The organism is Citreicoccus inhibens (genome assembly GCF_019039035.1).
Classification (GTDB): domain Bacteria; phylum Myxococcota; class Myxococcia; order Myxococcales; family Myxococcaceae; genus Citreicoccus; species Citreicoccus inhibens.
Genome location: NZ_JAHNZT010000011.1, coordinates 114946 through 171668 on the forward strand (window position 1 = coordinate 114946; position 56723 = coordinate 171668).

The 56723-nt window shown below is 69.0% G+C and carries 46 protein-coding genes and 3 tRNA genes (2 of these 49 only partly in view); 35 read left to right on the plus strand and 14 right to left on the minus strand.

Features of this window, described 5'->3' with window-relative positions:
- The 7 genes from KRR26_RS15775 to rsmI all read left to right on the plus strand — a co-directional run.
- Window positions 1-103, plus strand: partial view of a KH domain-containing protein gene (locus KRR26_RS15775; protein WP_120208043.1) — the end only. It extends 185 nt beyond the left edge of the window; 103 of the gene's 288 nt are visible here — the last part of the coding sequence; the start codon falls outside the window, past its left edge; its stop codon occupies window positions 101-103.
- The gene (rimM, locus tag KRR26_RS15780) at window positions 100-639 is read left to right on the plus strand and encodes a ribosome maturation factor RimM (protein ID WP_120208045.1); all 540 of its coding nucleotides are present in this window, start codon (window positions 100-102) and stop codon (window positions 637-639) included. The genes KRR26_RS15775 and rimM overlap by 4 nt, the downstream gene beginning before the upstream one ends.
- Window positions 636-1373: a tRNA (guanosine(37)-N1)-methyltransferase TrmD gene (gene trmD, locus KRR26_RS15785; RefSeq protein WP_120208047.1), complete on the plus strand. Its 738-nt coding sequence runs from the start codon at window positions 636-638 to the stop codon at window positions 1371-1373. The genes rimM and trmD overlap by 4 nt, the downstream gene beginning before the upstream one ends.
- 118 nt (window positions 1374-1491) lie before the next feature.
- A complete protein-coding gene (gene rplS, locus KRR26_RS15790; protein ID WP_120208049.1) occupies window positions 1492-1881 on the plus strand; it encodes a 50S ribosomal protein L19 in 390 nt (129 codons plus the stop codon).
- Between the two features lie 109 nt (window positions 1882-1990).
- Window positions 1991-3889: an AAA family ATPase gene (locus KRR26_RS15795; protein WP_217080221.1), complete on the plus strand. Its 1899-nt coding sequence runs from the start codon at window positions 1991-1993 to the stop codon at window positions 3887-3889.
- A gap of 46 nt (window positions 3890-3935) precedes the next feature.
- Window positions 3936-4319, plus strand: coding sequence for a YraN family protein (locus KRR26_RS15800; protein ID WP_120208052.1), 384 nt, complete (start codon window positions 3936-3938; stop codon window positions 4317-4319).
- Between the two features lie 10 nt (window positions 4320-4329).
- The gene (gene rsmI / locus KRR26_RS15805) at window positions 4330-5163 is read left to right on the plus strand and encodes a 16S rRNA (cytidine(1402)-2'-O)-methyltransferase (RefSeq protein ID WP_120208054.1); all 834 of its coding nucleotides are present in this window, start codon (window positions 4330-4332) and stop codon (window positions 5161-5163) included.
- 43 nt (window positions 5164-5206) lie between these two features.
- Here the strand turns inward: rsmI and KRR26_RS15810 are convergent, their stop codons facing one another.
- From KRR26_RS15810 to KRR26_RS15830, 5 genes are all read right to left on the minus strand, one after another.
- On the minus strand, window positions 5207-6502 hold the full coding sequence (locus tag KRR26_RS15810; RefSeq protein ID WP_217080222.1) for a hypothetical protein: 1296 nt from the start codon (window positions 6500-6502) through the stop codon (window positions 5207-5209).
- Between the two features lie 75 nt (window positions 6503-6577).
- On the minus strand, window positions 6578-7639 hold the full coding sequence (locus KRR26_RS15815) for a peptidoglycan DD-metalloendopeptidase family protein (protein WP_120208058.1): 1062 nt from the start codon (window positions 7637-7639) through the stop codon (window positions 6578-6580).
- A gap of 98 nt (window positions 7640-7737) precedes the next feature.
- Window positions 7738-9159 (minus strand): sigma-54-dependent transcriptional regulator, encoded by a 1422-nt coding sequence (locus tag KRR26_RS15820; protein WP_120208060.1) that lies wholly within the window; start codon window positions 9157-9159, stop codon window positions 7738-7740.
- Window positions 9160-9170: 11 nt separating this feature from the next.
- Complete coding sequence (locus KRR26_RS15825) at window positions 9171-10037, minus strand: family 1 encapsulin nanocompartment shell protein (protein WP_120208062.1); 867 nt, start codon at window positions 10035-10037, stop codon at window positions 9171-9173.
- A gap of 50 nt (window positions 10038-10087) precedes the next feature.
- A complete protein-coding gene (locus KRR26_RS15830) occupies window positions 10088-10546 on the minus strand; it encodes a ferritin family protein (protein WP_120208065.1) in 459 nt (152 codons plus the stop codon).
- A gap of 198 nt (window positions 10547-10744) precedes the next feature.
- On the opposite strand from KRR26_RS15830, the gene murJ reads away from it, so the two are divergent.
- The 5 genes from murJ to KRR26_RS15855 all read left to right on the plus strand — a co-directional run bounded on the left by murJ (window position 10745) and on the right by KRR26_RS15855 (window position 17467).
- Complete coding sequence (gene murJ / locus KRR26_RS15835) at window positions 10745-12361, plus strand: murein biosynthesis integral membrane protein MurJ (protein WP_120208067.1); 1617 nt, start codon at window positions 10745-10747, stop codon at window positions 12359-12361.
- A gap of 225 nt (window positions 12362-12586) precedes the next feature.
- The gene (locus KRR26_RS15840; protein ID WP_120208069.1) at window positions 12587-14608 is read left to right on the plus strand and encodes a S1 RNA-binding domain-containing protein; all 2022 of its coding nucleotides are present in this window, start codon (window positions 12587-12589) and stop codon (window positions 14606-14608) included.
- 99 nt (window positions 14609-14707) lie between these two features.
- Window positions 14708-14781 (plus strand) — tRNA-Met (locus KRR26_RS15845).
- Window positions 14782-14856: 75 nt separating this feature from the next.
- Window positions 14857-14930, plus strand: a tRNA-Met gene (locus KRR26_RS15850).
- Window positions 14931-15079: 149 nt separating this feature from the next.
- The gene (locus KRR26_RS15855) at window positions 15080-17467 is read left to right on the plus strand and encodes a cation:proton antiporter domain-containing protein (RefSeq protein ID WP_217080223.1); all 2388 of its coding nucleotides are present in this window, start codon (window positions 15080-15082) and stop codon (window positions 17465-17467) included.
- A gap of 9 nt (window positions 17468-17476) precedes the next feature.
- Here the strand turns inward: KRR26_RS15855 and KRR26_RS15860 are convergent, their stop codons facing one another.
- Entirely contained in the window at window positions 17477-18541 is a 1065-nt protein-coding gene (locus KRR26_RS15860; protein WP_217080224.1) for a patatin-like phospholipase family protein, read from the minus strand.
- A 98-nt stretch (window positions 18542-18639) separates the two neighbouring features.
- Between KRR26_RS15860 and KRR26_RS15865 the strand changes: the two genes are divergently transcribed.
- On the plus strand, window positions 18640-20334 hold the full coding sequence (locus tag KRR26_RS15865) for an amidase (RefSeq protein WP_120208073.1): 1695 nt from the start codon (window positions 18640-18642) through the stop codon (window positions 20332-20334).
- A gap of 60 nt (window positions 20335-20394) precedes the next feature.
- Here KRR26_RS15865 and KRR26_RS15870 read toward each other — a convergent pair whose 3' ends face one another.
- On the minus strand, window positions 20395-22683 hold the full coding sequence (locus KRR26_RS15870; RefSeq protein WP_217080225.1) for a zinc-dependent metalloprotease: 2289 nt from the start codon (window positions 22681-22683) through the stop codon (window positions 20395-20397).
- Window positions 22684-23094: 411 nt separating this feature from the next.
- On the opposite strand from KRR26_RS15870, the gene KRR26_RS15875 reads away from it, so the two are divergent.
- Window positions 23095-24984 carry a M4 family metallopeptidase gene (locus KRR26_RS15875; protein ID WP_268905839.1) on the plus strand — a complete coding sequence of 630 codons (1890 nt, stop codon included), beginning with the start codon at window positions 23095-23097 and terminating at the stop codon, window positions 24982-24984.
- A 72-nt stretch (window positions 24985-25056) separates the two neighbouring features.
- Here the strand turns inward: KRR26_RS15875 and KRR26_RS15880 are convergent, their stop codons facing one another.
- Both KRR26_RS15880 and KRR26_RS15885 read right to left on the minus strand, forming a co-directional pair.
- A complete protein-coding gene (locus tag KRR26_RS15880; protein ID WP_120208078.1) occupies window positions 25057-25251 on the minus strand; it encodes a hypothetical protein in 195 nt (64 codons plus the stop codon).
- A 107-nt stretch (window positions 25252-25358) separates the two neighbouring features.
- Window positions 25359-26090 carry a 2OG-Fe(II) oxygenase gene (locus KRR26_RS15885; protein ID WP_120208080.1) on the minus strand — a complete coding sequence of 244 codons (732 nt, stop codon included), beginning with the start codon at window positions 26088-26090 and terminating at the stop codon, window positions 25359-25361.
- Between the two features lie 134 nt (window positions 26091-26224).
- On the opposite strand from KRR26_RS15885, the gene KRR26_RS15890 reads away from it, so the two are divergent.
- From KRR26_RS15890 to KRR26_RS15900, 3 genes are all read left to right on the plus strand, one after another.
- Complete coding sequence (locus tag KRR26_RS15890; RefSeq protein WP_120208082.1) at window positions 26225-27013, plus strand: hypothetical protein; 789 nt, start codon at window positions 26225-26227, stop codon at window positions 27011-27013.
- Between the two features lie 125 nt (window positions 27014-27138).
- Window positions 27139-29298 (plus strand): SPFH domain-containing protein, encoded by a 2160-nt coding sequence (locus tag KRR26_RS15895; protein ID WP_120208084.1) that lies wholly within the window; start codon window positions 27139-27141, stop codon window positions 29296-29298.
- An 84-nt stretch (window positions 29299-29382) separates the two neighbouring features.
- Window positions 29383-34830, plus strand: a complete 5448-nt coding sequence (locus KRR26_RS15900) for a DNA repair ATPase (RefSeq protein ID WP_217080226.1) — start codon at window positions 29383-29385, stop codon at window positions 34828-34830.
- Window positions 34831-34839: 9 nt separating this feature from the next.
- On the opposite strand, the gene KRR26_RS15905 is transcribed toward KRR26_RS15900, so the two are convergent.
- A complete protein-coding gene (locus tag KRR26_RS15905; protein WP_236068655.1) occupies window positions 34840-35529 on the minus strand; it encodes an expansin EXLX1 family cellulose-binding protein in 690 nt (229 codons plus the stop codon).
- 96 nt (window positions 35530-35625) lie between these two features.
- Window positions 35626-37407 (minus strand): vWA domain-containing protein, encoded by a 1782-nt coding sequence (locus KRR26_RS15910; protein WP_120208091.1) that lies wholly within the window; start codon window positions 37405-37407, stop codon window positions 35626-35628.
- 151 nt (window positions 37408-37558) lie between these two features.
- On the opposite strand from KRR26_RS15910, the gene KRR26_RS15915 reads away from it, so the two are divergent.
- Window positions 37559-38044: a VOC family protein gene (locus KRR26_RS15915; protein ID WP_120208093.1), complete on the plus strand. Its 486-nt coding sequence runs from the start codon at window positions 37559-37561 to the stop codon at window positions 38042-38044.
- A 7-nt stretch (window positions 38045-38051) separates the two neighbouring features.
- Here KRR26_RS15915 and KRR26_RS15920 read toward each other — a convergent pair whose 3' ends face one another.
- Both KRR26_RS15920 and KRR26_RS15925 read right to left on the minus strand, forming a co-directional pair.
- Window positions 38052-39122, minus strand: a complete 1071-nt coding sequence (locus KRR26_RS15920; RefSeq protein WP_328707148.1) for a heparan-alpha-glucosaminide N-acetyltransferase domain-containing protein — start codon at window positions 39120-39122, stop codon at window positions 38052-38054.
- A 137-nt stretch (window positions 39123-39259) separates the two neighbouring features.
- A complete protein-coding gene (locus tag KRR26_RS15925; RefSeq protein ID WP_120208095.1) occupies window positions 39260-39808 on the minus strand; it encodes a DUF3105 domain-containing protein in 549 nt (182 codons plus the stop codon).
- A gap of 190 nt (window positions 39809-39998) precedes the next feature.
- Between KRR26_RS15925 and KRR26_RS15930 the strand changes: the two genes are divergently transcribed.
- The 3 genes from KRR26_RS15930 (at window position 39999) to KRR26_RS15940 (ending at window position 44360) form a co-directional block, all read left to right on the plus strand.
- Window positions 39999-41819, plus strand: a complete 1821-nt coding sequence (locus KRR26_RS15930) for a M2 family metallopeptidase (protein ID WP_233577291.1) — start codon at window positions 39999-40001, stop codon at window positions 41817-41819.
- A 118-nt stretch (window positions 41820-41937) separates the two neighbouring features.
- Entirely contained in the window at window positions 41938-42141 is a 204-nt protein-coding gene (locus KRR26_RS15935) for a cold-shock protein (RefSeq protein ID WP_120208099.1), read from the plus strand.
- Window positions 42142-42176: 35 nt separating this feature from the next.
- A complete protein-coding gene (locus tag KRR26_RS15940) occupies window positions 42177-44360 on the plus strand; it encodes a hypothetical protein (RefSeq protein WP_236068656.1) in 2184 nt (727 codons plus the stop codon).
- Between the two features lie 56 nt (window positions 44361-44416).
- Here KRR26_RS15940 and KRR26_RS15945 read toward each other — a convergent pair whose 3' ends face one another.
- Window positions 44417-45175: an FKBP-type peptidyl-prolyl cis-trans isomerase gene (locus KRR26_RS15945; RefSeq protein ID WP_233577295.1), complete on the minus strand. Its 759-nt coding sequence runs from the start codon at window positions 45173-45175 to the stop codon at window positions 44417-44419.
- A gap of 277 nt (window positions 45176-45452) precedes the next feature.
- On the opposite strand from KRR26_RS15945, the gene KRR26_RS15950 reads away from it, so the two are divergent.
- From KRR26_RS15950 to pheS, 14 genes are all read left to right on the plus strand, one after another.
- Window positions 45453-45788, plus strand: a complete 336-nt coding sequence (locus KRR26_RS15950) for a PilZ domain-containing protein (protein WP_120208105.1) — start codon at window positions 45453-45455, stop codon at window positions 45786-45788.
- Window positions 45789-45940: 152 nt separating this feature from the next.
- On the plus strand, window positions 45941-46750 hold the full coding sequence (locus KRR26_RS15955) for an LPP20 family lipoprotein (RefSeq protein ID WP_120208107.1): 810 nt from the start codon (window positions 45941-45943) through the stop codon (window positions 46748-46750).
- A gap of 19 nt (window positions 46751-46769) precedes the next feature.
- Window positions 46770-47957, plus strand: coding sequence for a flagellar assembly protein T N-terminal domain-containing protein (locus tag KRR26_RS15960; protein WP_120208109.1), 1188 nt, complete (start codon window positions 46770-46772; stop codon window positions 47955-47957).
- Window positions 47958-47971: 14 nt separating this feature from the next.
- Window positions 47972-48319, plus strand: a complete 348-nt coding sequence (locus KRR26_RS15965) for a peptidase associated/transthyretin-like domain-containing protein (RefSeq protein WP_233577296.1) — start codon at window positions 47972-47974, stop codon at window positions 48317-48319.
- On the plus strand, window positions 48316-49092 hold the full coding sequence (locus KRR26_RS15970) for a FecR family protein (RefSeq protein WP_158611528.1): 777 nt from the start codon (window positions 48316-48318) through the stop codon (window positions 49090-49092). The genes KRR26_RS15965 and KRR26_RS15970 overlap by 4 nt, the downstream gene beginning before the upstream one ends.
- Before the next feature lie 63 nt (window positions 49093-49155).
- Complete coding sequence (locus KRR26_RS15975) at window positions 49156-50304, plus strand: AI-2E family transporter (protein WP_199723847.1); 1149 nt, start codon at window positions 49156-49158, stop codon at window positions 50302-50304.
- On the plus strand, window positions 50301-51161 hold the full coding sequence (locus KRR26_RS15980) for a hypothetical protein (protein ID WP_217080229.1): 861 nt from the start codon (window positions 50301-50303) through the stop codon (window positions 51159-51161). The genes KRR26_RS15975 and KRR26_RS15980 overlap by 4 nt, the downstream gene beginning before the upstream one ends.
- Window positions 51158-51844 (plus strand): uracil-DNA glycosylase, encoded by a 687-nt coding sequence (locus KRR26_RS15985; RefSeq protein WP_120208117.1) that lies wholly within the window; start codon window positions 51158-51160, stop codon window positions 51842-51844. The genes KRR26_RS15980 and KRR26_RS15985 overlap by 4 nt, the downstream gene beginning before the upstream one ends.
- Window positions 51845-51945: 101 nt before the next feature.
- Window positions 51946-52017: transfer RNA gene (locus KRR26_RS15990), tRNA-Val, on the plus strand.
- 76 nt (window positions 52018-52093) lie between these two features.
- Window positions 52094-54022 carry a threonine--tRNA ligase gene (gene thrS, locus KRR26_RS15995; protein WP_120208119.1) on the plus strand — a complete coding sequence of 643 codons (1929 nt, stop codon included), beginning with the start codon at window positions 52094-52096 and terminating at the stop codon, window positions 54020-54022.
- 105 nt (window positions 54023-54127) lie between these two features.
- Complete coding sequence (gene infC, locus KRR26_RS37645) at window positions 54128-54871, plus strand: translation initiation factor IF-3 (protein ID WP_217080253.1); 744 nt, start codon at window positions 54128-54130, stop codon at window positions 54869-54871.
- Between the two features lie 95 nt (window positions 54872-54966).
- Window positions 54967-55173: a 50S ribosomal protein L35 gene (gene rpmI / locus KRR26_RS16005; protein ID WP_120208123.1), complete on the plus strand. Its 207-nt coding sequence runs from the start codon at window positions 54967-54969 to the stop codon at window positions 55171-55173.
- A gap of 88 nt (window positions 55174-55261) precedes the next feature.
- The gene (gene rplT, locus KRR26_RS16010; protein ID WP_120208125.1) at window positions 55262-55609 is read left to right on the plus strand and encodes a 50S ribosomal protein L20; all 348 of its coding nucleotides are present in this window, start codon (window positions 55262-55264) and stop codon (window positions 55607-55609) included.
- Window positions 55610-55767: 158 nt separating this feature from the next.
- Window positions 55768-56723 carry the 5' portion of a phenylalanine--tRNA ligase subunit alpha gene (gene pheS / locus KRR26_RS16015; RefSeq protein WP_120208127.1) on the plus strand. 94 nt of this gene lie beyond the right edge of the window, so 956 of the gene's 1050 nt are visible here — the first part of the coding sequence; it begins with the start codon at window positions 55768-55770; its stop codon lies beyond the right edge, outside the window.

A 56723-nucleotide genomic window follows, 5' to 3' on the forward strand; every position in this document is an offset into this window, starting at 1 on the left:
CGCCCAGAAGCAGGGCCAGAAGGTCCGCCTCGAGATCCTGGATGATCGGCGCAATGCGGCCAGTGGGCCCGCGGCGCCGTCTTCACCGGAAGCCGCGCCGTGACGTCTCATCTGCAGCTCGGATACGTCGCGCGCGCGCATGGCCTCAAGGGCGAGGTTGCCATCCGCAGCTTCGATCCCGCGTCTCAGACGCTGGACGAGGTGGAGCGCATCTTCGTGCGGCTGCGCTCGGGCGAGGAGCGCGAGCTGCGTGTGAAGTCCCTGCGCAATGCTCCCAAGGAGGACATTGTCGTCCTCGTGGGTGTCTCTTCCCGGACGGATGCGGAGGCCCTGGTGGGCGCCACCGTCTTCGTCTTCCGCGAGGACCTGGAGCCGCCCGAGGAGGGTGAGTTCTTCCAGGGCGACCTCGTGGGGCTCACGGCCGTGGATGAGGCGGGCAAGGCGCTGGGGACGGTGGAGGAGATCTGGGCCACCGGTGAGGTGCCGAACCTGGTGATCCGCGCCGCGGGCGCCGAGGAACTGGTGGTGCCGTTCGCGGATGAGTTCGTCCCGGCGGTGGACCTCGCCGCTCGGCGCATCGTCATTCGTCCGCCTCGGTTCCTGGACGCGGACGACTCGGAGTTCAGCGGAGACCCATGAGCTACCCGGTGGAGATCCTCACCCTCTTTCCGGGCATGGTGTCGGGTTATCTGGGGGCGAGCATCCTGGGGAAGGCCCAGGAGAAGGGCCTGCTCGCCGTCACGCTCACGGACATCCGCGAGTACGCCGAGGGCAAGCATCGCGTCACCGACGATGCGCCCTATGGCGGCGGCGCGGGGATGGTGATGAAGCCCGATCCCCTGGTGGCGGCCATCGAGGCGGCGCGACAGCGGCTGCCGGGCGCCAGGGTGCTGTTGATGAGCCCGCGGGGGCCGGTCTTCACGCAAGGGACCGCGAAGGCCCTGGCTGCGCATGCGGAGGGGCTCATCCTCGTGTGCGGGCGCTACGAGGGCGTGGACGAGCGGGTGATGCCGTTCCTCGACGGGGAAGTGTCCCTGGGGGACTTCGTGCTCACGGGCGGCGAGGTGGCGGCGCTGGCGGTGGTGGACGCGGTGGCGCGGTTGGTGCCGGGGGTGCTCGGCAACGTGGCCTCGTCGGTGTCGGAGAGCTTCGAAGAGGGGTTGCTGGAGTATCCCCAGTACACGCGCCCGCCGGTGTTCCGAGGGGCCGAGGTGCCTGCTGCCCTCCAGTCTGGCGACCATGCGCGCATCGCGCGGTGGCGCCGATGGAAGGCGCTCATGCTCACGCGGGAGCGTCGCCCCGAGTTGTTCGAGCGTGTGGCGCTGGACCGCGCGGATCAGAAACTTCTCGCCAAGCGCGAGGAAGAGCTGTAACGCTGTCTGTTCTCGTCCGGAGCCGATCTGCGGGCTTGTCCGAGACGCTTGTCTCTGCTAGTACGGCCCGCTCTTTCCACGCGTCCTACGCGTCAAGTTCTGTATTCTGGAGTCCGTTATGCGCCGCGACCTCATTCAGCACGTTGAAAGCAAGTACCTGCGCCAGGACGTCACCTCGTTCCGTACCGGTGACTCCGTTCGCGTTCACTGGAAGGTGAAGGAGGGCGAGAAGGAGCGCGTGCAGGCGTTCGAGGGCGTCGTCATCCGGAAGAAGAAGGGCCAGCACCGCGCCACGTTCACCGTACGCAAGATGTCCTTCGGCGTCGGCGTGGAGCGCATCTTCCCGCTGCACAGCCCGCGCTACGAGAAGATCGAGGTCCTGACCCACGGCGACGTGAACCGCAACCGTCTCTTCTACCTCCGCGGCCTGAAGGGCAAGGCGTCCCGCGTGGCGGTGCAGGAGGACACGGAGGCGAAGGCCGCCGCGAAGTCCTCCAAGGGCGCGTAGGCATCTGGACGGCGTGTCGACCGTCCCCTTCGCGGCGTAAGGCCGTGAGCGAAAAGGAGCGTCCAGCAATGGACGCTCCTTTTTTCGTTCAGGCTAGACTGAGGGTGCCATGCACTTCGTCGAGGTTGCCGTCCAGAACGTCCGGGGCTTCTCACCCGCGGGGCGTTTTCCACTCAAGACCGGATACCTCATCCTCAAGCCGCCCGCGGAAGCGGCGCCGCTCGCGGGGCTGACGCTCTCGCTCCTGTTCTCCGATGGCCGCGGCGGTGACGTGGCCTACGTGGGGCCGGGCGGGAAGTCGGGCAAGGCGGCGCTCACGTTCGTGGGGCAGGACGGCGCCACGTACCGCGTGCTTCGCGAGTTGGGGGGCTCAGGGACGTTGCATCGCATGGGCGCGGGCGCGGCCCAGCCCGAGCTCATCTCCTCGGATGCGGCGGAGATCAGCCAGTACCTCCGTGGTCAGGCCGGCCTTCCGCCTCGGGGCACGTTCGAGCAGGTGTATTGCCTTCAGTTGGCGATGTTGCCGTCTCGTCGTCCGAGGAAGTCGGCCGCCGCTGCGAAGGTGGATCCGAAGACGACGGGGAAGTTTCCGGCGCTGGCTCAGGCGGCCACGGTGCAGGCCGCCGAGGACATCCCCGCGGCCGAGGCGAAGCTTCGCGCGCTGGAGACCGAGGCGGTCAGTGCTCGCGAGGTGGATCAGATCCAGTTCCGCGTCGATGAGCTGAACTCGCTCATCTTCGAGGCGGACTCGAAGCTCAAGAGCACGGAGGGGCTGAAGGTCGCTGTCGCGGACGCGGAGGCGGCGTGGCGCTCGGCTCCTGCTCCCGAGACGCTCGGGCTGCCTCAGGACATCATCTCGCGCGTGCAGCGCTACCCCAAGGCGGTGGCGAAGCGCGACGACGCGCTGATGAAGCTCAACGCGGATCGCGAGGTCGAGGCGCAGGACGTGCCCTCGTCCGTGGAGCCGCTCACGCAGAATCGGATCTTCTGGGCCGGGCTGGGGGCGGGGGTGTTCTTCCTCGCGCTGAGCGTGGGCCTGGGGCTGTCGGTGGGACCGCTGTGGCGCTACCTGGCGCTCTTCAACATTCCCGCCTTCGGCACGGCGGCGCTCATGGCGCTCCGCTACGTGGATGACCTCCAGAAGTCCACGCGGCGGGGGAGCAAGGAAGGCCGCTTCGACTCGCGCGAGAAGAAGATCTCCGACGAGTTCGAGGCCGAGGCCGCGCCGGTGCGCATGGCGCTCAAGGCGCTCGGGCTGGAGAACATCGACGACATTCCCGGGGCGTTGGAGCGCAAGGATTTGCTCGGCGTTCGCGTGGGAGAACTCCAGGTCCAGCTCGAGCAGATGGAGGCGGATCCCGAGTTCGTGGCCGCGTCCTCCCGTCGCCAGGCGCTGAAGGATGAACTCGAAGGGCTCAACGGTCAGCTCTCGCAGAAGGGCGCCTACGTGCGCGAGCTGCGCGAAGTGGAGCGGGAGATCGCCCGCATCAAGGAGTCCATCACGCTGGCCAAGGCGCCGCCCTCCGCGGCGGCCCCAGGCGCGCAGCCCGGCGGGACTCCCGCTGAGCCATTGGAAGATCCTTCCCCTGCGTTGCTCGCGCAGGCCGCGGACGTGTTGACCCTGGACATCCTGGCCACGCAGGCGCTTCTGCGCGACCGCTGCGTTCAGTACCTCACGGCACTGACGGATCGCCGCTACCAGGGCGTCGAGTGGGACAAGGAGGGGCGCGCCTTCGCGCTGGCCCCTGGCAAGCGAACGCCGGTGGGCGAGCTGCCGCCGCGCGACCTGGACCTCTACTACCTGGCCCTGCGGATGACGGTCGTGGAGAAGGCGAGCGCCCGCGTGAAGCAGCCGTTCCTGCTCGAGGATGTGTTGACGGGGGTGGAGGAGGCGAAGCTGCCGCTGGTGGCTCGCATGCTCAAGCACCTGGGCACGCTGACCCAGGTGCTCCACGTCACGGCGCACCCCGGCTTCGCCCAGATGTCGGACGGCACCGTTAACGTCTAGTCGGTGCGAGGCGGTCCGCGCGAGACGCCTTGGGGGAGTGGGTGGGATGGGACGGGCGGCGGCGCCGGGGGACCGGCGTGGGTGGGGGAATACGGCGGAAGACAGCGCGGTGCGCTTCCTGGAGGCCCGAGGGTGGCGCGTGCGGGCCCGCAACTGGACGTGCCGTTACGGTGAGCTGGATGTCGTGGCAGAGCGCGACGAGTTCGTCTGCTTCGTCGAGGTGCGCATGCGCTCCTCTACCGTGTGCGGTGAGCCCGTGGACACGGTGTCCTTCGCCAAGCAGCGCCGCGTGGTGAAGGCGGCGATGCACTACCTCTTCCAGTATGACGTCCGCGAGCGCATGGTGCGCTTCGACGTCATCTCCGTGGTGGGGCGCGGCGCGCACGCCACGGTGGAACACATTCCTGGCGCCTTCGACGCCGGTATGTGAGGAACGCCCCATGGCTGGAACGCTCTATCTCGTCGCCACTCCCATCGGAAACCTGGGGGACATCACCTCACGGGCGCTGGAGACGTTGCGCACCGTGCGCTTCCTTGCGTGCGAGGACACGCGGCACTCGCGGGTGTTGCTCGACCACTTCGGAATTGGGGGCAAGGACCTCGTGAGCCTGCCAGCCTTCGCCGAAGGCCAGCGGGCCGGACGCATCCTGGAGCGCATCGTGGAGGGCGAGGACTGCGCCCTCATCACCGATGCGGGGAGCCCCGGCATCAGCGACCCGGGCGAGAAGCTGGTCGCCGAGGCCCTCGAGCGAGGGGTGACGGTGGTGCCCGTGCCTGGGGCCACCGCGTTGGTGTCCGCGTTGAGTGCGTCGGGGCTGCCCACGGGGCGGTTCCACTTCCTGGGCTTCCTGCCTCGGAAGGGGCCTGAGCGACACGCGATGCTGGAGGAAGTGGCTCCGCTGTCCGCTACGCTCGTTCTCTATGAGTCGCCTCGCCGGCTGGGCGAGACGCTCGTGGATCTCCATGCGGCCTGGGGCGAGCGGCGAGCATGCGTGGCCCGTGAGCTGACCAAGCTGCACGAGGAGTTCGTTCGCGCCCCCTTGTCGGAGCTGGCCGCGCGCTATGCCGCCGAGGAGGCCCGGGGCGAAGTCGTGGTGTTGGTGGAGGGACGCACCGGCGAGCGGCGCTGGTCCGAGGACGAGCTGAAGCGCGCGCTGCAGGAGGGGTTGGGGCGGGGCGAGAAGCTCAAGGCGCTGAGCACCGAGCTGGCTCGCCGCGCGGGCTGGGCCGGTCAGGAAGTCTACCGGCTTGGCCTGGGACTGAAGCAGCGGTGAAGCAGGGCCCCAGGGCAGGACGCCCCGGGGCCAGGGCCCGTGGTCAGAAGCTGAAGCTGGCCGACAGGTCGAAGCGGAACGTGGTGCTCTCCGTGGCGCGGAAGCGACGGCCGGCCACGTCGTAGCGCCAGTCGAAGTTCGGGTTCACCTCGGAGGGGTTCGCGGCCACGTTGACGGTGCCGCTGCTGTCCTCGTCCTTGCCAATCGTCTCGGACGTCAGCAGGTGGTCCGAGTTGTAGAGGAAGGTGCCCGAGGCGCGGATGGTGAACGCCTCGGCGGCGCGCGCCGACACGCCCACGAGTCCGCCGACCTGGAAGTAGTCCTCCGACGTCAGCAGCTTGCGCAGCGCCGAGCTCAGCTCATTGTAGTAGCGGCCCTTGCCCACGTAGTTGCCGATGGCGCGCAGGTCGAAGGCGAACTTCTGGAACTTCTTGTCGTTCTGGAAGGGCACCAGCTCCACGCCGAAGAGCATGCTGGCCTGGGTGGGGGACTTGATGCCCGTCTCCTTGCGGTCCCACGGCCCCGTGAGGCAGTTCTCCGGCGCGCCCAGGTTGGAGGGCGAGGCGTCGCGCTGATCGCAGTTGGAGTAGAACTTCGGGCCGCGCACCGGGATGGTGTACGAGGCCCGGAAGTACGGGTCCGCGATGCCCATGCGCCGCGAGAACGACGTGTAGATCTGGTACTTGTGCACCCGGTCACCCACGTTGCCGCGGTTGTCCGGATCCGTGGTGTCCAGACTCGGGTCGCGCTGCTTCGCGGTGGGGGCCTCCCAGTCCAAGCCGATGATCCACGTGGGCTTGGTGTCATCCTTCTCCTGGTTGAAGAAGGCGTAGGCCATGCCGAAGTGCATGTTGCCCAGGCCACCGCGGAAGCTCTCCTGCGGCACGCCGAACAGGGGATGCCCCAGCCCGGCCGGGTCCGCCAGGCAGCCCGGAATGGTCGAGCCGTCCGCGTTGATGCAGTTGTTGGTGAGGGTCGAGTTGGTCAGCGTGGTGCCGCTGACGAAGTCCCAGCGCTCGTTCTGCTGGAAGACGATGGGGACCGCGAAGGAGAACTCGAGGTCGCGGTAGAGGCCGAAGGCCAGCCGCAGGTTCAAGCGCGAGTCCACGCCCTTGTACCAGAGCTCGTTGCTCTCCTGGAGGTGACCGCCTTCGACCGACGGGGCCTGCTCCCGGACGAGCTTGGCGCGGGTCTGCGTCCGCTCGAACCCCACGTCGATGAAGAGATCGAACGGATCGTCATCCTCGAACGAGGACGCGATCCGCGTGATATCCGCCGCGCTGGCGGCCAACGGCGCGCCGAGCGTCAGCGCGGCGAGAACGGCGCGAAGCCTGTGCATCCGACCTCCGACGACAAATGGCCAGGGCTTCCAGCTAGCCGTGCCCTCGGAGGGGTGTCAAGAATCCGATGACGTTTACTTGCCCGCGACCGGAGTCCCGAGGAGTCCATCGAGCCGGCGGACCTCTTGTTCAAAGGCCGACTTCTGCGTCGCCTTAAGTGCGCCACGGTAGGTCTTGTGCTGATCGAACGGGTCCAGCACGCGGTCATCCTGCGTCATGAGCTGGTAGTGCAGGTGGGGCGCGAAGGAGTGGCCGGTGTTGCCGCTGTGGGCCAGCACCTGGCCGACGTTGAAGCGCGCCCCGGCCTGGAGGCTCTTGGGCAGCTCGGACAGGTGCAGGAAGAGGGCACGGCGCGCCTTGCCGCCAGACTCGACCAGCTCCAGTGAGTTGCCGTTGCTGCCCCAGTTCCAGTTCTTGCGCTTGATGACGCCGGCGAACGGCGCCTTGACGGGCGTGCCCACCGGGGCGCGGAAGTCCACGCCCTTGTGGCCGCGGCCGTCGCGCAGCAGGGACGTCACCTGCTCGTACGTGTCGATGGGGGAGTGCTCGAGCCGCAGCTCCAGCTCCTCACCCGTGGGCAGGTAGTAGCGGGCGTTGGCCTCGCCCTCGGGCTGGAAGCGATAGGCCCGGTGCGTCTGGCCCGTCTTCGCGCTGACGAACCGCACGGCGTACACGAGCGGCTCCTCGCCGTCGCGCCGCTGGTAGATGACGTCGAGCGTGTCACCCCGGAGCACCTCGCCTGGGACGCGCACCCACCACACCAGCGTGCGGGTGACGACCTGGGACAGCGCGGGGCCCACGTCCGAGCCGGCCGCCTGGACGAACGCGGTCTCCAGCGGGCCGTTGATGCGCATGGAGGCGTGCTCGAGGCCCGCGGCCTTCACGGGATTCTCGGGCGTCGCGGGGGGCGTCGTCGCGCCCGGAGCGGCGGCGGTTGCCTGCTGAGGAGTCGGCGTGCCGGCATCCGGCGCGGGGGCCTGCGCCTCCGCGGTGACTTCTTGCGTGGCCTGCGCCATGCGCTGCTTCCACCACCACACGCCTCCCGCGGCGGCGCCGAGGATGACGGAGACGGCGACCACCGGTCCGAAGGGGTTGCGCTTCGGTGGGGCACCGAGGGTGGGAAGGTTCGGCCGCATGCAGGCTCCCGGAGGGTGGCAATGGGTACGCGGGCCCGAAACCGCCGGCATTCCGGCGATATTTCGGCACGCGGTCGTGGGTGGGGGACAGCGAGGGGTTACTCGTCCGGCCCCTCGTCCTGGCCGTCCGGCGACGGGTCGCGGAGGCCAAACTCTTTCATCTTCGTCTGGAGCGACTTGCGGCTGATCTGCAGCAGGCGCGCGGCCCGCGTGACGTTGCCGCCCGTCTCATCGAGCTTCTTCACGATGAGGTCGCGCTCCAACTCGGCCGCCTTCATCCGGACGATGTCCTTGAGGCCCACTTCGCCCGTGGGGACCTCGAGCGTGGCTGAGGAGGACGGGCTGGTGCCCGCGGTCATGCTCGTGCCCTGTCTGACGGGCTCGGGCAGGTCCTTCGCGGTGATGAGGGGACCATCCGCGAAGAGCAGCACGCGCTCGATGAGGTTCTCCAACTCGCGGATGTTGCCGGGCCACGCGTAGGTCTGCAGCAGGGTCAGCGCGTCGTCCGCGATGCCCTCGATCTTCTTGTTGAGGCGCCGGTTGTACTTGTCGACGAAGTGCTGGGCGAGCATGGGGATGTCGCTCCGGCGCTCGCGCAGCGCGGGCAGCACGATGGGGACCACCGCCAGCCGGTAGTACAGATCCTTGCGGAATCGGCCCGCTTCAATCTCGGCCTGCAGGTCCCGGTTCGTGGCCGCCACCAGGCGCACGTCCACGCGCGTCGTCTTGATGCCGCCCACGCGCTCGAACTCACCCTCCTGGAGCGCTCGCAGGAGCTTCACCTGCATCTCGACGGGGATCTCGCCAATCTCGTCGAGGAAGAGGGTGCCTTCGTCGGCCAGTTCGAAGCGGCCTGGCTTGGAGGTGACCGCCCCGGTGAAGGCGCCCTTCTCGTAGCCGAACAGCTCGCTCTCCAGCAGCGTGGCGGGGATGGCCGCGCAGTTGATCTTGATGAAGGGCTTGTCGCGCCGGCTGGAGGCGCCGTGCAGCGCGGTGGCGATGAGCTCCTTGCCCGTGCCGCTCTCGCCCGTGATCAGCACCGTCGAGGGCGTGTCCGCGACCTTGTCGATGATCTTGTAGACGTCCTGGATGGGCGGGGACTCGCCGATGATGGCCGCTCGTGCCTTGTGGTCTGGGCGCACCGAGCGCTTGGCGCTCTCGTTCGTCTTGGCGGCCTTGGCCACGACGGAGGACAGCTCGGCTTGATCGAACGGCTTGGTGATGTAGTCGAACGCGCCGGCCTTGATGGCCTCGACCGCCGAGTCCACGGTGCCGTGCGCGGTGATGATGATGACGGGCACGTCCGAGTTGGCCGCGCGCACGGAGGCGAGGACCTCCATGCCGCCCACCTTGGGCATCACCAGGTCCGTCACCACGATGTCCGCGCCGTTCTTGTGGAACTCGGCGAGCCCTTGCTCGCCGTTCTCCGCGACGGTGACGTCAAAGCCGTCCCGGCGCAGCAGCGCGGCCAGCACCTTGCGCAGGTTGGCCTCGTCGTCGATTACCAGGACCTTGGCCATGGAAGCGGGGCCTACGGCTGGCGCTGGGTCGAGGTCGCGCCCTCGATGGTGCAGATGGCGTCCGGGTGTTTGATGCGCAACAGCAGCGACTCCAGGACCCGGAACGGGTGGTTCATCTTGCTGGCGCCCAGGTAGGCGGTGACCATGTCCATGGCCACCGCGAGGTCCATGTTCTCGCGGCCGGTGGAGACCACCACGCCCGAGTCACCGCGCAGGCGGTTGGACTGGAAGATGCCGTCCGAGGCGAGCTGCCGGATGGTTTCGATCTCCAGGACGCCGGACTTCTCGTAGATGCGGTGCAGCTGCGAGTACAGGCGCGGCGACAGCACCACGGCGTAGGGGCCGTAGTGGCCGTGCTCGTTGAGCTTGCGCGTGGCCTCGACGATGGCCTGGAAGCCGCCACCCGCGGCCGTCCAATCTCCGAGCGAGACCGAGAGCCGGCCCACGGCTGTCATCAAGCCCTCGTAGCCGAGCTTGGTGTCGCCGTAGAAGATGAGCTCGTCCTCCTGCTGGGCGCAGAGCGCGGCGGCGCCCGCGGCGGCGGACACATCCAGCGGCATGTTGTGCGAGCGCGCCGCCTCGATGTCCCGCCAGTGCAGCAGGAAGTCCTTGTAGATGATGGGGATGGTCTTGAACTTGCGTGCGTCGGTGAAGACCATCGCGGTCTCCTGCTCTCCGACGATGTCCACGGCGCCGGGGGACACGCCCTGATACTCGTCGTAGGGCACCGTCTGCACGCCCGCGCCGAGCGGACCGTAGATGTCCAGGATGCGGCGGCCGACGAGCGAGCGGCGGGCGACCTGGATCACCGTCTCGTTCAGGCGCGCCCATTCCTCTTCGCGCAGCGGGTTCTCGGCATGTCCAAGAAAGTCAGGCATCGGATGGCTCCGTCACGACGGCAACAAACGGGAGGAGAATCGAAAAGGGCTCAGCGTCCACCGCCGCCGCCTCGGCGCAGGGGACCCACGGTCAGCGGATGGCTGCCCTCGGAAGGGGGCGGGGCCGGCATGCCGTAGATGAGGCGGTGCGGGGGCAAGGGCGTCAGCGGCTCGGGCGGCGTGCGGCCATGGGGCGCGGCCGTGGAGGGCGAGGGCGGCGGCGTGGGCACCGCGGCCTTTCCTCCGGCGACGGCCTGCTGGAAGTGACCGGGCGCGATGGGGTGCGCGAAGTGCGCGTCCTGTCCGGCGTCCAGCATGCGCAGCATGTGGGTGGCCTCGAAGACGTGCTCCTTCTCCTCGGCCGCCAGGTGCAGGAAGAAGGCGCGGACTTCCGGGTCGGTCGAGGCCGCCGCGAACGCCTCGTACTCGTTGATGGTCTCCAGCTCGCGCGCCAGCACGGCGCGGATGCGCGCCACGTCAGACCGCTCGGTGTCGGAGTTTCCAGCCATGGGTTGGCGACCCTCGCAATCCGTTGGGGGCACCGTCAAGTGAAAGAGGGCTCGGTGGGTTTCCTGCTTCATGGCGCTGGACACGGCGTTAGAGTCCGCGCCCGCGTGACCGCCCCAGCACCCGCATCGCCCGCCGAGTCGCCGAAGCCCTCAGTCCCCCCGCCGGCCCCGTCGGAGCGGGGGAGCGGACGAGGGGCCATGCTCGTCGCCATCGGCATCCTGGCCTCGCGCCTGATGGGGCTCGTGCGCGAGCGCGTGTTCGCCCACTACCTGGGCAACGCCGCCGCGGCCGCCGTTTTCAAGGCCGCGCTGCGCATCCCCAACTTCCTGCAGAACCTCTTCGGTGAGGGCGTGCTGTCCGGCTCCTTCATCCCCGTCTATGCCCAGCTCCTGGGCAAGAAGGACTCGGAGGAGGCGGACCGGGTGGCGGGGGCGGTGTTCGGGCTGCTCGCGCTGGTGACGGGGCTGACGGTGGCGGCGGGCATGTTCGCCACCCCGATGTTCGTGGAGGTCATCGCCCCGGGCTTCCATGGCGAAGAGCGCGCGCTGGCCGTCCGGCTGGTGCGCATCATCTTCCCGGGCACGGGGCTGCTCGTGCTGAGCGCCTGGTGCCTCGGCATCCTGAACAGTCACCGGCGCTTCCTGCTGTCGTACCTGGCCCCCGTGGTGTGGAACGTGGTGATGATCGCCACGCTGCTCGGGGCGGGTGGCCGTTACGGCGAGGAGAAGCTGGCGGAGATCCTGGCCTACAGCGTGGGCGTGGGCAGCTTCCTCCAGTTCGCCGTGCAGCTCCCCACGGTGCTCCGGCTGCTGGGGCGCTTCCGCCCGGCGCTGTCGCTGGCCAACGCGTCCGTGCGGCAGGTGCTGCGCAACTTCGGCCCCGTGGTGCTGGGACGTGGCGTGGTGCAATTCAGCGCCTGGGTGGACACCGCCTTCGCGTCGCTCATCTCCAGCCGCGCCCTGTCTTCCTTGTTGTACGCGCAGACCGTCTACCTCATCCCCGTGAGCCTCTTCGGCATGGCGGTCTCGGCCGCCGAGCTGCCCGAGATGGCGCGCGCCACGGGGGAAGGGGAGGCGGATGCCCACGTGAAGCTGCGCACGCGCATCGATGGGGGCGCGCGACGCATCGCCTTCTGGGTGGTGCCCTCGGCCGCGGCGTTCCTCTTCGTGGGCGACCTGGTGAGCGCGGCGCTGCTGCAGACGGGCCGGTTCGACGCGGCGGACTCGCGCTACCTCTGGTACCTGCTCATGGGCGCGGCGGTCGGGTTGGTGGCCTCCACCGTGGGGCGCCTGTACGCCTCCGCTTTCTATGCGCTGAAGGACCCGAAGACGCCCCTGCGCTATGCCGTGCTGCGCGTGGCGCTGGGCACCGCCAAGGCGTACGTGTTGGCGCTGTGGTTGCCCGACTGGCTCGGCGTGCCCCGGGAGCTGGGGGCCGCGTTCCTCACGTTGTCGAGCGGCATCGTGGCCTGGCTGGAGACCTCCCTCCTGCGCCGCAAGCTCATGCAGCGCCTGGGGCCCGTGGGGCTGCCGGCGGGCCTGCTGCCCCGGCTGTGGCTGGCGGCGGGCGTGGCGGGGTTCGTGGGGCTGGGCATCAAGCTGGGGCTGGCCCGGTGGCTGGGGCCCATGCCGGGAGTGACAGCGGAGTGGGGCGGGCACCTGCTCGTTCCCCCGCACCTGAACCCGGTCGTGGCGCTCATCGCGGTGGCGCTGCCCTTCGGGGCCGTGTACTTCGCGCTCGCCGCCGCCCTGGGCATCCCCGAGGCTGGCGCCGTGTTCCGCAAGGTGGGGCGCCGTCTCAAGGTCGTCCGCTGACGCGCCCCGCCGCCTGGGGCCCAGACGGGCTTTTGCTTGAATGTTTGAGGCGCAACGGGATGATTGTGCCCGGCGGATAAGTTGTCCCGGGAGCATCGGTGCGCTCGGCGTGTGCGTATCGATCTTCCTCTAAAGGTGGCGCGCGTGTAGAGTGCGCCGCCTTTTTCATGGGACTTGGACTTCACCGGAAGTCTGGGTCGACATCGTCTACGGAAGGTCTCGGCAGTGAGCGACGAGAAGAGCGGCGGAAATACGGGTGGTCCTGGTGGTTTCGGTCCGAAGAAGCCCAAGGCCACCTTCGGCGACGTGATGCTCGGGATTCCCTCGGGCGGCCGGAGCGACGAGCGCGGTGGGCGTGGCGGCGGCCGGGGCGAGGGCCGGGATAATCGTGGACCGGGCCGTGGCGGCGAGCGGGATGCTCAGCCTCGTCCTCAGGGTGAGGCCGCTGCGCCGGGGCGGGATGACCGCCGTCCGCGCGGTGGCAACGACCGCGGTGGCGAGCGGCGTGGCTCCGGAGGGGGCGACGCGGGTCAGCGCCGTCCGCAGGGGCCCATGGTCGTCGTGAAGCGCGCCTCGGGGGTCATCGAGACGCGTGGCCCGGCGGGCGACAAGCCGGCCGACGCGACCGCGACCGCCGAGGAGACCACCGCCACGGCGGAGGCCTCTGCTGCCGCTCCGGCACCTGCTCCGCGTCCGGTGGCTCCGACTCCGGTGCCCACCAGCGCGCTGTACGAAGAGGTCGCTGAGTCCGAGTCCTTCGCCGACATGTTCGAGGCGCAGGTGAAGGACGGAGGCGCTCCAGGTCGCCGCTCGGTTCGCGTGGGCGAGAAGGTCGCGGGCACCATCTTCCAGCTCGGCGCGGATACCGCGTTCGTGTCGCTGGATGGCGCGGCCAAGAGCGAGGCGATGATCGAGCTGCGCGAGCTCAAGGACGATGAGGGCATCCTCCGCTTCGGCGTGGGTGACCGCATCGAGGCGCACGTCGTGGAGATGGGCGCGCGCGGCATCCTGTTGAGCCGGGCGCTGGCCAAGGGCAACGCCTCCATGGCGATGCTGGCCGAGGCGCGCGCCTCGGGCATGCCGGTGGAAGGCATGGTCCTGGCGGTCAACAAGGGCGGCGTCGAGGTCGCCATTGGCGACGTGCGCGCGTTCTGCCCCATCAGCCAGCTGGACATCCGCTTCGTGGAGAAGCCGGATCAGTTCATCGGCGAGAAGCTCCAGTTCCGCGTCACCGAGGTGCGTGACCGCAACGTGGTGCTGTCGCGCCGCTCGCTGCTCGAGGACGAGCAGCGCCGCCTGGCCACCGAGACGCGCAAGAACCTGGCGGACGGCAAGGTCGTCAAGGGCAAGGTCTCGGGCGTCCGCGACTTCGGCGTGTTCGTGGACCTGGGCGGTGTGGAGGGGATGATCCCCGTCTCCGAGCTGTCCTACCAGCGCGTCGGCCACCCGAGCGAGGTCGTCAAGCAGGGCGACGAGGTCGAGGTGGAGATCCTCCGCATGGAGGCCGCCCAGCCCAACTCTCCCGACAAGTCGAAGCAGAAGGAGCGCATCACGCTCTCGCTGCGCGCGCGTCAGGAGGACCCGTTCAAGAAGGCCATCGCCGAGCTGAAGGAGGGCGACCGCCTGCAGGGCAAGGTCGTCCGGCTCCAGCCGTTCGGCGCCTTCGTGGAGCTGCGTCCGGGCGTGGATGGCCTGGTGCACATCTCCGCGCTGAGCGACCGCCGCATCGCGCACCCGCGCGACGTGGTGAAGGAGGGCGAGGTCGTCTGGGTGGTCATCGAGAAGATCGACCCGAACGACAAGCGCATCGGCCTGCGCCGCATCACCGAGGAGGAGGCGTCGCGTCCTCCCGAGGAGCGTCCGGCTCAGGCCGCCGCTGCCGCCGCGCCCGCGGCCCCCGCCGCGCCGCGCCCGCAGCCGGGTCAGGTCGTCGTGGGCAAGGTGGATCGCATCGAGCAGTACGGTGTGTTCCTCGCGTTCCCGGGGGGCAAGGGTCTCATCCCCGCGAGTGAGACGGGCACGGATCGCGGCACGGATCTGCGCAAGCACTTCTCGCTGGGCCAGGAGGTGAAGGTCGCCATCCTGGAGATCGATCCCGCCGGGAAGATTCGTCTGTCCATCCCGGCCGCGCAGCGCGCGGAGGAGCGCGCCGAGGTCGAGGCGTGGCAGAAGACGCAGCAGCCGCAGGGCGCTGGCAAGAAGGGCTTCGGCACCTTCGCGGATCTGCTCAGCAAGATGCGGAAGTAGGGGTGACTCTTTTTCGGCGCCCCTTGCCGATACACGAAGGGGTGCCGAAAAAGGTGTTGACGGTCCAGGGTGTGGGAGGTACTAACCCTCTCACTTCGCCGCGGGGTGGAGCAGCCTGGTAGCTCGTCGGGCTCATAACCCGAAGGTCGCAGGTTCAAATCCTGCCCCCGCAACTCAGTAAGCTGAGGCCCGATTTTGAATGCAGGATCGGGCCTCAGTTGTTGATAGACAGACAAGACAGATGGTGCCGCGGGGTGGAGCAGCCTGGTAGCTCGTCGGGCTCATAACCCGAAGGTCGCAGGTTCAAATCCTGCCCCCGCAACTCTTGAAACAAGACCCCGTCCTCCGAACCTGGAGGACGGGGTTTTGTTTTTGGTTCACAGGTTTGCATCGCGGTTGTGTTTTCAGGCGCACGCGTGGGGTTGGGGGCGGATGCGTTGAGGGAATGCGTGGGGTCTGCTGCGCGGCTCCATGTTCCTGTTTGCCTCCGCCGCGCCGCAGTTCTTTCCGGAAGTGGTCGCGATCATCGTCGCGGGCGCGGTGATGGCTTACGTCGGCCACCGCTTTCGTCTGGTGCCCATTGTCGGGTTCCTGCTCGCGGGCGTCGTCATCGGGCCTCACGGGCTGGGGTTGGTGCAGGACCTGGAGCTGGTGAGCGCCGCGGCGGAGGTGGGCGTCATCCTCCTGCTGTTCAGCATTGGCATCGAGTTCAGCCTGGAGAAGCTGGCGCGCCTCCAGAAGCTCATCTTCGGCGGGGGAGGACTCCAGGTGGGGCTGGCCACGGCGGCGACGTGGCTGCTGCTGGCGGCCTTTGGCGTGGACTGGCGGGCCGGAGTGTTCACCGGCTTCCTGGTGGCGCTGTCGTCCACCGCCATCGTGTTGAAGCTCCTGGGGGACCGGGGCGAGACGTCCACGCAGCCGGGGCAGGTGTCGCTCGGGCTGCTCATCTTCCAGGACCTCGCGGTGGTGGTGATGGTCCTCGTGGTGCCGATGCTGACAGGGCGAGGGGGCTCGGGCTGGGCGTTGGTGTGGGCCCTGACCAAGGCGCTGGCCATCATCGTCGCGGTGCTGGTGGCGGCGCGCCGGCTGATGCCGCCGCTGCTGGAGTCCGTGGCGCGCACCTGTTCGCCCGAGCTGTTCCTGCTCACGCTCATCGCCGTGTGCTTCGGCACGGCCTACCTCACCAGCCTCGCGGGGGTGAGCCTGTCCCTTGGGGCCTTCCTGGCGGGACTGGTGGTGAGCGAGAGCCGCTTCAGCGAGCACGCCTTCGGGGAGATCCTCCCGCTTCAGATTCTCTTCAGCGCGACCTTCTTCGTGTCGGTGGGGCTGCTGCTGGACGTGCACTTCCTGTTCACCCATCTGCCGGTGGTGGGCGCGTCCATCGTCGCCATCCTGGTGCTCAAGGTGCTGACCACGGGCGCGAGCGTGCTGGCGCTCGGTTTCCGTCCGCCGGTGGCCGTGGCGAGCGCCCTGGCCCTGGCCCAGATCGGCGAGTTCTCCTTCGTCCTGGAGCGCTCGGGTCGCACGCAGGGCCTCTTCTTCGCGGGCGTGCCCGAGGGCTCGCAGGCCTTCATCGCCGCCACGGTGATGTTGATGGTGCTCACGCCGCTGGTGTCGTGGTTGGGGGGCTGGCTCGCTGGGCGGATGGTGGTGCGCCACCAGGAGCACGCGGCCGAGGTGGCGGCCCATGAAGAGGGCGCGCTCGACGAGGCCGCGAGCGAGCGCTTCGGCGCGCTGGAGAACCACGTCATCGTCGCGGGCTATGGGGATGGCGCGCGGCGGCTCGTGCGCGTGCTGCGCGGTTCGGGCATCCCCTTCGTCATCACCACGTTGAGTCCCTCGGGCGCGGCGGAGGCCGAGGCGGAGGACATGCCCGTGCTGCGCGGCGACTACGCCCGGCAGCGCACGTTGCTGCTCGTGGGCGCGCAGAAGGCCAAGGTGCTCGTCGTCGCGGATGACGAGGTCTCCATGGCCCGCCGCGCGGTGGCGGTGGCTCGGACGGTGAATCCGACCATGCGAGTGGTGCTGCGCGCGCGCTCCGTCGCGGACGTGGTGCCGCTGACCGATGCGGGGGCGGACATCGTCATCACCGAGGAGATGGAGAGCGTCGTGAGCCTCCTGGTCGCGGTGCTCCGCGACTACCGCTTGCCGGCCGAGGAGATTGATGCCCACGAGGCCGCCGTGCGCCGCGCGGGCTATGCGGCGCTGCGCGAACCCTCGGGAGAGACGAGGCCCGTGGTGGTGTGTTCGCTGGGCGAGGACTGTCTGGACTCTCGCGAGGTCACGGTGCGCGCGGGGGCACCCGTGGCGGGGCGCACCGTGGCGGAGCTGGAGCTCGAGCGGACCCATGCCCTGCGCGTGGTGGAAGTGCGGCGCGAGGGCATGAGGCTCCGAGGCGCCGCGGAGCCCCTGCGCTTGGAAGTCGGTGACGACGTGACGCTCGTCGGTGACGCGGAGGCGTTCGCTCGGGGCGCGTCGTTGTTCCGAGCCCCGATATCGGGAGACGCGTCCTTCGAGCCGCCCGCCGCCGAGGCTTCGCGACCTCCTCAAGTCGCGGACTGGATCGACACCGAGGCCACCCTCGTGTTCGAGCCCCATCCCGGAGCGCCGCCGTGTTCCCACCTGGCGCAGATCCATCCAGTGCGTCCGGGCACGCGCGGCTGCGAAGAGTGTCTGCGGCTGCATGACCGCTGGGTGCACTTGCGGCTGTGCCTGACGTGCGGGCACGTGGGGTGTTGTGACGACTCGAAGAACCGGCACGCCACGAAGCACCACCAGGACACCTTGCATCCCCTCATCCGCTCCGTGGAGCCCGGAGAGGACTGGGGCTGGTGCTACGTCGACAAGGTGACCCTCTGAAGCGTGGCGCTACAGCGGCTGGAGGTGCTCCGCGAGGCGGCCGGTTGCGAGCAACTCGCGCAGTTCGTCACCCATCCTGCGGCCCTCGCCGAGCACCTGGTTCCAGGCCTGGGTGCGCTCTGCATCGGAGCGCTTCACGAAGTCATCGCGGTCAGGGATGCGGCGGCCCGGGAGCCGCTCCAGGTGCGCGGGCGAGGGCGCGATGATCAAGGCACGCCGGAAGTTCAACGGACCCGCGCGCCGCCAGGGCAGGGACTTGTCGAACCAACCCGGCACCACGTGCGGAAAGAAGTGGGGATACAGCACCAGCCCTGTGCCCTCGCCGTAGTCGACATCGAGGTGGTAGTCGATGACGCCGCCGTCCCGGTACATCCCCGGAGGCCCACCCGGAATGTCCCGAACGCCGCTGAGCACCATGGGGATGGAGCCCGACGCGAGCAGCGCGGGGCGCAAGTTCTCGCGCGTGAGCGGACGGTGCGCGGTGGGCAGGTCCTTCAGCGCCGCGAAGGGGGAGGTGTCTCCGGCCGAGTGGAACAGAACGCGCTCCAAGTGCAGGCCGAGCGTGCGGCGGCTGAGCAGATTGCCCAGCGCTCCCACACCGAAGCCGAGCGCCTGGAGCGTGGGGTTCTCCAGGGCCATCCACCCCTGGCAGCGCGCGGTCACCACGTGGAGGCGCGCCCAAGGGTGGGTGAGGATGTCCTCCACGCCCGTGTCTCCCAGGAGCTTCTCGAGGATGGCCGCGCTCGTCTCGCTCACCAGGGAGGGTGGCGGCCTGGCCGGATAGCGCTGGGCGACGTAGGCCGACTCGAAGCGCTCCAGCGCGGCGACGGGGTCCCGATTCGCCAGACACGCCAGCCGCCAGCTCCCAATCGAGCTGCCAAGAAGGTGAAGGGGGCGCGAGCGCGGCGCGCGGAAGAACTCACCGAAGAGGACGCGGTCGAGGCCGGCGAGCGCCAGCCACTTCGGTCCGCCCGATGCTCCCGGAACGATGTCCACGTCATCGGCGCGCAGGCCGCGCTCGCGAATCAGGCGCAGCGCGTCGGGGCCGGCCAAGAGGGTCAGGCTCGTGCTCATCGCGGCGCGGCACGCTAGCAGGCAGCGAGAGGCAGAGCCTGGCTGACGGGCCGCGCCTTGCGATGGCCGACCCGCGCTGCTGTAGTCCCTTGCATCCCATGAAGAAGCCCAGCTCGTTGGATGTCGAGGCCTCCACACTCAGCCGTCGAACCTTCCTGGGCGGGGCGGTGGCCGCGAGCGCCCTCGTCGCGGGTGAGGTCGACGCGAAGGAGCCGACCTTCCGGCGGGCCGCTGCCTCGGAGAGCGGGACGCTTCGAACGCGCCGGCCGTTCGAGCTGGAGGAGGCCACGCTGATGGACCTCCAGCGGGCCATGCAGACAGGCAAGCAGACCGCGCAGTCGTTGACCGAGCTGTACCTGGCGCGCATCAAGGAGCTGGACCGCTCTGGAGATCTGCCCCTCAACTCCGTCATCGAGCTGAACCCGGAGGCCCTGGCGCTGGCCACCGCGTTGGACTCCGAGCGCAAGCTTCAGGGCGCTCGGGGCCCGTTGCACGGCGTCCCCGTCCTGCTGAAGGACAACATCGGCACCGCGGACAAGATGCAGACCACGGCGGGCTCACTCGCGCTCGTGGGGGCGGTGCCCACGCGCGATGCCTTCCTCGTGGAGCGACTGCGCACGGCGGGCGCGGTCATCCTCGGGAAGACGAACCTGAGCGAGTGGGCCAACTTCCGCTCCACGCGCTCGACCAGTGGTTGGAGTGGACGGGGAGGGCAGTGTCGCAATCCGTATGCGTTGGATCGCACGCCCTCGGGGTCCAGCTCGGGCTCGGGGGTGGCCACCGCGGCGAACCTGTGCGCGGTGGCGGTGGGCACGGAGACGGATGGGTCCATCGTCTCGCCTGCCGCGGCGTGCTCCTTGGTGGGGCTCAAGCCGACGGTGGGATTGGTCAGCCGCTCGGGCATCATCCCGCTGTCGCATACCCAGGACACGGCGGGGCCGATGGCGCGCTCGGTGGCCGATGCCGCGGCGCTGCTCGGGGTGTTGGCGGGCGTGGATCCTCGCGACCCGGCCACGGCCGCGGCGCAGGGACACGTCGCGGCGGACTACACCCGCTTCCTCGATGCCGACGGTCTCAAGGGCGCGCGCATCGGCGTGCCGCGCGAGCGGCTCTTTGGCTATCACCCCGCGACGGATCGGCTGGTGGAGGAGGCGCTGTCGCTGATGGCCTCGCGCGGCGCGGTGCTGGTGGATCCCGTGGCCTTGCCCACGCTGGCGAAGCTGGACGAGCCCGAGCAGGTCGTCCTGTTGTACGAGTTCAAGGCGGACCTGGAGGCCTATCTGTCGGGCCTGGGCGCCGCGTCGTCCGTGCGTTCGTTGGCGGACCTCATCCGCTTCAACTCGGCGCATGCGGACCAGGAGCTGGCGTACTTCGGGCAGGAGCTGCTGCTCCAGGCGCAGGCGAAGGGGCCGCTGACCGACAGGGCCTATCGCAAGGCGCTGGAGATGTGCCGAAGCCTGTCGCGCGAGCGGGGCATCGACGAGGTCATGGCGAAGCACAAGCTGGACGCGCTCATCGCGCCGACGCAGGGCCCGCCGGGCCTCATTGATTGGGTGATGGGGGACCACTGGCTTGGCGGCAGCTCGACGCTGGCGGCGGTGGCGGGTTACCCGTCCATCACCGTGCCCGCGGGCTCCGTGCAGGGGCTGCCCGTAGGGGTGTCGTTCTTCGGTCGGGCGTGGAGCGAGCCGACCTTGTTGCGGCTGGCGTATGCCTTCGAGCAGGCCACGCATCATCGCCGCCCGCCGGCGTTCGCGCCGACGGCGGAGCTGCGGCCCCCGGGCGGAGCCTGAGGCCCCTCCGCCCGAAGTGTTCCGAGCGGGCCCGATACTCAGGCCCGCTCGGAGGGTGACTCAGCGGTAGTAGGGCGAGATGGCCGCGTTGATGCGGGCCAGCAGGTCCTCGGTGCGCAGCAGCTCGTCACCGGTCAGCGTGGGCAGCCGGGCCACCAGGGTGTCCTTCGCGGTGCGGAGGGCCGAGTAGGCGGCCAGCGACTGGTGGGTCTTCAGGATGTCCACCGCCGTGCGGCGCGAGGCCGGGCTGCGGATGCCGTCCACGTTGAGCACGATGCCGCTCAAATCCCCGATGACCCTGGCGGTCAGCGGCTGCGTGTTGGCCGGGTTGTTGACGAAGCTGCCGCGCGCGCCAGCCGGATCCAGGTACAGGCGGGACAGGATGCGCGTGGCGAGGAAGTCGGCGCGCGCGCCATAGCCCGGGATGTCGTCCGGAACGGCCAGCGGCGGGCGGACCTGGGCCATGGCGATGTCGTAGGCATAGGCCTGCGTGCCCGCGTCACCGGCGCGGATGAAGCCGAACTCGCGGTTGCCGTAGTAGTCGAAGGCGTCGGCCAGGTCGGCGTACGACGCGCTGCCGGTGAGGATGAGGTCGAGCACGAGCTGGTGATACGGGCCGACCCAGTACGTGAGCGGGTCGTCGTAGCGATCGTACGGGAGGCAGTACGGATCCAGCTCGGTGTCCTCGTCGGTGCAGAACGGGTAGGTGGGCAGGTCCGAGGACAGGCCGTACAGCAGGCGGATGGCCTGCACGTCATACGGGCCCGGCGTGCTCACGTAGACCGCGTCCGGATCGTACACGTACTCCATCACCGAGCTGGAGCGCGGCGTGCTCGGCGAGCCGTCGAACGCGAGCGAGCCCGCGAAGTTGTGGCGCAGGCCGAGCGTGTGTCCGACCTCGTGGAGCACCACGTGCGTCACGTAGTTCTCGACGATCTGCTTTTTGGTCAGCGCGGCCGCGGCGGCGGAGGTCGTCCCGGCCTTCTCGACGGGAGTGCGGCCGCGGGTGTCCGGGCGGAACTGCGGAGCCGCCAGCTCGCAGAGCGAGTCGGACTTCATGCCCGCCCAGGTCAGCCGCGTGGGGCGCTGCGCCTTGGCGGTGCTCTTGGCCGTGGCGCTCGCGCCGCCGCCGAGTCGGGAGTCCGCGTACTCGAGCCACAGCGTGTTGAAGTACACGCTGGCGCCGCGGATCTCGCCCGTGTTGGGGTTGGTGCGCCAGTTGGCGAAGGCGAAGCCCACCGAGTCATCCGGGTCGAAGATGAGGACGTTCTTGTCGTCGTCCGCGAACCCCAGCGAGCTGTCGCCCACCACGGCCTCGAAGACCTTGTAGCCGAACACGGCGTTCCAGTTCTCGATGCCGCGCTTCACCGCGCCCACCACGTCATAGTTGGCGTAGCGCGGGTCGGCCTGGACGGCCTTGATGTTGTCGGTGATGTACCACTTGATGGGCTTCATGCCCGGGTGCACGTTCCACTTGGCCGCCGTCTGGGTGATTGCCCCCGTGTTGGGGATGATGCGCGGCTCGCTGCGGAAGAAGTACTCCTGGGGCGGCAGCTCGGTGGGCGTGTAGCCCGCGCCCTCGGTGTACTTGCGCAGACCGATCCCCAGCGTGCCGGACGTGCGGAACTGGTTCTTCTCCAAGAGATCGCCCGAGCCCGGGTCCGGCGTGTCCGAGTAGCCCGTGAAGACCTGCTCGAAGGTGACGCCGTCCGTGATCTTGCGGAAGCGCTGCGCGAAGCTCAGCTCCACCTGGAAGCGCTGCGCGTACTCGCCGAACTGATCGCCCACCACGCCGAAGTGGTTGAGGCCCGCGGTGGGATCGAACAGCACGTACTGATCCGAGCCGCGCGTGCGGTTGAACGCGTCGTAGTTCGTGATGACCGGGTAGGCCTCGACGAGCACCTGCGGATCGAACACGTCGCTGTTCGCCTTGCGATCATCCACGTCGAAGACGAAGAGCTTCCCGTTCTGCACCTTGAAGCTCACCACCCGGGTGCCCAGCGAGGACGCCGCGGAGTAGCTCACGCCACCGGGGAAGTTCTGCTTGAGGAACGCGGACAGGAACCACTTCTGCGCCAGCTCGCTCTTGCGGATGGCGATGTAGAAGCTCTGCCCCGAGTCTTCCACCGCGCCGTCCAGCTTCTGCTGCACCTGCTGTGCCTGCTCCGTGCTCACCGTGCGCGGAATGGCGACGAACGCCTCTTCCAGCGCGACGTTCAGCTCCGCGGCGGGAGTCTCGGGAGTGGTTGCCGCCGGGGCCTGATCGGGCCCACTGCAACCCGCCACGAGGCTCGCGGCCAGGGTCATGGCGCCCAACGAACGCCGTAGCGGGAAATGCCACCTCGTCATGTCTGCCTCCAGAGTCACACGTGGGTGTGCGGCGGACGTCCCGCGCGGACGCCCTGCGCACCAGAAGTATCCGGGAAACAGGCAACTCAGTTGCGTATGCAATGATTGAGGGCTTTTCCGGTCACAAGTCGCCACCGCGCCGCAATGATTCTCGGCGCGGGCGAGAACTCGCTTGCATTTGTGTGTGGATGTTTCCGCCGACGCGGGTCGAAGGTGAGGCACTGGAAGGTGCCCTCGGCGCGCGGGGGGAGCGGCTGTTGATTTCGGGCGCGATGCCTGGGGCGGGCTGTCCCGGGCTCAACGCTCCCGTTGCTTCCGCACTTCTGTTCTCGCGCGTGCGTCGCCAGAGGTTGCTCTCCCAGAAGCAGGGCTCGGGGTGGCCCCGGTGCCCGTCTGGTTGGTCGCGGAGGCATGGCGTTGGAACATCGATACTGGAAGGTGTTGGGGATGGCGTGGTTGGGTCTGTCGCTCGCGGCTTGTGGGGATGAAGCCCCGAGCGCGAAGTCCGAGGCCTCGGGGGAGGACATCCGCTCGGCCTTGGGTGCGCTCGGGAGCGCCCAGGTGCTCGGGACGCAGGTGGAGGGCGTCATCCCCGACACGGTTCGCGGGGAGCTGGCGCACGTGGAGCGAGGCCGCCAGGGCCTGTCCGCGGAGCAGTCCCTGGCGCCCGCGCTCGCCGCGGTGGCGCCGGTGTTCCGGCTGAGCCCGAAGGACCTGGTGTTCCGCAAGGCGAGCACCGACGCCCAGGGCAACGAGCACCTGCGCTACCAGCAGACGAAGAACGGGCTGGAGGTGGTGGGCGGCAATCTCCTCGTGCACGTCCGCCGGGATGGCACGGTGTACATGGCGAACGGCTCGGCGCGAGACGGTGTGAATGTGTCCGCGCGTCCGAGCGTGGCGGCCTCCAGCGCGAGCGCGGCGGCGTTGCGCGCCACGCACGGCACGGGCCTCTCGCTGAAAGGCGCGCCTCGGCTCGTGTACCTGCGCACCGAGGACGGGCCGCTGCGCCTGGCGTGGGAGACGCGCGTGGCGGGGCAGGGCGAGGGCATGCCCCTCCGGGATCGTGTCTATGTCAGCGCGACGGATGGCTCCGTGCTGCTGCGCGTGCCGGAGATCCACTCCGCGCTCAACCGCGAGGTCTATGACGGGCACGGGCTGATGTTGCCGGGGAAGCTGCTGCGGGCCGAGACCGACTCGCCCACCGGCGACACCACGGCCGACACCAACTTCGACATGCTCGGGTACACGTACCGGTGCTACCAGGAGAACTTCGGCCGCGACTCGTATGACAACGCGGGCCACACGTATGTCAGCTCGGTTCACTACGGCTACAACTTCGTGAACGCCTTCTGGGACGGCGAGCAGATGGTGTACGGCGACGGAGATGGCGTGAACGCGGGGCCGCTGGGCCGGGATGGCGACGTCACGGTCCACGAGCTGACCCACGCCGTCACGCAGAACGAGTCGAACCTCCTCTACTTCGGACAGTCCGGTGGCCTGAACGAGGCGATGTCCGACACGTTCAGCGCGGTGTGCGAGAGCTGGAAGTCGGGCACGTGGAGCACGGATCCGGACGTCTGGAAGATTGGCGAGGACATCTGGACGCCCGCGGTGCCGGGCGATGCGCTGCGCTACATGGATGACCCGTTCGCGGATGGGGACTCGCTGGACTACGCGCCGGACTTCACCTCGGGGACGGACCCGCACTACTCGTCGGGCATTCCCAACCTCGCGTTCGCGCTGCTCTCCAAGGGCGGCACGCATCCGCGCGGGCGCTCCACCCTCCAGGTGCCGGGCATCGGCGTCGAGAAGGCGGCGCACATCTGGTACTACGCCAACACGGTCTTCTACTCGGAGCTGACCACCTTCGAGCAGGCGCGGGCGTGGACCATGCTGGCCGCCGCGGACCTTGGGTACGATCAGGCGACCCAGGACGCGGTGAAGGCCGCGTGGGACGCGGTGGGCGTGGGCGTGGTGCCGCCGCCGCCGCAGTCCATCGCGCTGGTGAATGGTGAGGGCGTCAAGGCCTCGGACTCCGACATCGGCCACGGCACGCTGTACAGCCTGGACGTGCCGGCCAACACGCCGGTGACGTTCGCCATCAGCGGCGGTAAGGGAGACGCGGACCTGTATGTTCGGTTTGGGTCCGCGCCCACGTCGGATGCGTATGACTGCCGCCCGTACCTCAATGGCAGCAGCGAGGTGTGCTTCATGGCGCCGAGGAGCACCGCCGGGACGTTCTACGTGATGCTGCGGGGCTACCCGACGTACTCCAACGTGACGCTCAAGGGGCAGTTCTAGCCGGACGGCGCGCGAGCGCAGGGGCCGCCGTGGGGACGCGCCGTCGTGTCCCCGCGCGCCCCGTGCTCGCCGCTATTCCTCGGGCGGGATGTCCGGGGCGAGTGGATGCAGCGTGACCACCTCGTGCGGATCGTCGGACGCGCTGCGCACCTCGTCCAACTCCTCGGGTGTCTGCGGCGCCCGCTCGGAGAAGTTGTCACCCTCCAGGTGGCGCTGACGCTGCTCGCTCGTCTCTCCGTAGCCCTCGTGCAGTCTTTTCCTGGCCATGCTCGTGCTCTCCGCGCGTCGTCCCACCGCACAAGGGTTGGGGGCCGCGAGGGTTCGGGCAACTCGCGCGCGCGGGTCGTTCCGAGGGCGAGGAGGCACGCCGCGCCTCACTCCTCCCGCTGGAGCTCGGCGCGCGCGTCGGCGGGTCGCTCTCGCTGGGCATCCAGGTAGGCGGCGAAGCCCGCCTTGGACTGGATGCGCAGCGCGGGCAGGCGAGCGAGGGCCTCGGGTGGGAAGGTGTACTGCTCGCAGACGAGGCTCGCTCGCTGCTCGCCGGGAGTGCCGCCCGTGAAGGGGCGCACCTCGTGTTGGAGGTCGCCTCGGAAGTGCACGAGCATCCCGGGCCGGGGCTTCACCTCGCCCACGGTGCGGTCGTCGCGCAAGAGGTGCAGCGCGCCGCCCCGCGCCTTCTCCGGAACCTGGAGGTACAGGACGCTGACGTGCTCGGGCGTCGCGCCGGGAACGCCGCTGGGCTCCTGTAGCGTGGCGTCGATGTGGCGGCCCACCTCTGTCCCCGCGTCGAGCAGCAGCAGGTTCAGGTAGTACGCGTTGGGGCGCGGGCGACCCGGCCGCGCGCCCCACCAGCGCTCTCGCCAGGGCCAGAGCCCGCGGGCGCTCTGGGGATCGAGCACGCGCGACAGGTATGGGCCCAGGAAGGGGAAGCGCTGCTCGAGCGCGGCGCGGCCCTCGTGGGTGAAGATGAAGGCGAAGCCGCGGCTGGCGCGAAATGTCCCCATGAGCGGGCTGCGCGCCACGAAGCGCGAGCCGAGCAGGGCATCGCGCAGGGCGACCCGCTCCGCATCCGAGAAGGCATTGCGCCGAGTCACGAAGTCGCGCACGGGGCAAGGCTATTCCAGATGCCTCGGCCACGGGTCGACCGAGCCGCCGGAAAAGCGAACGCTCGCGTTTTTCTCTCCCGGTGCGGTCGTTTAGAGTTCGTTGCGACTCCTACCTCCTTCCCTGACCGAGCCGAATGAGCGCGTTGCTCGATGCCCTGTTGGCCTTCCCGACCGCCGTCTTCACCATCCTGCTCGGGGTGGTGTTGAGCTACTGGCTGTTCGTCATCATCGGGGCCGTGGGCATCGACGTGCTGGATGGGGACGTGCACCTGGACGTGGAGTCCGGGGCGAAGGCGGTGGGCGGCGCGCTCCAGGGCGGCGCCAAGGCGGTCGCGGGGCATGGGCACGGGGACGTTTCGCACTCGCATCTGGACGACGCGGAGGCGGCGGCGGGGCTCTTCGGACTGCTGGGCTTCAGTGGGATTCCGGTGACGGTGACGGTGAGCCTGGTGGTGTTCCTGTCCTGGGCGCTGTCGGTGGCGAGCGGGCAGGCGGTGCACGCGGCGCTGAGCGCCTTGCCCTCGGGGTTGGTGAGCGTGGGGTTGGGGCTGCTGTGCTTCATCGCGGGCACGCTGGTCGCGAGCGTGCTCGTGCGCCCGCTGCGGCCTGTCTTCGTGGCCAAGCGAGCCCCGGGCCGCGAGGAGCTGATGGGCCGCGTGTGCATCGTGTCCAGCGGCTCCGTGACGGAGCGCTTCGGCCACGGCACCTTCGAGGATGGGGGCGCGGGCCTCATCCTCAACATCGTCTGCGCCAAGGCCAACACGCTCAAGCGGGGCGAGCCGGCCCTCATCCTCGCCTACGACGCCGGCCGAGACGTCTACGAAGTGGAGCCCGTGGATTGGCTCCTGCCCGAGGAGGCGGCGCGCTTGGGGAATCCCAGCGAGGCCCAGGCCCTGGCGCGCGCACGGGCTCGCGCGCGATGAGTCGTTGAATCGTTTCGCATCGCGACCCGACTGGCGGGCCGATGTGACATCTCGCTCCGGAGCGCTTTCGCGGGGGACTCCGGGGCCTTGGTACAAGGCCCGCCCACTACTTCACAGGAAAGGCCATGGATCCCATCACGCTGGTCGCCATCATTGGTGGCGGAGTCATCATCCTCTTCGGCATCTTCGTCACGGTCGCCAAGTTCTACCGGCAGGTCGACCAGGGCAAGGTGCTCATCGTCAACACGCTGAAGAGCGAGCCCGTCGTCACGTTCACCGGCTCCGTGGTGCTGCCCATCGTGCACCGCGCCGAGGTGATGGACATCTCGCTGAAGACGGTGGAGATCGATCGGCGCGGCAAGGAAGGCCTCATCTGCAAGGACAACATCCGCGCGGACATCAAGGTCACCTTCTTCGTGCGCGTGAACAAGACGCGCGAGGACGTGCTCAAGGTGGCCCAGTCCATCGGGTGCGTGCGCGCCAGCGATCACCAGACGCTGGAGAACCTCTTCGAGGCCAAGTTCTCCGAGGCGCTCAAGACGGTGGGCAAGAGCTTCGACTTCGAGGAGCTCTACACCAAGCGTGAGGAGATCAAGGACCAGGTGGTGCGTGTCGTCGGTCGCGACCTCAACGGCTACATGCTGGAGGACTGCGCCATCGACTTCCTGGAGCAGACCCCGGTCGAGATGCTGGACAAGGACAACATCCTCGACGCGCAGGGCATCCGGAAGATCACCCAGCTCACCACCGAGCAGAACGTCTTCACCAACGAGCTGCGCCAGAGCGAGCGCCTGGCCGTCACCAAGCGCAACGTGGAGGCCGATGAGGCCATCTTCGCGCTGGAGCGCCAGCGCCAGGAGGCCGCGGCCAAGCAGAAGCGGGAGATCGAGAGCATCCAGGCCCGTGAGACGGCCGAGGCCGACCGCGTGAAGAGCGAGGAGCACGCCAAGGCGGAGCTGGCGCGCATCAAGGCCGAAGAGGAGATCCTCATCACCGAGCAGAACAAGTCCCGGCAGGTGGAGGTCGCGCAGAAGAACCGCGAGCGCGTGGTGGGCGTGGAGTCCGAGCGCGTGGAGAAGGACCGCGCCCTGGAGGCCATCAACCGCGAGCGTGAGACGGAGTTGCAGCGCATCGCCAAGGAGAAGGCGGTCGAGGGCGAGAAGAAGCTCATCGCGGATGTGGTGCGCGCCCGCGTCGCCGTCGACAAGACGGTGGCCGAGGAGGAGGAGCGCATCAAGGACCTGCGCGTGACGGCCGAGGCCCGCCGCAAGAAGGACGCGCTGGTCATCACCGCCGAGGGGCAGGCCCAGGAGAAGCTCGTCAAGGATCTCAAGGCGGCGGAGACGAGCGCGGACGTGGCGAAGTTCACCGCGCGCGAGAAGCTCACCCTGGCGGACGCGGACCTGGAGGCCGCGGACAAGACGGCCAAGGCGAAGATGCGGCTGGCCGAGGGCGTCCAGGCCGAGGCTGCCGCGGAGGGGCTCGCGAACGTGCGCGTCCGCGAGGCGGACGCGGTGGCCACCGAGAAGCAGGGCATGGCGCAGGTGCGCGTGAAGGAGGCCGAGGCCAGCGCCATCGAGAAGCAGGGCCAGGCCCAGGCCGTGGTCGTCCGGGAGCGCCTGCTCGCGGAGGCCGCCGGTGCCCAGGAGAAGGGCATGGTGAGCGCCCGCATCCAGGAGGCCGAGGCCAGCGCCATCCACAAGCGCGGTGAGGCCGAGGCGTTCGCCACGAAGGAGAAGCTGCTCGCGGAGGCCGCCGCCATCCAGGAGAAGCTCATGGCCGAGGCGCGCGGTCTGGCCGAGAAGGCCGCCGCGATGAAGGCCCTGGACGGGGTGGGGCGCGAGCACGAGGAGTTCCGGCTGCGGCTCCAGAAGGAGCGCGACGTGGAGCTGGAGTCCATCCGCGTGCGCAGGGACATCGCCCACGCGCAGGCGGAGGTGCTCTCCAAGGCGCTCGCCAACGCGAAGTTCCAGATCGTCGGCGGCGACGGCGAGTTCTTCGAGCGCTTCGTCAAGGCGGTCTCGTTCGGCACCTCGGTGGACGGCGCGCTGGACCACAGCGAGTCGCTCAAGAAGGCGCTGGGGGGCTACCTCACCGGTGAGAAGGATCTGCCGTCGGACCTCAAGGAGATCCTCTCCAAGCCCGGCCTCACGAATGACGTGCAGAACCTGGCCGTGGCCGCGCTGCTCAACCGCATGAACGTCAACCCCACCGCCTCCGCCGCGAGCAACCTCAAGGCGCTGGTGAACGCTGACGGCCAGTCCTCGAGCGACAAGCAGGGCTGAGCTGCACGCCAGGTGGTTGGGACAGGGGGCCCGCACGTGGGCCCCCTTTGTTGAGACGCAGTCTGTTCTATCCGGTGGATCTTCATGGCAACTGGCGGCGACAGGGCCTCGGGCGAGGTGACGCTGGAGGGTGGCAGCTACGAGGTCATCCGCGCGCGCTTGCTGGCGCACGCGGACGCGCTGGCGACTCAGGCGAATGACCTCAACGCGCGGCGCAAGACGCTGTTCGGCGGCACGGAGTTGTCCGTCATCGGCAACGAGCGCGTGCGCACCGAGAACAACTGCGTCCCGCGCGACGTCGTCAGCGTCGGCAAGTACGTCCTCTTTGGCTACAACGTCTTCATCGGGCTGAAGAAGGAGACGGCCGTCTCGGACGTCTTCTCGCTGCACCGCTTCGAGTCGACGGCCGAGGGCTTCGACCTGTCCGCCGTGCCGCCCACCGAGGCCGGGGGCTTCCTGGCGGACCCGCGGTTCGTGAAGGACTTCGGGGAGCTGTACAAATACTACAAGGACACGCGGCTCATTCAGCTCCGGCGCCGCGACTCGCGCCTGCTGGCCGTCTTTCAGACGGGGCAGTCCGCGCGGGATGTGAAGGTGTTCCGCTTCAACGTGGATGTGGAGGGCCGCGCCACGTACCTGGACAACCAGGGCGAGCGCGACCACGTCTTCCCACCCGCGCAGGACTTCGAGTGGACGGTGGCCACGCGTGAGCACTACGTGCTCGGCCAGCACCCGCACGTCAACGTGTTGGATCAGGTCTTCGTCGAGACGGTGAAGGGCGACCTCACCGTCAAGGTGGAGAACAACACCACCACGGGCCTGGGCATCTACAGCGAGCCGGTGGAGGATCCGGATCAGTCGCTCGATGACGCCGAGTTCGCCTGGGCGCAGGTGGGCGGCCTCATCCTGCTGCGCGTGCTGCCCTTCCGCGAGAAGGCGCACCGCTACCTCGTCTTCAACTCGCGCACCCATCACGTGGTGCGCATTGATGCCATCGGCCAGTCCTGCGTGCGGCTGCCGGAGGACCAGGGCATCGTCTTCCCGGGCGGCTACTATCTCCAGACGGGGGACTTCAAGGTCTTCGAGGGCGCGGCCGATGGGATGGAGTTTCATCAGGCGGTGCGCTCGCCCAACGGTGAGGACGTCCTCTACGTCTTCCATCGCCGCGACGAGGGCGCGTACGTGTTGTTCGCGTACAACCTCGTGCGCAAGGAGGTCCAGAACCCGCTCGTATGCCACGGCATGAGCCTCTTCGCGGACGGGCGCCTGGTCGTCTTCCGCGCGACCTCGGCCGAGCCCACCCGCGTGCATCCGATGCAGGTGTGGCAGACGCCGTTCGTCTCGGCGGAATATGCCGCCGCGACGCCTCCGGTGCCGGGCTACCTGGGCAAGGTGGGCAACGCGGAGTTGGTGCGAGGCATCTCGGACGCGCTGACGCTCCAGCGCATCGCGAAGACGGAACAGCCGTCGCGGCGCACGTACGAGGACCTGGTCTCCGCGGCCACGCGCGCGCTGGATGCGTACTACTGGCTCAACCACGCGGAGGTGGGGCTCCAGTCGCACGTCGAGCAGCTTCGCCGCACCGCCGAGCTCATCATCGATGAGTTCGAGAAGGTGCTCGCGCTGCGCCGTCGCGCCACCGACTCGCTCGCCGAGGCGGAGAAGAAGCAGGACGCGCTGCTGCTCCAGGTGCAGCCCGAGGGGCTCGTGGATGCGGAGGGCTACATGCGCGCGTTGGCGGAGTTGCGCCAGCATCGCGGTCACCTCATCACCCTCAAGGACATCCGCTACATGAACGTGGCGCGGGTGGACGTCCTGGAGGCCGCCGTGGAGGAGGCCTCGGGCCGCGTCAGTACCGCGTGCGTGGACTTTCTCCAGAAGGGCGAGGCGCTTCAGCCCATCGCCCGGCGCCTCGATGAGCTGCTGGGGCGCTTGGAGCCCATCACCACCACGCTGGAGCTGGCGCCGCTGACGCAGGACGTGGAGACGACGGGCAAGGGACTGGAGGTGTTGGGCGAGGTGGTGGGCGGACTCCAAGTGGGAGACCCGCTGGCGAGGGCTCGCATCCTGGAGGGCATCTCCGAGCTGTTCAGTCGGGTCAACCGCGTGCGCGCGGGCGTCCAGGCTCGGCGCAAGGAGCTGAGCGGCAAGGAGAAGCGCGCGGAGTTCGGCGCCCAGTTCAAGCTCCTGGGCCAGAGTATCGAGAGCGCGCTGACGCAGTCGGATACGCCCGCGCGTTGCGACGAGGCGCTGTCTCGGCTGACGGTGCTCCTGGAGGAACTGGAAGGGCGCTTCGGGGAGTTCGACGAGTTCCTCGGGCAGATCACCCAGAAGCGCGAGGAGCTGCTGGAGGCTTTCGGCTCCAGGAAGCAGGCGCTGGTGGACGAGCGCCAGCGCCGGGCGAGCAGCCTGTTCAGCGCGGCCGAGCGCATCCTCCAAGGCGTCCAGCGGCGGGCGAGGTCGTTCCCGTCGGATGACGCGCTGAACGCGTACTTCGCCTCGGACGCGATGATCCAGAAGCTCCGGCAGCTCGCCGAGCAGCTCCTGGAGCTACAGGACAGCGTTCGCGCGGATGAAGTCCTGTCGCGCGTGAAGTCCGCCAAGCAGGAGGCCCTGCGCGCCCTGCGCGATCGCCAGGACCTCTTCGAGGGCGGCGAGGGACTCATCAAGCTTGGGCCCTATCGGTTCCACGTCAACACGCAGTCGCTCGACCTGACCTTGATCCCGCGCGATGGCGCGCTCTTTCTCCAGCTCACCGGCACGGACTACACGCGGAAGCTGGAGGACCCCGAGCTGCTCAAGTACCGCGACCTCTGGGAACAGCACCTCGTGTCGGAGTCGGCCGCGGTGTACCGCGCCGAGTATCTGGCCGCGTGCGTGCTCTCGGCCGCGGAGGCGGGGGAGCGGGGCAGTTCGTTGTCCTCGCTCCAGGAGGCGGTCGCGCAGGGCACGCTGCTGGAGAAGGTGCGTGCGCTCGCGTCGGAGCGATTCGACGAGGGCTATGAGCGCGGCGTCCACGATGCGGACGCCGCGGCCATCCTGGAGAAGTTGCTGGGGCTGTATCAGGGCGCGGGCCTGCTGCGGTTCGCTCCGACAGCGCGGGCCTGGGCGGCGCTGTATTGGGCCTTTGACTCGGACGAGGCGGCGCGCGCGGTGCTCCATCGCCGGGCACGCAGCCTCGCGCGGCTGCGCACGGTGTTCGCTTCTGCCTCGGAGCTGAGCGCCTTGGGTGACGCGCTGGGTGAGCGCGTCGAGGCGTTCCTCCGCGCGCACGGGCTCGCGCATTCGGAGGCGGATGCGCGGCAGGCGGGGCGCTACCTCGTGGAGGAACTCGCGGTGGAGCGCCCCCGGTTCACCACCGCGCGCGAGACGGTGACGCTGCGGGATGCGTTCCTCGCGCAGCTCGACAAGCAAGGGTCGCGCGCGGCGTTCGAGGACGACCTTCGGGGCCTGGAGAAGAACCTGCCCGAGCGGTTCCTGCTCGCGCGGGCGTGGTTGGAGGCTTCCCTGTCTCGTCGGGAGGACGGCCCGGGTGAGGCGCGGCTGCTGGTGGACGAGGCGGCGGTGCTGCTCGTCACAGAGCGCAAGCTGGAGCGCACCACGGCGGGCGCGTTGACGTCCACCGAGGTGACGGGTCTGTTGGGGAGCCACGCACGCATCCAGGATCGGAAGCTGGTGCTGCGGTTGGATGAGTATCTGGCGCGGCTGGAGGCGTTCCGCCGGACGCGCGTGCCCGCGTACCTCGCGTACCGCGGACTGCTGAGGGACTTGCTGGAGCGCGAGCGGCGCACGCTGCGCTTGGAAGAGCTGACGCCCAAGGTGCTGACCAGCTTCGTGCGCAACCGCCTCATCGATGAGGTGTACCTGCCGCTCATCGGCGCGAACCTCGCGAAGCAGCTCGGGGCGGCGGGGGAGGGCAAGCGCACGGACCGCATGGGCATGCTCTTGCTCATGTCTCCGCCGGGCTACGGCAAGACGACGTTGATGGAGTACGTCGCCAGCCGCTTGGGCCTCACCTTCGTGAAGGTGAACGGTCCGGCGCTGGGCCACGCGGTGAAGTCGCTGGATCCCGCCGAGGCGCCCAACGCCACCGCGCGGCAGGAGGTGGAGCGCATCAACCTGTCCTTCGAGATGGGCAACAACGTGATGCTCTACCTCGACGACATCCAGCACACGGATCCGGAGCTGCTCCAGAAGTTCATCTCGCTGTGCGACGGCCAGCGCCGCATCGAGGGGGTCTGGGAGGGCCGCACGCGCACATATGACCTGCGCGGCAAGAAGTTCTGCGTGGTGATGGCGGGCAACCCCTACACCGAGACGGGTGAGCGCTTCCGCATCCCGGACATGCTCGCCAACCGCGCGGATACCTACAACCTGGGCGACATCCTCGACGGCAAGGAGGACCTCTTCGCGCTGAGCTACCTGGAGAACTCGCTGACCTCCAACGCGGTGCTCGCGCCGTTGGCGACGCGGGACCCGGGCGACGTGCACCGCCTGTTGCGCATGGCGAAGGGGGAAGAGGTGCCCTCGGGCGAGCTGAAGCACGGCTACTCGGCGGCGGAGCTCCAGGAAGTCATCGCGGTGTTCCAGCGCCTCTTCCATGTGCAGCGCGTGCTGCTGAAGGTGAACCTCCAGTACATCGCCTCGGCTGCACAGGACGAGCGCTTCCGGTCGGAGCCCGCGTTCAAGTTGCAGGGCAGCTACCGCAACATGAACAAGCTCGCGGAGAAGGTCGTCGCGGCGATGACCGACGAGGAGCTGGAGCGGCGCATCGACGACCACTACCAGGGCGAGTCCCAGACGCTGACCACCGCGGCGGAGCAGAACCTGCTCAAGCTCGCGGAGTTGCGCGGGCGACTGAGCGAGGAGAAGGCGAAGCGCTGGGAGGAGATCAAGCAGGGCTTCGCGCGCGTCAAGCGCATGGGGGGCAAGGAGGACGACCCCGTGGCGCGCGTCACCGGACAGCTCGGGGCCATCGAGGAGCGGCTCGGCGCCGTGCGCGATGCGCTCCTGGAGGCCGCCTCGCATGCGCGGCCCGCCGCGGCGGCGCAGGACACGCTGGCGCCTCGGCTCGATTCGCTGCGGGAGGCGCTGCTCGATGTGGCGCGCTCGGGCGCGGAGGCTTCCGTGCCGCAGCCCGCGCCCGCGTTGGACCTGTCGCCCTACGTGAAGCACCTGGCCCAACTGCTCAAGGCGCTCACCGAGCGTGCCGCCGCTCCCCTCGTGGCTGCTCCGGTGAGTGCTCCGGACGTCAGTCCGCACCTGGCCGAGCTGACCCGGGCCATTGCCTCCCTGGCCGAGCGCCCGGCCACGGTCACCGTGACTCCCTCCGAGCCCGTGGCGCGCGGCGGGGCGGCACCGTCACCCGCGGAGCTGAGCCGGCAGATCGAGCTGGTGGAGGGCGCGCTCCTTCCTCTGGAGCGCGCGTCTCGGCGCGCCATTCAAGGTGAGGAGGAGGCCGTCAAGGCGCTCCAGGTCTGGCAGGGCGTGACGGAGGCGCTGGAAGTGTTGCGCGGGATGCTGCGCAGATAGGCCCGCGGCTCATTTGAACTGCGCGCTGCCCGGGACGCTGGCGTTGTCGAGCACCTTGGGCAGCGTGTCGGTGAGTTGCTGGCCGTCGCTCGCGGTGACGCGCACCTGGAAGCTGCCCGTGCCCACGCCGCTCGTCGCGACGAAGTAGTTGTAGTCCTCGCGCGCAATGGCCTTCCAGTCGCCGTCTCGTTTCCACTCGAGCTTCTGGATGGGCAGCCGGTGGTTGCGAATCTGGAGGGCCGTCCAGTCCGGGTTGCTGCCGTCCTTGAAGTGGTACTCGATGTTGCCGGCCACGTCGCAGGACACGGGCGTCCACGAGATGTCCACGCGACCCAGGCTCATGTCCGCGACCTTCGCGAACGCCTCGCGGCTGAGGTCCAGGTGGCCCTTATCGCAGTCCGGGCACTGGTCGACGATGCGCACGCGCACCGTGCCCTTGGGGCCCACCACGTCGACGCACTGGCCGCACGTAGCGCTTCGCGCGTACTGCGCGGTGTTGATGGCGGCCACCATCAAGTCGCCGTTGGGCTCGAAGCTGCAGTTCCCCGCGCCCGTCGCGTTGTAGAAGGTGGCGATGCCCTTCTGCTGCTCGCCCAGCGGGAGACCTCCGCCGGAGGGGTCATCTCCACAGGCGACCCCGGCCAGCAGGGCGGTGGAGGCCAACGACACGGCGAGGGGCGAGGCGGAGCGTCGGTTCATGCGCGCGAGCATACACGCCGCACGAAGGACGCCGCCCACGCCCGAGCAGGTCGGACGTGGGCGGTGTTACCCCTGGGGCGTGACGCCCCCCGGACGTCAGTTGCCGCGTGCCGAGGCGCTGGTGAGCGCGCGGGCTTGTGTCACCAACCGAACGAACTCGGTGCGGTCCGCGTCGCCGTTGGCCGCGCCCTCGGCCAGCTTCTGCGTGGTGCTCAGGCTCCAGCCCTCCGCGGCGGGCGCGGCGCGGAGGATGTCCGCGGTGGCGGCCACGGCGAGCGCGAAGCGGAAGTCCGGCGAGGCCTCGTCCAGCGAGGTGTGCACCAGCGCGCGGGTGAGCGGGAAGGCCTGCTCGGCGGCCTCGGTGCCGTTGGGCGCCTTGGCCCGGATGCGCACGGTGGCCAGCTCCTGCGCCGCGCCGGTCAGCTCCACCTCGTAGAGGGCGGTGACGTTGTGGCCCGCGCCAATCTCGCCGGCGTCCACCTTGTCATCGCGGAAGTCCTTGTCCGCGATGTCCCGGTTCTCGTAGCCGAGCAGGCGGTAGCGGCTCACGGTCTTCGGGTTGAACTCCACCTGGAACTTCACGTCCTTGGCGATGACCTCCAGCGTGCCGGTGAGCTGCGTCTCGAAGACCTTGCGCGCCTCCTTGAGGCTGTCCACGTAGAAGCTGTTGCCGTTGCCCTTGTCCGCCAGCTTCTCCATCAGGTCATCGCGGTAGTTGCCCATGCCGAAGCCGACCGTGGTGAGGGTGACGCCCTCGGCCACGTACTTGTGGACGCTCTCCAGCATGGCCTCCGCGCCCAGGTTGGGGCCGATGTTGGCGTCACCGTCGGTGAGCACCACGACGCGAGACACCACGCCGCCCGCGGCCTTCTTCACCGCGTGCCCGTAAGCCATTTGCATGCCCGAGCCCATCGCGGTGCCGCCGCCCGCCGACAGCGTGTCGATGGCGGAGTAGATGCGCCGGACGTCCGTGGCCGGCGTGGGGGGCAGCACGTCCCGCGTGGAGCCCGCGTAGGTGACGATGGCCACCGTGTCGTTCTCGTTGAGGTTCTTCACGGCGATCTTCATCGCCTCGCGCGCCAGGGGCAGCTTGTCCTCGGACTGCATGGAGCCGCTGGTGTCCACGAGGAAGACGAGATGCGCGGGCTTGCGCTCCGAGCGCGAGACGACCTTGCCTTGCACGCCCACGCGCAGGAAGTGGCGGCGCGGATTGAACGGCGAGGGCGCGCCCTCCAGGTGCACCGTGAAGGCGCCCGAGGTGGGCGGGGCATAGCGGTACTTGAAGTAGTTGACGAACTCCTCCACGCGCACCGCCTGCGCCGGCGGCAGCTGGCCCTGCTGCAGGTAGCGTCGCGCCACCGTGTATGAGGCGGTGTCCACGTCCGCGGCGAAGGTGGACAGGGCGTCCTTCGCGGTCTCCGTGAAGGCGTTGGGCTTGTACGCCTCGAACGTGTTGCCGCCCGTGGGCGCGCGCGCGTCATCGTCCTTGTCCTTCATGAACTTCTCGGACGCGGGGAGCTTCTTGGAGGGCGCCTCGCGGCGGACCGCCATGGGCGCGGGAGCACCGCCTGCGCTCATGGCCATGGAGGGCGCGGCCATGGGGGCCGCTTCCTTCGGCGCGGGTGGGGGCGCGGCCGCTGGCGTCATGGGCTGCGCCGCGGCGCCCGAGGCCGCCAGGGACTCGTCCTCTTCGCCATCTGCGCCTGCGGGCTTCGGGTCCGCGCGGGGGGGGCTGGAGAGGCTGCCCTGGTGGCTCGCCCGCGACGTGGGCTTCGACTCGGGCGGGGCGAGCTGCGAGGAACAGGAGGACAGCAGTCCGGCGGCCAGGATGGCGCAGCTCCAGCGGGTCGCGCGGCGCTTCTGAAAGGTCGAGGACATGGAGGGGCTCCGAGGGCTGCGAGTAGGTCGGGGCCTCGAAACGCACGACCTCGGAAATGGGTTTTATTCCCCGATTATTCGGCGGCGGGCGGGTTCCCTCGGGCGTGGCGGACGCTTGCGCGGCGAGGGCCCATTTGCGACGGTCCGCGCCATGCAGACGACACGGCCATTTCGCATCCTGGGCGTTCAGCAGGTCGCCATCGGCGGGCTCGACAAGGGCGGGCTCCGCAAGCTGTGGGTGGACATGCTGGGCCTCCATCCCCACGGCACCTACCGCAGCGAGCGCGAGAACGTGGACGAGGACATCGTCATCGCGGGGGCGGGCCCCTTCAAGGTCGAGGTGGACCTCATGCAGCCCATCCAGCCCGACGGAAAGCCGCGCGTGCACGACCCCGCGCTCAACCACGTGGGCCTCTGGGTGGATGACCTCGCCGTCGCGGTGAAGTGGCTGGAGTCGCAGGGCATGCGCTTCACGCCGGGCGGCATCCGCAAGGGCGCGGCGGGCTTCGACGTGTGCTTCATCCACCCGAAGGGCAATGAGCAGTTCCCGCTCGGTGGCGAGGGCGTGTTGATCGAGCTGGTGCAGGCCCCGCCCGAGGTCATCCGCGCCTTCGAGCAGGCCTCCGCGCAGCCGTAGCCGCGCCTTACTGCGACGAGGCGGGGGTTCGGGGGCGCAGGTGCTTGCGCGCGCCCCCGATGCCCTGCTTCACCGCCCGCTCCAGCCAGTCATAGGCCCGGCACAGCAGGTACGTGAGCGCGATGAGCGCGAGCGTGAGGCCCGTGTAGAGGAGCCACCCGCTGCGGTCGCCCCAGAAGCGCTGGAACGAGAAGACGCCCGCCGTCCGGTAGAACAGCAGCATCTGGTGGAAGAAGTACGCGGAGAGGGACGACGTCCCGAACACCTCGATGAAGCGCCGTGCGCGACTGGGCGGCGCCTCCGACGCCCGCTTCGACTCCAACCACAGGAGCACGAGCAGCGCGGCGCAGACCCACGACCATCGCGCCGCCGAGTTGGACGGGTTGGCCACGAAGAACCGGTGCGCGGGATACAGCGCGTAGAGCGGACGCGCGGCGAGCGTCCCCAAGATGCCCAGCCCCACCAGGAACACGAGCGCGCGAGCCAAGCCCGCGCGGCCCCACGCGCCCGCCGCGGTTCCCGCGAAGGCGCCGAGCCACGCGAAGCCCACCCACGGCAACAGGGGAAAGGGCGCCCAGGAAGACTTGCGCAGGAAGGACGCCCACGGCTCGGGCGCGATGTCTCCCAGGGGCGCGAGCGCGAACGCGCCCATGGCCAAGAGGAACGCCACCGCGCCCAACGCGCGGGGACGGAACGCGAGCCCCGCGGCCACGGGCAGCACGAGCAGCAGGCACACGCCGACGCACTGGAGGATGTCCATGCGGAGGATCCACTTCGGCTCGCGCAGCAGTGGGAACCAGGCCCAGTTGACGAGCGTGGCCACCGCGAGCACCTCCCCGATGCGCCGCAGGTTGCGAGGCACGCGCTCGCGCAGCACGCCATCCGCCGCGCTGCGCACCATCACCAGCGCCAGCGCGAAGCCCGCGGAGAAGATGAACGCGGGCGCCACCAGCCCATCCAGCTTCAACAGCCGACCGGTCCACGCGCTGCGGCGCAGCTCGGGCGTGAGCAGCGCCAGCGTATGGCATTGAATCATCACCAGCACCGCGAGCCCGCGCAGCCAATCAATGGCACGCACGCGCTCGCGCGAAACAGGAAGCAGAGGTGTCGAGGGTCCCACGGCGCCGGCACGCTAGGGCAGCCCCGCCTGCGTTGCACGTCTCCGCGCTCACCTCGCGACGCTTGGCGCTGCAAGCATCGACGCAGGCGCGGGGCTCAAGGCGCGCACGCCAGGCCGGGCTCGTTGGCGTCCACGTCTTGCAGTTTCAACAGGCAGCGCAGAGCCTCGGGATCGGCGGAGTCCGCGAGATAGGTGTGCCGCCAGAGCAAGGCCGCCACGCGCTTGGGGAGGCGGGGATCCGGCGCGATGAGGGCGCGGTGCACGCCGTTGGAGCCCGCCAGCGCCTGGGCCTGGGCCTCGCGCAGCTTGGCGACCTCGTCGGGGCAACCCTCCGGGCAGTTGTAGAGGAACACCGCGTGCCCATGCTCCAGGTTGTGGAGCCACGAGCAGCGCGGCTGCTCATCCGTGTACTCGCGGCAGGACAGCCAGGTGGGGCAGTGGGGGCCGGCGTTGGGTGGCTCCTCACCGTTGCCGCACCCGGTGCTGATGCACGTCGCGACGTGGTTCGCGGACGCGGGCTCGGACGTGGTGATGGTGAATCGACCGCAGTCCTGCGGCTCGGGCTCCGGCTGCGGCGCGGTGGAGCCGCAGGCGAGCAGGGGGGCGGCGACGAGCAGGGCGAGCGCGAAGGGCGAGCGGAGCATGACCGCCCTTCATAGCGCATCCGCTGGGGGGACTCGTCCCATCCTCGAACACCTGGGGAGAGGGGTTGGGGGGCTGCTCGTCCCTCGGACGGGCCAGGGCGGATGGCCGCCCGCACTTCCGGGATGCCGGAGGGCGGCGGTTCTTCTACTGTCCGCCCCCATGACCCGACCCCTCACTGTGCAGCCCCGGATGCGAGCGCTCCTGGCCGTTCTCGCGCTGACGGCCCTGCCGTCGGCCGCTCAGGAGACGCGCGTGCCGCGCGCTCCGGCCGCCAAGGCCACCCCCGACGAGGCGAAGAAGTTCGTCACGTCGCTCAACGCCGACCTCAAGCGGCTGTGGGTGAAGCAGTCGACCGCCGAGTGGATCAAGTCCACGTACATCACGGACGACACCGAGCGGAACGCCGCCTCCGTCAACGAGGAGGTGATGGCCTTCACCAACACCGCCATCAAGGAGTCCCGCCGCTTTGACGGGCTGAAGCTGGATCCGGAGACCGCCCGGATGATCCACCTGCTCCAGGTGTCCCAGACGCTGCCGGCCCCGGCGGACGCGGGCAAGCGCGCGCAGCTGGCCGCCACGGCCGCGAAGCTGGAGGGCCTGTACGGCAAGGGCAAGTACTGCGGCAAGGACGGCAAGGGCACCTGCCGCGACCTGGAGGAGCTGTCCGATGTGATGGCCAAGAGCCGCAACTACGAGGAACTCCTGGACGCGTGGCGCGGCTGGCACGCCATCTCGCGCCCCATGCGCCCGCTGTTCGAGCAGCTCGTGACGCTCTCCAACGAGGGCGCCAAGGACATCGGCTTCAACGACCTGGGCACGCTCTGGCGCTCCAGCTACGACATGACGCCCGCGGAGTTCGAGAAGGACGCGCAGCGGCTCTGGGGTCAGGTCAAGCCCATGTATGACGAGCTGCACTGCTATGTGCGCGGCCGTCTGGCCAGGCAGTACGGCGAGGCCAACGTGCCCGCCGGCAAGCCCATCCCCGCGCACCTGCTCGGCAACATGTGGGCGCAGGAGTGGAACAACATCTACCCGCTCGTGGAGCCGTACCCCGGTCAGGCCAGCCTGGACGTGGACGGCGCCATGCAGGCGCAGGGCTATGACGCGCAGAAGATGGTGAAGCTTGGCGAGAAGTTCTTCACCTCCATGGGCCTCAAGTCGCTGCCGCCGTCGTTCTGGGAGCGCTCGCAGTTCACCAAGCCGCGCGACCGCGACGTCGTCTGTCACGCCAGCGCGTGGGACGTCTCGTTCGACAACGACCTGCGCGTGAAGATGTGCATCAAGCCCACTGAAGAGGACTTGATCACCATCCACCACGAGCTGGGCCACAACTACTACTACACGTACTACTACCAGCTCCCGGTGCTCTTCCAGGCGGGCGCCAACGACGGCTTCCACGAGGCCATCGGTGACGCGCTCACGCTCTCCATCACCCCGGCCTACCTGCAGCAGCTCGGCCTGCTCAAGGCGGTGGAGAAGAACGACAAGAACCTCATCAACCTGCAGCTGAAGGACGCGCTGGAGAAGGTCGCGTTCCTGCCCTTCGGCCTGCTGGTGGATCAGTGGCGCTGGGACGTGTTCTCCGGAAAGGTGAAGCCGGCGGACTACAACAAGTCCTGGTGGGCGATGCGCGAGAAGTACCAGGGCGTCAGCGCTCCGGTGGCGCGCAACGAGCAGGACTTCGACGCGGGCGCCAAGTACCACGTGCCGGCCAACGTCCCTTACACGCGCTACTTCCTGGCGCGCATCCTCCAGTTCCAGTTCCACAAGGCGCTGTGCGAGGCGTCCGGCTACAAGGGCGCGCTCCACGAGTGCTCCATCTACGGGAACAAGGAGGCCGGTAAGCGGCTCCAGGCCATGCTCGAGATGGGCGCCAGCAAGCCGTGGCCCGACGCGCTCTACGCCATGACGGGCACCCGGCAGATGGATGCCACCCCGATGCTCGAGTACTTCGCGCCGCTGCGCCGCTGGCTCCAGGAGCAGAACCAGGGCCAGAAGTGTGGCTGGTGAGGTTGCGGGCTAGACGTGGGAAACCTGGACGAATAAATTCTCGCCCGTCTTGCTGGGTTGACTCTGCCGAGACCGGGCGGCGGATCTTCGCGTCCGAGATGGAAAGAAGAAGAAGGCAATGGCGACTGGTACCGTGAAGTGGTTCAACGACGCGAAGGGCTTCGGCTTCATCACCCAGGACGGTGGCGGTGAGGACGTGTTCTGCCATCACTCGGCCATCAACATGGACGGGTTCCGCACCCTGGCCGAGGGCCAGAAGGTGGAGTTCGACGTGACCCGCGGCCCGAAGGGTCTGCAGGCGCAGAACGTTCGCGCGGCGTGAGCCCGTCTGTCGTTCGGACGACTTCCTGATTCAACATGAGGGTCCGATCCTTCCCAGGGTCGGACCTTCGTGTTTTTGGAGCACTCGTGTCCCTGAGAAAATCCCGGGCCTCTCGCGCCCGTTTGTTGCCGCTGCTGGCCGCGCTCGGCTGCGCGACCACGTCCCCGGTGCCCGCCGCCCCCGCGCCGTCGCCGTCGCCGTCAAGGGAGGCCGCCCCGGTGCCCCCGCCCGCCGCCTCCGCGCCCCAGCTGGACCTCTCCGCGCTGAAGGCGGAGCTCGTCGCGAAGCACGGCGAGGCGCAGCGCGTGCGCATCGAGCGAGGCCTGACGCAGGTGGCCGCGCTCTGGCGGCCCGAGGATGGCGACCTGGCCGAGTTCGCGCGAGAGCAGTTCGTCGCGGATCCGAAGGTGCTCGACGCGACGTTCGCGCGCATGGAGCGGCTGTTCGAGCAGCTCGACGGGCACATGAACGAGATGGGGCGAGAGCTCCAGTGGTTCACGGACCTGGACCTGGGGCCGCTGTTGCCCGTGGAGCCGTTGCTGGCAGCGTATGACCCGTCCTCGAACCTGGTGTCGGACCTGTTCCGCGCGCGGGTGGGCTTCGTGGTGCTGCTCAACTTCCCGCAGAGCACGCTGGCGGAGCGCACCACGCAGGGCTCGACGTGGTCGCGGCGGCAGTGGGCGGAGGCGCGGCTCACCGCGCGCTTCAACCGGCGGATCCCCGCCGAGGTCCAGCAGCACCAGGCGCAGTCCATCGCGGCCGCGAACCTCTACATCGCCGAGTACAACGTCTGGATGCACCACCTGCTGGACGCGCAGGGACAGCGGCTGTTCCCCAAGGGGCTGCGCCTCATCAGCCACTGGAACCTGCGCGACGAGCTGAAGGCGGACTACGCGGACCCGCAGGGCATCGCCAAGCAGCGGATGATCATCCAGGTGATGCAGCGCATCGTCACGCAGACGATTCCGGCGGCCGTCATCGACAATCCCCGCGTGGACTGGAACCCGTTCACCAACGCGGTGACGGTGGCGCCCTCGGCCGAGGTGGAGGAGAACGCGCCGACGCGCGAGGCGAAGGCGGACACCGCGCCGGAGCCGGATACGCGCTACGCGCGGCTGTTGGAGAACTACCGCACGGCGCGCGAGGCGGACCCCTTTTCGCCGGTGGCCCCCACGCAGATCGCCCGCAGCTTCGAGCTGGGGCGCGAGCTGCCCGAGGAGCGCGTGCGCGCGATGCTGACGCAGCTGCTCACGTCGCCGCTGGTGCCGCAGGTGGCGCGCATCATCCAGACGCGCCTGGGCCGACCGCTGGAGCCGCAGGACCTCTGGTTCGCGGGCTTCAAGCCGGGCGGCAAGGTGCCGGAGGCGCAGCTGGATGCCCTCACGCGCAAGCGCTACCCCACGGCGGACGCCTTCGCGAAGGACATCCCGCGCATCCTCCAGGGCCTGGGCTTCACGAAGGAGAAGGCGCAGTTCCTGGCCGAGCACATCCGCGTGGACCCCTCGCGCGGCGCGGGCCACGCGCAGCAAGCGATGCGGCGCGGGGACTTCCCGCACCTGCGCACGCGCGTGGAGCCCGGGGGCATGAACTACAAGGGCTACAACATCGCGGTGCACGAGCTGGGACACAACGTGGAGCAGGTGTTCAGCCTCTACGAAGTGGACCACACGCTCCTGGCGGGTGTGCCCAACAACGCCTTCACCGAGGCGCTGGCCTTCGTGTTCCAGGCCCGAGACCTGGAGCTGCTGGGCCTGGGCAAGTCCGACGCGTCGAGTGAGCGCGAGCGCGTGCTCAACGACTTCTGGCAGGCGTGGGAGATCGCCGGCGTGGCGCTGGTGGACATGGCCACGTGGCATTGGATGTACGAGCACCCGGACGCGACGCCCGCGCAGCTGCGGGACGCGGTGGTGGCCATCTCGCGGGACACGTGGGACCGGTACTACGCGCCGGTGCTGGGCGGGAAGGGCAGCCCGCTGCTCGGCATCTACAGCCACATGATCAGCTACCCGCTGTATCTGCCGGACTACCCGATCGGGCACCTCATCGCGTTCCAGATCGAGGAGCAGCTCAAGCGCAAGGGCCCGCTGGGCGCGGAGTTCGAGCGCATGGCGAAGGAGGGCGCGGTGACCCCCGACGAGTGGATGCGCAACGCGACGGGGGCTCCGGTGAGCGCCGATTCGCTGCTGCGCGCGACCGAGGCGGCGGTGAAGCAGCCGTAAGCGCCGAGGCGGTGCCTTCCCGCGCGATGACGCGGGGAGGCACCGCGAGCGGGGCGTTACTTCGACTGGGAGGTATCGCCGGGGATGTCCACCAGCTCCACGTCGAACACGAGCACGGCGTTGGGCGGGATGCGCGAGCCCTGCGGCGGGCGCTCGCCGTAGGCGGTGCTCCCCGGGCACGTGAGCTTCGCCTTGCCGCCCACCTTCATCTTCTGCACGCCCTGCGTCCAGCACGGGATGACGCCGTTGAGCGGGAACTCGACGGGCAGGCCTCGGCCGTAGGAGCTGTCGAACTCGGTGCCGTCCACCAGCGTGCCCCGGTAGTGCACCTTCACGGTGTCCGTGGCGCGCGGAGTCTTCCCCTGTCCGGCCTTCACCTCGCGGTAGATGACGCCCGACGGTAGCTTCGTCGCCCCCGGCTCCTTGGCCGCGCGCTCCAGGTAGTTCGCGTTGACCTGCGCCTGGCGCGACTTCGCGAGCGCCTGAATCTTGGGCGCGTAGTCCTCCAGCTTCACGGCGGGCGTCACGCCGTTGAGTCCGTCCTGCATGCCCCGGTGGAGGACCTCCACCTCGGCCGGGGTGAGCGCGAACAGGGACAGGTCCTTCCCCACGGACAGGCCCAGCGCATAGATGGTCTTCTGGTCCTCCGTCTCCGGCCCGGCCGACGTGCCCGTGCCCTCGGTCGTCGAGGGCTTCGTGCCCGTGTCGGGCTTGCTGGCCTTGGGGGTCGGCTTCGCGGCCGGAGCCGTCTCGGCCTGGACGCCCGTCGCGCCGAGCGCGAGCACCAGGGCCGTCATCCATGTCGTCCTTCGCATGCTTCCGCCTTTCAAGAGAGCGGCGCGACTATAGGGGGTGCGCATGTGGCCTCGTGTGGGAAACGCGCGCGGCGCACCTCGGAGTCGAGCGCGAGTGATGGCCCGCGCACACAGTCCCGCGCGAAGAATCCAGCGAGCGGCGATGGGGAGGGGCCTCTCGCGGGCGCTCGTGCGCGGAGGCCGGTCGTTTTCTTGCGTGAGGAGTGACTGCCTCTACCCTGGCCGCGCTGCTTCAACGACGAAGCAGCCTGTTGCAACCAGCCGGAGGCCATGACCGATGAGCGAGAAGCGGAAGTCGAAGCGAGCGCCCCTCGACATCTATCTGAACAAGTACATGGGCGGCGTGCCGTACATGGCGCGCGCGGCGGACATCAGCCAGGAGGGCGTGAGCCTCTCGCGGCTGCTCGAGCCGCAGCACCACGCGCGCCGCGTGGGCCTCCAGTTCCAGCTCCCCGGCTCCGAGGAGATCATCTACGCCGAGGGCGAGGTGGTGCGGGACTGGCTGGAGACGCCGCGCAAGGCGGATCGCTCGGGGGTGCGTTTCACGCTGCTGACCGAGCGGCACCGTCGGATGATCGACGACTACGTCGATCGCAACACCGACGAGGGCTGACGCGAGGTGTCGCGCCGCGAGCGAACCCTCGGTCGTCCGAAGGGGTTCGCGGCGGCGGCTCGCCTTGACTTCCCGCGGAGCGCCCCCCTTGAATGCCAGCGATTCTGTCCTGTTGGCTCGCTGGTGACGCGGTGAGTCCCGGAGGAGTTCCTGTGAGGCACTCGTTGTGGGGGTTGTTGCTGGCCGTGCCGTTGACGGCGCTGGGCCAGGGCAAGGACGTGAAGCCCGCCACACCCGCTGCCACCGAAGCCGTGCGCTCGGCGACGCGCGGGGTCAATTGGGAGGGCCAGGTGCTACGGGCCACGGGCTCGGGCGCGCCGGACCTCAAGGCGGCGAACCCGGCGCAGGCGCGGTTGGGCGCCGAGCGCGCCGCCAAGCTGGACGCCTTCCGTAACCTCATCGAGCAGGCGCGCGGCATCCAGGTCAGCGCCACCCGCACGGTGGGCGACGAGATGGGGCGCGACGAGGTGCGTGGCCGCGTCGAGGGCGCCATCAAGGGCTACAAGGTCGTGGCCAAGCGGTACTTCTCCGACAGCGGCGTGGAGCTGGACGTGGAGGTGCCCCTGGCCGCCATCACCTCCGCGCTCACCGCGCCGGCCTCGGAGCCCGCCATCGTGCTGAACGCTGATGGAGCCCGCCGCTACACGGGGCTCGTGGTGGACGCGCGCGGGTTGAACGCGAAGCCGGTGCTGGCGCCTCGGCTGGTGGATGCCGCGGGCAAGGCGCTCTATGGCCCGGCGGCGCTGTCCCAGGAGGTCCGCTCGACCACGGCGGTGGCCTCGTGGATGGACAGCCTGGATGCGGCGAAGAAGGCGGCGCTCGTAGGCGACAAGCCGCTGGTGGTGAAGGCCCAGCAGCTTCAGGGCTCGGACCTGGTGCTCGCCGCTGAGGGCGCGCGGACCCTGTCCGAGGTGAACACGCGCTTCCTGGCCGAGGGCCGGGTCGTCATCGTCACCCAGTAATCCTGCGAGGACGCGACGTATGTCCTGGAAGCTCTCTGTCCTGTGCGTGTTGCTGTCCTGTGTGGCCGTCGCAGCGGAGCCCTCGGTGCCCGCGACGGTGGTGAAGGAGGCGACGGGCGAGGCCGCCATCGTCGACGGCAACCGCGAGAAGGCCTTCACGGACGCACGCAACGCGGCGCTCCGCGAGGCCGTGGAGCAGGTGGCGGGAGTGCTGGTGTCCTCGGACACGCTCACCGCGAACAGTCAGTTGCTCAGCGACCGCGTCTTCACGAACAGCGCGGGCTACGTGCGCAAGTACGAAGTCCTGGGGCGCAAGGAGGAGGGCGGCGTGACGCGCGTCACGGTTCGCGCGGAGGTGGGGACCGCGGATCTCGACAAGGATCTCCAGGCCGCGCAGGCCCTGGTGCGCAGGCTCGGAGGCAGCAAGCTGCTCATCGTCTTGAGCGAGCAATCCATCAGCCCCGACAAGGTCATCACGAGCAGCTCGGTGTTGACCCAGGTGCTCACCGAGACGTTCCGCAAGGATGGCTGGCGCATCATCGATCCCTCATTCGCGGCCGGGAAGCTGGAGGTGAGCTCGGGCGTCTCGCTGTCGACTCCGGACAAGAAGATCATCCAGGACCTGAGCGTGGCGGACTACGTCATCTCGGGGACGGTGACGTTCCGGCATGAAGGCGTGCAAGGCACCACGAAGGAGCTGGTGAAGGACGTTGGCTACTATCCGGTGGCGGGCGAGTGGGAGCTGGCGGTGTTCGCCACGGACTCGGGCACGCAGCTCGCGCGGCTGACGGACGCGTTCAACAGCGGGAACGCGAGCACGGGACAGGCGCCCGTGACGTCGTATGAGCGGACGTCGTTCAACATCGCCAAGGTGCGCGGCGCCAAGATTGTCGCCGAGGTGCGCAAGGCGGTGTTGGAGCACCTCGCGCAGGCCGAGCAGAACGGGAACGTGGTGGCGATGACGGTGGTGGGGCTGTCCGACTACGCCGCGGTGCGCGCCTTCCAGAAGGTCCTGACGCAATCGGTTCAGGGGGTGCGCGACGTCAAGGCGGGCGAGTTCGCCGAGGGCAAGGCGCGCTTTGATGTGACGTATGTCGGCGGAACCGACGCGCTGGCGGAGAGCCTGGGCGCGACGACGTATCAGAAGCGGAAGGTGCGGGTGACGGCGGTGAGTGGCAATCGAGTCGAGCTGACCGTGGCGCGATGAGGCTCGTGCTTTGGATGGCAGTGGCGGTCTGGACAGGCTGCGCGTCGAGCCAGCCCGAGCCGGCGACGATGGCTCGGGCGCGCGAGTTGATGCGCACGGCGGGCACTCCGCGCGGTGACCTGGTGCTGCGGTGTGACCCCTCCGACGCCGAGGTCTCGTTGGATGGTGTGCCGCAGGGAATGTGCCGCGACTTCGCGGGCTCGCCACGAGGGCTCGGCGTGGGCGAGGGACTCCACCAGATCGACGTGCGCAAGCAGGGCTTCTGGCCGTACACGACCTACTACGAGGCGAGTGGCGCGCGCGCGACGCTGCACATCCAGCTGCGCGCCTCGGGCACGCCCAGCGGGGGAGGGACGCCGTGACGCGACAGCGCGGAGGATGGCTTCATTTCGCTCGGTACTTCCTGCTCGCCGCGCTGATTCCAAGCGGGGCCTTCGCGGCCATCGGTCGCGTGGAGGTGCTGGAGGGCACGGCCTCGCGCGCGCCGGAGCAAGGTGCCGCGCAGTCGCTGCGCGTGGGCTCGGACATCGAGGTGCGGGACACGCTGGAGGTGGGCGCCGCGTCGAACCTTAAGCTCGTGTTGAACGATGGCAGCGTGCTGATGCTCGCGGAGCGCAGCCGGTTGTTCATCAGCGACGCGGACTTCGAGGGCCAGGAGCGCAAGGGCTTCGTCGCCAGGCTCGGCCTGGGCAAGGTGTGGGCGAGTGTGAAGAAGGCGTTGGCGGGCTCTTCCGCCAGGTTCGAGGTGGAGACGGACCGCGCGGTGGCGGGCGTGCGCGGCACGATGTTCCGAGTGGACGCCGCGGCGCCGACGGTCGCGGGCGCGCTGTCTCCCTCGACGCTGGTGCAGGTGTCGGAGGGCCAGGTGCAGGTCTCGGCGCGCGTGCGCAAGGCCGCGGGGAAGGGCGGAGCCGCGCCTCCGAAGCCCGGGCCCTCGGGGCGTGTGCAGGTGGACGGTCCGCGCGAGGTCTCGCTCGAGGAGTGGGAGCAGGTCTTCATCCAACTGCAGAAGGACCGACAAGTGCGGGTGGATGGCGACCTGGGCAAGGCCACGGTCGGCGCGTTGGACCACAAGGTGGCGAACGATGCGTTCGGGCAGTTCGTGAAGCGCAATCAGCCAGCGAAGGCGCCGTAGGTCCTGGAGGAGGAAGTCATCGCACGTCGCATCCCAGGCCGTGGCCGCGCCAGCAGTCCTCGGGTGGAGCCCAAGCCCGCTCCCGCCCCCGAGCCCCTCCTGCACCTCGTGGAGTCCGAGTCCCTGCCCGAAGCCGAGGGACGTCGCATCGACTTCATCTGGTCCGCGGGGATGGTGGGCTCGTTGGGGTGGGTGTTCGCGCTGCTGTCCGTCTTCGGCGGCGTGGCGGTGCCGGTGTTGCTCGCGCTGACGGGCGCGTATGTCCTCAACCCGCTCGTGACGGCGCTCGAGCGACGAGGGCTGCGGCGCGCGCTGGGAACCACGTGCGTCTTCGTCGCGGGATTGCTCTTGTGGGTGGGGGCGATGCTCTACCTCGTGCCGGTGTTCCGCGACGAAGCGGCCAAGCTGCCCGAGTTCTTCCGGCGCGCGAGCATCGAGGTCGTGCCACGCATCGAGGCGCTCCTCGGTGTCTCCTTGCCCGAACTCGTGAGCCGCCGCGCGGCGGAGATGGGCGAGAAGGCCTCGGAGCTGCTCCAGAGCGCGGGCCCCACCGCGGCGCGCTTGGTGGCGAGCTTCGCTGGCAACACGGCGCGCTTCGTGGCCACTTTGTTGGGGCTCGCGGTGGTGCCAGTGCTCGCCTTCTTCTTCCTCAAGGACTACCCGGCGCTCGTTGAGCGGGTGCAGGCGCTGCTGCCGCGTCGAGCCGTGACGCTGGTGAGCGGCCGATTCCGCGAAGTGGATGAGGTGCTGTCCGCGTTCGTGCGAGGCCAGCTTACGGTCGGAGCCATCCTGTCGGTGCTGTATGTGACGGGGTTGTCGGTGGCGCGCATCGACCTCGCCATCGTGATTGGTGTGCTCGCTGGCTTCGGCAACATGGTGCCGTATCTGGGGACGGGCATCGGCGTGGTGCTGTCGCTGCTGGGCGTCCTGTTGTCGTGGCAGGGCCCGTGGCAGTTCGCCGTGGTAGCGGCCACGTTCATCGTCGCGCAAGCCGCCGAGGGGCTCGTCATCACCCCGCGCGTGGTGGGCGAGAAAGTCGGGCTGGCCCCTGTCGCGGTCATTATCGCGGTGCTCGCCTTCGGTGAGCTGTTTGGCTTCGTGGGCATCCTCCTCGCGGTGCCCGCCAGCGCCATCCTGAAGGTGGTGCTGCGCGTGGTCATCCAGCGCTATCGCAAGACGGCGCTGTACCTGGGCGAGGCGCGAAGCCCGTGATGCCCGCGGCGTTGGTGGTGGCGGCGATGCTCGCGCAGTCACCGGGTCCTCGGGCCTTGGCGTTGTCGGGATACCGCCTGCACCTGCGCGTCAGCGAGTCCGTGGCTCCTGAGCGGCTGCGGGCGCTGGCCGCCAGTGGAACGGTGCTCTGGCTGCGCACGCGCTCGAACATGCTGCGGGACTCGACGATGGACGCCGTGGCGCGCTTCCCCGAGGCCTACATCGAGCTGCGCCCGCCGCTGCGGGATGCCCAAGTCCAGCAGTTCCGCCACGCGCCTCGGGCGGGTGTGTGGCTGGACGCCGCGGTGGCCACAGGGGATTGGTATCGGCTGGGGCCTCGCCCGGTGGCCGTGGACATCCGAGGCGGTCTGGAGACGGAGCAAGCCACTCGAATCGCCGCGCTGCGCCCGAAGCGGGTGACCTGGATGCCCCGGACCCGCGAGGAGGCGACGCTGGCGGCCTGGGGAGAGCTGGTCTGGCTCCCAGGGGTGAAGGTGGTGGATCTCTCGCAGGTCGTCGGACCGAAGGGGCCCCCTGAAGCCGCGCTTGTTGCACCCGAGGCCGCGCGAACAGCCGCTTCACCCGTCCCCGCGGAGTGGTGGGCTGGGCTGCGTGGCGCCTGGGCGAAGGTCGCATGGTTGGAGGGGCAGGGGGCCGCGAGACCGCCCCCGAGCTGGGGCCTGGGCAGGCGCGTGCGTGTCCAGGGGCTCCCGGATGACGAGGCGCTGGTCGCGCTGTTCAGTCAGACGCCGGGCGTGGAGCTGGAGCTGGACGTCAGTGACGACGCGCAGTCTTTGGAGACGGCCCGAGCCTGGGTCGAGCGGCTCGAGGCCGCGGTGCGTGGAGGCGCGCGGTGACGAAGTGGGAGCGGTTGCAGCAGGACATCGTGGAGTGCCGGGCCTGTCCTCGCCTCGTGGAGTGGCGCGAGGAGGTGGCCCGGGTGAAGCGACGGGCCTACCGGGACTGGACCTACTGGGGGCGCCCCGTGCCGGGGTTTGGAGATCCGCGGGCTCGGCTGGTCCTGGTGGGGTTGGCGCCGGCGGCGCATGGGGCGAACCGGACAGGGCGGATGTTCACGGGCGACCGCTCCGGGGACTTCCTCTTCGCGGGTCTTCACCGCGCGGGCTTCGCGAACCAGCCGCACAGTGAGCATCGCGACGATGGGCTTCAGTTGAAGGATGCGTTCATCGTCGCCGCGGGGCGGTGTGCGCCCCCGGACAACAAGCCCGAGCCCGAGGAACTGGCCCGCTGCGCTCCGTTCCTGGACCGGGAGCTGGCGCTACTGCCCGCCCGGGTGTTCCTCGCGCTGGGGGCCATTGGCTGGAACGCCGCGCTGGTGGCGCTGGCTCGGACCGGCGTCGTGATTCCCTCGCCGCGGCCCACCTTCGGCCACGGCGCCGAGCTGCCCCTGCCAGGCGGGCGGACGCTGGTGGGCTGCTACCACGTCAGTCAGCAGAACACGCAGACGGGGCGGCTCACCCCGGCCATGTTCGACGTGGTGATGGCCCGCGTTCACGCCTTGTTGGCGGGCGGAGCGTGAGGTGCGTTGGGGGCGCCACGAAAGAAGAGTGCAGGCGCGTGTCGGTGTTCTCTTGACAGGTGAGGGAGCCCACTGCTATTCCCCGCGCACCTCAGCACCACGGGTCGTTAGCTCAGCGGTAGAGCACTACCTTGACACGGTAGGGGTCAGTGGTTCGATCCCACTACGACCCAACACAGTAAGCGTTCAAACAGCGGGCGGCATGGCTTCCACAAGCCTGCCGCCCGCGGCATTTCCGAGGTCTCGCTCATGTCCGAAATGATCACGGTGACGCTCCCCGATGGCAGCCAGAAGCAGACGGCCCGGGGAACCACCATCGGCGATTTCGTGCGGGAGGGCATCGGGGCCGGGTTGGCCAAGGCAGCGCTCTTCGCGCGGGCGAACGGTCAGGACATGGACATGTCCCGTCCGCTCACCGAGGACGTGAAGCTCCAGATCTTCACCTCCAAGAGCCCGGAGGGACTGGACCTCATCCGGCATGACGCGGCCCACGTGGTGGCCAGCGCCGTGCAACGCCTCTTCCCCGGGACGCAGGTCACCATCGGCCCGTCGACGGAGGAGGGCTTCTACTATGACTTCTTCCGCGAGAAGCCCTTCACGCCGGAGGACCTGGAGAAGATCGAGGCCGAGGCAAACGCGCTCCTGAAGAAGGACGAGGCGTTTGTCCGCACCGAGATCTCCATGGAGGACGCCGTTCGCCTCTTCGAGCAGAAGGGCGAGACCTTCAAGGTCGAGATCGTCAAGGACATCGCCGCCAAGGGCGCCAAGACGCTCACGCTCTACACCCACGGTGACTGGGTGGACTTCTGCCTGGGGCCCCACGCTCCGAGCACCGGGAAGATCGGCGTCATCAAGATCCTCTCGTCCAGTGGCGCGTACTGGCGCGGCGATCACCGCAACCCGATGCTCCAGCGCATCTACGGCACGGCCTTCTTCGACAAGAAGGCCCTGCAGGAGTACGTGACGCGCATCGAGGAGTCAAAGAAGCGCGACCACCGCAAGCTGGGCAAGGAGCTGGATCTCTTCCACTTCCACCCGTACGCGCCGGGCGCCGCCTTCTGGACCCCGAAGGGCACCGCGCTCTATCAGACGTTGTCCGACTGGATGCGCGGTCTGACGGCGGGTGACGGCTACGTGGAGATCAAGACGCCCCTGATGTTCAACAAGGGGCTCTGGGAGACCAGCGGGCACTGGGGCAAGTACAAGGAGAACATGTTCCTCGTGCTCGACAACGAGACGGGGGAGCACGACTTCTCGCTCAAGCCGATGAACTGCCCGTCGCACCACCTGTATTTCGGCTTCAAGCGGCACAGCTACCGCGACCTCCCCCTTCGGCTCCACACGCAGGACGTGCTGCACCGGAACGAGGCGGCGGGTTCGCTCGGTGGACTCACCCGCGTGCGCCAGTTCGCCCAGGACGACGCCCACATCTACTGCATGGAGAGCCAGATCACCGACGAGGTGCGGCGCTTCGTGAAGCTGCTGGACCGCGTCTACAAGGCGGTGGGACTCACCTATACGGTGAAGCTGTCCACGCGTCCCGAGCAGCGCCTCGGAGATGACTCGCTCTGGGATCGCGCCGAGGGCGGCCTGAAGACGGCGCTGGAGTCGCTGGGCCTGGCATACGAGCTGGCCCCTGGGGATGGCGCCTTCTACGGTCCGAAGATCGACTTCGCGGTGTCGGACAGCATCGGGCGCCGCTGGCAGCTCGGCACCATGCAGCTGGACTACCTGGCGCCCGAGCGCTTCGACCTGAACTACATCGGCGAGGACAACGCCGAGCACCGGCCGGTCGTCCTCCACCGGGCGATCTTCGGCTCGTTCGAGCGCTTCACCGCCATCCTGATCGAGCATTTCGCGGGCGCGTTCCCGGCCTGGCTGGCCCCGATCCAGGCGGTGCTCGTCACCGTGGCGGACCGCCAGCTCGACTACGCTCGGAAGGTTCGCGACGACCTCCGGGCCAAGGGCTACCGGGTGGAACTGGACGAGCGCGGCATGACGCTCAACGCGAAGATTCGCGAGGCGCAGATCCAGAAGGTGCCGTTCACCCTGGTGGTGGGTGACGCCGAGGTCGAGGCCGGGGGCGTGGCCCCGCGCCGCTATGGCGGAGAGGACCTCAAGAGCATGAAGCTCGCGGACTTCGAGGCGCTCCTGGCCAAGGAGGGCGCCCTCCCGTAAGGCGGGCGGCAGATCCGCTGGAGTCCTGCTGTCGGGCCTTGACTCCCTGTCGCACCTAAGTATGTTGGCGCACTTTCGAGGGGGGGAGGCAGGCCCAACCTCCCGATTTCGGAGGATGTTCACATCGTTCGCGATCAAAGAACGAATCGACGCATCCGTGCTCGGGAGGTCCGTGTCGTAGGACCGAACGCCGAGCAGCTCGGCGTCATGTCGATCGAAGCAGCCCTGGAACGGGCGCAATCGGATGGGCTTGACCTGGTAGAGGTCAATCCGATGGCGAAGCCGCCGGTCTGCAAGATCATGGACTACGGCAAATTCAAGTACGAGGAGAAGAAAAAGGCCTCGGAAGCGAAGAAGAAGCAGGTCGTGGTCCACCTCAAAGAGGTGAAGCTCCGTCCCAAGACGGAAGAGCACGATTACGAGTTCAAGGTCCGCAACGTTCGCCGCTTCCTGGAGGAAGGGAACAAGGCGAAGGTCACGATCATGTTCCGTGGCCGCGAGATCACCCACAAGGAGCTGGGCAGCGCCATCCTTGATGATGTGGTGAAGGACCTGAAGGAAGTGGCGGTCGTGGAGCAAATGCCGCGCATGGAAGGGCGGCAGATGTTCATGATCCTCGCGCCGAGCCCGAAGGTCGCTCAGCGGGCCCGTGAGCTCGCGCGACAGCAGGCTGACGCCGCCGCGAAGAAGGCAGAAGCAAAGCCCGGTGAGGGCGCGAAGGCGGGCGAGGGTGGGAAGGTGGAGGCTGGCTCGAGCGGCAGCAAGGGCTCCGAGGCGGCGTCGGTCGTGGCGGCCCAGGCGGGAATGGTTCCGGCCGTGGGGAACGCCGCACCGGGCGGGACGAAATAGTGATACAGGCTGTCGGCTGCGGCTGAAGCCTTAGGCGCAACATGCCGGACGCCGCGATGCCGACGGCTTACTGAGTGGAAGGAAGGATTGGGACAATGCCCAAGTTGAAGACCCGTAGCAGCGCGAAGAAGCGCTTCCAGGTGAAGAAGGGCGGCAAGGTCAAGTTTGGTAAGGCCTTCAGCAAGCACCTGTTCACCTTCTCCAAGACGCCCAAGTCGAAGCGCGGCAACCGTGGCACCAGCCACCTGCGCGACATGGACGCGAAGAAGGTCATCAAGGAGCTGTTCCCCTACGGGGCCTGAGCAGTCGGGCCTGGATCATCCGTGAGTCCTGGAGGAGCGGCGAGAAGCCGGCGCCCGGGACCGCCACTGAAGCAGTCAGGAGTGTGTCATGCGCGTCAAGAAGGGTTTCAAGGCTCGTCGCCGTCGTAATCGGATTCTGAAGCTGGCCAAGGGTTACCGCGGCCGCCGGAAGAACTGCTACAAGCGCGCCAACCAGGCGGTCGAGCGCGCTCTGGACTACGCTGCTCGCGACCGCGCGGCCCGCAAGCGGAACTTCCGCTCGCTGTGGATCGTTCGCATCAACGCGGCGGCCCGCACCGTGGGCATGTCCTACTCGAAGCTGATCGCCGGGCTCGCCAAGGCGCAGGTCGCGCTGGACCGCAAGGTCCTGTCCGACATGGCCATCGCGGATCCCGCGGGCTTTGCGGCCGTCGCCAACATCGCGAAGGCGGCCTGATACACGTCCGGCTCGGAAGCCGGCGACCAGAACACGCGAGGGCGGCCGAAAGGTTGCCCCGCTGGACGAAACGGGCTGCCTCCGGTGACGGGGCGGCCCTTTTTTTTGCCCGGCGCCCAGGGGCGCACGGAGCGTGAAACGGAAGGCGGAAGAGGACCATGCGAGACCGGTTGCAGGCGCTGGCGGACGCGGCCCGGCAGGAGATTGCCGGCGCCTCGGAGCTGCCCGCGGTGGAAGCGCTGCGGATTCGCTACCTGGGCAAGAAGGGTGAGCTGTCCAGTGTCCTGGGCGGGATGGGCAAGCTGCCTCCCGATGAGCGGCGCGCGCTGGGGGAGATCGCCAACAGCGTGAAGGCGGAGCTGGAGCAGCTCCTGGCGGATGCCACGCGCCGGGCCGAGGAGGCCGCGCTGGAGGCGCAGCTCAAGGGCCCGAAGCTGGACGTGACGCTGCCGGGGCGTGGCGTGGTGCCGGGGAGTCGGCACCCGGTGTCTCGGACGATGGAGGACATTGTCCGGACGTTCGCGCGGCTGGGGTTCGAGGTGGCGGTGGGTCCGGAGATTGAACTGGACTACTTCAACTTCGAGGCGCTGAACCTGCCCAAGGATCATCCCGCGCGCGACATGCAGGACACGTTCTACGTGGACGAGTCCACGCTGGGGCATGCGCGCAAGGCGGACAGCCCGTCGCTCTTGCGCACGCATACGTCTCCGGTCCAGGTGCGGCACATGCTGGCGAAGAAGCCGCCGGTGCGCGCGGTGATGCCGGGGCGCGTGTACCGCCGTGACTCGGACATCACGCACACGCCGATGTTCCACCAGGTGGAAGGGCTGCTGGTGGACAAGGACGTGAGCTTCGCGGAGCTGAAGGGCACGCTGGCCGCGTTCGTGCGCGCGTTCTTCGGCGCGGACACGCGCACGCGCTTCCGCCCCTCGTTCTTCCCGTTCACCGAGCCGTCGGCCGAGGTGGACATCTCCTGCACGTCGTGTGGCGGCAAGGGCTGCCGCATCTGCAAGCAGACGGGGTGGTTGGAGGTACTGGGGAGCGGGATGGTGCATCCCAACGTGTTCACCGCGGCGGGCTATGACCCGGGCGAGGTGACGGGCTACGCGTTCGG

What these genes read in the sequence shown, in the direction of transcription:
- trmD (WP_120208047.1), top strand. Translation starts at nt 636, where the DNA reads ATGAGCTACCCGGTGGAGATCCTCACCCTCTTTCCGGGCATGGTGTCG.
- rplS (WP_120208049.1), top strand. Translation starts at nt 1,492, where the DNA reads ATGCGCCGCGACCTCATTCAGCACGTTGAAAGCAAGTACCTGCGCCAG.
- KRR26_RS15795 (WP_217080221.1), top strand. Translation starts at nt 1,991, where the DNA reads ATGCACTTCGTCGAGGTTGCCGTCCAGAACGTCCGGGGCTTCTCACCC.
- KRR26_RS15800 (WP_120208052.1), top strand. Translation starts at nt 3,936, where the DNA reads ATGGGACGGGCGGCGGCGCCGGGGGACCGGCGTGGGTGGGGGAATACG.
- rsmI (WP_120208054.1), top strand. Translation starts at nt 4,330, where the DNA reads ATGGCTGGAACGCTCTATCTCGTCGCCACTCCCATCGGAAACCTGGGG.
- KRR26_RS15810 (WP_217080222.1), bottom strand. Translation starts at nt 6,502, where the DNA reads ATGCACAGGCTTCGCGCCGTTCTCGCCGCGCTGACGCTCGGCGCGCCG.
- KRR26_RS15815 (WP_120208058.1), bottom strand. Translation starts at nt 7,639, where the DNA reads ATGCGGCCGAACCTTCCCACCCTCGGTGCCCCACCGAAGCGCAACCCC.
- KRR26_RS15820 (WP_120208060.1), bottom strand. Translation starts at nt 9,159, where the DNA reads ATGGCCAAGGTCCTGGTAATCGACGACGAGGCCAACCTGCGCAAGGTG.
- KRR26_RS15825 (WP_120208062.1), bottom strand. Translation starts at nt 10,037, where the DNA reads ATGCCTGACTTTCTTGGACATGCCGAGAACCCGCTGCGCGAAGAGGAA.
- KRR26_RS15830 (WP_120208065.1), bottom strand. Translation starts at nt 10,546, where the DNA reads ATGGCTGGAAACTCCGACACCGAGCGGTCTGACGTGGCGCGCATCCGC.
- murJ (WP_120208067.1), top strand. Translation starts at nt 10,745, where the DNA reads ATGCTCGTCGCCATCGGCATCCTGGCCTCGCGCCTGATGGGGCTCGTG.
- KRR26_RS15855 (WP_217080223.1), top strand. Translation starts at nt 15,080, where the DNA reads ATGTTCCTGTTTGCCTCCGCCGCGCCGCAGTTCTTTCCGGAAGTGGTC.
- KRR26_RS15860 (WP_217080224.1), bottom strand. Translation starts at nt 18,541, where the DNA reads ATGAGCACGAGCCTGACCCTCTTGGCCGGCCCCGACGCGCTGCGCCTG.
- KRR26_RS15865 (WP_120208073.1), top strand. Translation starts at nt 18,640, where the DNA reads ATGAAGAAGCCCAGCTCGTTGGATGTCGAGGCCTCCACACTCAGCCGT.
- KRR26_RS15870 (WP_217080225.1), bottom strand. Translation starts at nt 22,683, where the DNA reads ATGACGAGGTGGCATTTCCCGCTACGGCGTTCGTTGGGCGCCATGACC.
- KRR26_RS15875 (WP_268905839.1), top strand. Translation starts at nt 23,095, where the DNA reads ATGGCGTTGGAACATCGATACTGGAAGGTGTTGGGGATGGCGTGGTTG.
- KRR26_RS15880 (WP_120208078.1), bottom strand. Translation starts at nt 25,251, where the DNA reads ATGGCCAGGAAAAGACTGCACGAGGGCTACGGAGAGACGAGCGAGCAG.
- KRR26_RS15890 (WP_120208082.1), top strand. Translation starts at nt 26,225, where the DNA reads ATGAGCGCGTTGCTCGATGCCCTGTTGGCCTTCCCGACCGCCGTCTTC.
- KRR26_RS15895 (WP_120208084.1), top strand. Translation starts at nt 27,139, where the DNA reads ATGGATCCCATCACGCTGGTCGCCATCATTGGTGGCGGAGTCATCATC.
- KRR26_RS15900 (WP_217080226.1), top strand. Translation starts at nt 29,383, where the DNA reads ATGGCAACTGGCGGCGACAGGGCCTCGGGCGAGGTGACGCTGGAGGGT.
- KRR26_RS15905 (WP_236068655.1), bottom strand. Translation starts at nt 35,529, where the DNA reads ATGAACCGACGCTCCGCCTCGCCCCTCGCCGTGTCGTTGGCCTCCACC.
- KRR26_RS15910 (WP_120208091.1), bottom strand. Translation starts at nt 37,407, where the DNA reads ATGTCCTCGACCTTTCAGAAGCGCCGCGCGACCCGCTGGAGCTGCGCC.
- KRR26_RS15915 (WP_120208093.1), top strand. Translation starts at nt 37,559, where the DNA reads ATGCAGACGACACGGCCATTTCGCATCCTGGGCGTTCAGCAGGTCGCC.
- KRR26_RS15925 (WP_120208095.1), bottom strand. Translation starts at nt 39,808, where the DNA reads ATGCTCCGCTCGCCCTTCGCGCTCGCCCTGCTCGTCGCCGCCCCCCTG.
- KRR26_RS15930 (WP_233577291.1), top strand. Translation starts at nt 39,999, where the DNA reads ATGCGAGCGCTCCTGGCCGTTCTCGCGCTGACGGCCCTGCCGTCGGCC.
- KRR26_RS15935 (WP_120208099.1), top strand. Translation starts at nt 41,938, where the DNA reads ATGGCGACTGGTACCGTGAAGTGGTTCAACGACGCGAAGGGCTTCGGC.
- KRR26_RS15940 (WP_236068656.1), top strand. Translation starts at nt 42,177, where the DNA reads ATGAGGGTCCGATCCTTCCCAGGGTCGGACCTTCGTGTTTTTGGAGCA.
- KRR26_RS15945 (WP_233577295.1), bottom strand. Translation starts at nt 45,175, where the DNA reads ATGCGAAGGACGACATGGATGACGGCCCTGGTGCTCGCGCTCGGCGCG.
- KRR26_RS15950 (WP_120208105.1), top strand. Translation starts at nt 45,453, where the DNA reads ATGAGCGAGAAGCGGAAGTCGAAGCGAGCGCCCCTCGACATCTATCTG.
- KRR26_RS15960 (WP_120208109.1), top strand. Translation starts at nt 46,770, where the DNA reads ATGTCCTGGAAGCTCTCTGTCCTGTGCGTGTTGCTGTCCTGTGTGGCC.
- KRR26_RS15965 (WP_233577296.1), top strand. Translation starts at nt 47,972, where the DNA reads ATGGCAGTGGCGGTCTGGACAGGCTGCGCGTCGAGCCAGCCCGAGCCG.
- thrS (WP_120208119.1), top strand. Translation starts at nt 52,094, where the DNA reads ATGTCCGAAATGATCACGGTGACGCTCCCCGATGGCAGCCAGAAGCAG.
- rpmI (WP_120208123.1), top strand. Translation starts at nt 54,967, where the DNA reads ATGCCCAAGTTGAAGACCCGTAGCAGCGCGAAGAAGCGCTTCCAGGTG.
- rplT (WP_120208125.1), top strand. Translation starts at nt 55,262, where the DNA reads ATGCGCGTCAAGAAGGGTTTCAAGGCTCGTCGCCGTCGTAATCGGATT.